At 66.4% G+C, this 55829-nt stretch carries 51 protein-coding genes and 1 tRNA gene (2 of these 52 cut by a window edge); 25 read left to right on the forward strand and 27 right to left on the reverse strand.

The features are described 5' to 3' along the window. The 7 genes from TQ98_RS01550 to TQ98_RS01580 all read left to right on the forward strand — a co-directional run. Positions 1 to 648: the 3' end of a phenylacyl-CoA dehydrogenase gene (locus tag TQ98_RS01550; protein ID WP_044871198.1), read on the forward strand. 1158 nt of this gene lie to the left of the window's left edge; the window shows 648 of its 1806 coding nt (coding positions 1159-1806); its start codon lies off the left edge, out of view; its stop codon occupies positions 646 to 648. Between the two features lie 186 nt (positions 649 to 834). Continuing rightward, entirely contained in the window at positions 835 to 2127 is a 1293-nt protein-coding gene (locus TQ98_RS01555) for a GGDEF domain-containing protein (protein ID WP_044871199.1), read from the forward strand. A gap of 105 nt (positions 2128 to 2232) precedes the next feature. Then, positions 2233 to 4026 carry an acyl-CoA dehydrogenase C-terminal domain-containing protein gene (locus TQ98_RS01560; RefSeq protein WP_044871200.1) on the forward strand — a complete coding sequence of 598 codons (1794 nt, stop codon included), beginning with the start codon at positions 2233 to 2235 and terminating at the stop codon, positions 4024 to 4026. Positions 4027 to 4213: 187 nt separating this feature from the next. Then, positions 4214 to 5992, forward strand: a complete 1779-nt coding sequence (locus TQ98_RS01565; protein ID WP_044871201.1) for an acyl-CoA dehydrogenase C-terminal domain-containing protein — start codon at positions 4214 to 4216, stop codon at positions 5990 to 5992. Positions 5993 to 6170: 178 nt separating this feature from the next. Beyond that, the gene (locus tag TQ98_RS01570) at positions 6171 to 7295 is read left to right on the forward strand and encodes a saccharopine dehydrogenase NADP-binding domain-containing protein (RefSeq protein WP_044871202.1); all 1125 of its coding nucleotides are present in this window, start codon (positions 6171 to 6173) and stop codon (positions 7293 to 7295) included. Next, a complete protein-coding gene (locus TQ98_RS01575) occupies positions 7292 to 7762 on the forward strand; it encodes a DUF2269 domain-containing protein (protein ID WP_044871203.1) in 471 nt (156 codons plus the stop codon). Before TQ98_RS01570 ends, TQ98_RS01575 begins: the two co-directional genes overlap by 4 nt. 4 nt (positions 7763 to 7766) lie before the next feature. Next, on the forward strand, positions 7767 to 8132 hold the full coding sequence (locus TQ98_RS01580) for a DoxX-like family protein (RefSeq protein ID WP_044871204.1): 366 nt from the start codon (positions 7767 to 7769) through the stop codon (positions 8130 to 8132). 50 nt (positions 8133 to 8182) lie between these two features. Here the strand turns inward: TQ98_RS01580 and TQ98_RS01585 are convergent, their stop codons facing one another. The 4 genes from TQ98_RS01585 to TQ98_RS01600 form a co-directional block, all read right to left on the reverse strand. Beyond that, positions 8183 to 8833, reverse strand: a complete 651-nt coding sequence (locus TQ98_RS01585) for an endonuclease (RefSeq protein WP_044871318.1) — start codon at positions 8831 to 8833, stop codon at positions 8183 to 8185. A 630-nt stretch (positions 8834 to 9463) separates the two neighbouring features. After that, positions 9464 to 10258 (reverse strand): carbon-nitrogen hydrolase family protein, encoded by a 795-nt coding sequence (locus TQ98_RS01590; protein ID WP_044871205.1) that lies wholly within the window; start codon positions 10256 to 10258, stop codon positions 9464 to 9466. Positions 10259 to 10272: 14 nt separating this feature from the next. Beyond that, on the reverse strand, positions 10273 to 11955 hold the full coding sequence (locus TQ98_RS01595) for an NAD(P)/FAD-dependent oxidoreductase (RefSeq protein ID WP_044871206.1): 1683 nt from the start codon (positions 11953 to 11955) through the stop codon (positions 10273 to 10275). Between the two features lie 176 nt (positions 11956 to 12131). Next, entirely contained in the window at positions 12132 to 12335 is a 204-nt protein-coding gene (locus TQ98_RS01600; protein ID WP_044871207.1) for a hypothetical protein, read from the reverse strand. 308 nt (positions 12336 to 12643) lie between these two features. Between TQ98_RS01600 and TQ98_RS01605 the strand changes: the two genes are divergently transcribed. From TQ98_RS01605 to TQ98_RS01620, 3 genes are all read left to right on the forward strand, one after another. Then, the gene (locus TQ98_RS01605; RefSeq protein WP_044871208.1) at positions 12644 to 14272 is read left to right on the forward strand and encodes an APC family permease; all 1629 of its coding nucleotides are present in this window, start codon (positions 12644 to 12646) and stop codon (positions 14270 to 14272) included. Between the two features lie 24 nt (positions 14273 to 14296). Further along, positions 14297 to 15310 (forward strand): Ldh family oxidoreductase, encoded by a 1014-nt coding sequence (locus TQ98_RS01610; RefSeq protein WP_044871209.1) that lies wholly within the window; start codon positions 14297 to 14299, stop codon positions 15308 to 15310. A gap of 183 nt (positions 15311 to 15493) precedes the next feature. Further along, complete coding sequence (locus TQ98_RS01620) at positions 15494 to 16441, forward strand: dihydrodipicolinate synthase family protein (RefSeq protein ID WP_044871211.1); 948 nt, start codon at positions 15494 to 15496, stop codon at positions 16439 to 16441. A gap of 190 nt (positions 16442 to 16631) precedes the next feature. On the opposite strand, the gene TQ98_RS01625 is transcribed toward TQ98_RS01620, so the two are convergent. Further along, positions 16632 to 17108 carry an Lrp/AsnC family transcriptional regulator gene (locus TQ98_RS01625; protein ID WP_044871212.1) on the reverse strand — a complete coding sequence of 159 codons (477 nt, stop codon included), beginning with the start codon at positions 17106 to 17108 and terminating at the stop codon, positions 16632 to 16634. A 210-nt stretch (positions 17109 to 17318) separates the two neighbouring features. On the opposite strand from TQ98_RS01625, the gene TQ98_RS01630 reads away from it, so the two are divergent. Beyond that, complete coding sequence (locus tag TQ98_RS01630) at positions 17319 to 17771, forward strand: YMGG-like glycine zipper-containing protein (RefSeq protein WP_044871213.1); 453 nt, start codon at positions 17319 to 17321, stop codon at positions 17769 to 17771. A 3-nt stretch (positions 17772 to 17774) separates the two neighbouring features. Here the strand turns inward: TQ98_RS01630 and TQ98_RS01635 are convergent, their stop codons facing one another. Beyond that, positions 17775 to 18887, reverse strand: a complete 1113-nt coding sequence (locus TQ98_RS01635) for a CapA family protein (protein ID WP_044871214.1) — start codon at positions 18885 to 18887, stop codon at positions 17775 to 17777. 207 nt (positions 18888 to 19094) lie between these two features. Here TQ98_RS01635 and TQ98_RS01640 point away from each other — a divergent pair, with 207 nt between their 5' ends. After that, positions 19095 to 19352: a DUF2790 domain-containing protein gene (locus TQ98_RS01640; RefSeq protein WP_052659154.1), complete on the forward strand. Its 258-nt coding sequence runs from the start codon at positions 19095 to 19097 to the stop codon at positions 19350 to 19352. Positions 19353 to 19425: 73 nt separating this feature from the next. Here TQ98_RS01640 and TQ98_RS01645 read toward each other — a convergent pair whose 3' ends face one another. Continuing rightward, complete coding sequence (locus tag TQ98_RS01645) at positions 19426 to 20337, reverse strand: NAD(P)H-binding protein (RefSeq protein ID WP_242443029.1); 912 nt, start codon at positions 20335 to 20337, stop codon at positions 19426 to 19428. A gap of 126 nt (positions 20338 to 20463) precedes the next feature. On the opposite strand from TQ98_RS01645, the gene TQ98_RS01650 reads away from it, so the two are divergent. Beyond that, entirely contained in the window at positions 20464 to 21432 is a 969-nt protein-coding gene (locus tag TQ98_RS01650) for an AraC family transcriptional regulator (RefSeq protein ID WP_044871215.1), read from the forward strand. A gap of 88 nt (positions 21433 to 21520) precedes the next feature. Beyond that, on the forward strand, positions 21521 to 23695 hold the full coding sequence (locus TQ98_RS01655) for a TonB-dependent siderophore receptor (RefSeq protein WP_197708590.1): 2175 nt from the start codon (positions 21521 to 21523) through the stop codon (positions 23693 to 23695). Positions 23696 to 23887: 192 nt separating this feature from the next. Here TQ98_RS01655 and TQ98_RS01660 read toward each other — a convergent pair whose 3' ends face one another. The 3 genes from TQ98_RS01660 to TQ98_RS01670 form a co-directional block, all read right to left on the reverse strand. Beyond that, complete coding sequence (locus tag TQ98_RS01660) at positions 23888 to 24454, reverse strand: SEL1-like repeat protein (RefSeq protein ID WP_044871216.1); 567 nt, start codon at positions 24452 to 24454, stop codon at positions 23888 to 23890. A gap of 202 nt (positions 24455 to 24656) precedes the next feature. Continuing rightward, positions 24657 to 25457, reverse strand: a complete 801-nt coding sequence (gene dkgB, locus TQ98_RS01665) for a 2,5-didehydrogluconate reductase DkgB (protein ID WP_044871217.1) — start codon at positions 25455 to 25457, stop codon at positions 24657 to 24659. 25 nt (positions 25458 to 25482) lie between these two features. After that, complete coding sequence (locus TQ98_RS01670; RefSeq protein ID WP_044871218.1) at positions 25483 to 26685, reverse strand: MFS transporter; 1203 nt, start codon at positions 26683 to 26685, stop codon at positions 25483 to 25485. A 104-nt stretch (positions 26686 to 26789) separates the two neighbouring features. Here TQ98_RS01670 and TQ98_RS01675 point away from each other — a divergent pair, with 104 nt between their 5' ends. The 4 genes from TQ98_RS01675 to TQ98_RS01690 all read left to right on the forward strand — a co-directional run bounded on the left by TQ98_RS01675 (position 26790) and on the right by TQ98_RS01690 (position 31365). Further along, entirely contained in the window at positions 26790 to 27701 is a 912-nt protein-coding gene (locus TQ98_RS01675; protein ID WP_044871219.1) for a LysR family transcriptional regulator, read from the forward strand. A 403-nt stretch (positions 27702 to 28104) separates the two neighbouring features. After that, positions 28105 to 29394 (forward strand): FAD-binding oxidoreductase, encoded by a 1290-nt coding sequence (locus tag TQ98_RS01680; protein WP_044871220.1) that lies wholly within the window; start codon positions 28105 to 28107, stop codon positions 29392 to 29394. 35 nt (positions 29395 to 29429) lie between these two features. Further along, the gene (locus TQ98_RS01685; protein ID WP_044871221.1) at positions 29430 to 29987 is read left to right on the forward strand and encodes an XRE family transcriptional regulator; all 558 of its coding nucleotides are present in this window, start codon (positions 29430 to 29432) and stop codon (positions 29985 to 29987) included. Between the two features lie 25 nt (positions 29988 to 30012). Next, entirely contained in the window at positions 30013 to 31365 is a 1353-nt protein-coding gene (locus tag TQ98_RS01690) for a glutamine synthetase family protein (RefSeq protein WP_044871222.1), read from the forward strand. Positions 31366 to 31507: 142 nt separating this feature from the next. On the opposite strand, the gene TQ98_RS01695 is transcribed toward TQ98_RS01690, so the two are convergent. Continuing rightward, a complete protein-coding gene (locus TQ98_RS01695) occupies positions 31508 to 32407 on the reverse strand; it encodes a LysR family transcriptional regulator (protein ID WP_044871322.1) in 900 nt (299 codons plus the stop codon). A 110-nt stretch (positions 32408 to 32517) separates the two neighbouring features. On the opposite strand from TQ98_RS01695, the gene TQ98_RS01700 reads away from it, so the two are divergent. Both TQ98_RS01700 and speB read left to right on the forward strand, forming a co-directional pair. Continuing rightward, a complete protein-coding gene (locus TQ98_RS01700) occupies positions 32518 to 33600 on the forward strand; it encodes a polyamine ABC transporter substrate-binding protein (protein WP_044871223.1) in 1083 nt (360 codons plus the stop codon). Positions 33601 to 33661: 61 nt separating this feature from the next. Next, complete coding sequence (speB, locus tag TQ98_RS01705; protein WP_044871224.1) at positions 33662 to 34624, forward strand: agmatinase; 963 nt, start codon at positions 33662 to 33664, stop codon at positions 34622 to 34624. Between the two features lie 209 nt (positions 34625 to 34833). On the opposite strand, the gene TQ98_RS01710 is transcribed toward speB, so the two are convergent. The 4 genes from TQ98_RS01710 to TQ98_RS01725 all read right to left on the reverse strand — a co-directional run bounded on the left by TQ98_RS01710 (position 34834) and on the right by TQ98_RS01725 (position 40748). Then, a complete protein-coding gene (locus TQ98_RS01710) occupies positions 34834 to 36393 on the reverse strand; it encodes an acyl CoA:acetate/3-ketoacid CoA transferase (RefSeq protein ID WP_044871225.1) in 1560 nt (519 codons plus the stop codon). Between the two features lie 157 nt (positions 36394 to 36550). After that, the gene (locus TQ98_RS01715) at positions 36551 to 37939 is read right to left on the reverse strand and encodes a GntP family permease (RefSeq protein WP_044871226.1); all 1389 of its coding nucleotides are present in this window, start codon (positions 37937 to 37939) and stop codon (positions 36551 to 36553) included. Between the two features lie 295 nt (positions 37940 to 38234). Beyond that, positions 38235 to 39698: a sigma 54-interacting transcriptional regulator gene (locus TQ98_RS01720; protein WP_103102842.1), complete on the reverse strand. Its 1464-nt coding sequence runs from the start codon at positions 39696 to 39698 to the stop codon at positions 38235 to 38237. A 201-nt stretch (positions 39699 to 39899) separates the two neighbouring features. After that, positions 39900 to 40748, reverse strand: a complete 849-nt coding sequence (locus TQ98_RS01725; protein WP_103102843.1) for an EamA family transporter — start codon at positions 40746 to 40748, stop codon at positions 39900 to 39902. Positions 40749 to 40864: 116 nt separating this feature from the next. Between TQ98_RS01725 and TQ98_RS01730 the strand changes: the two genes are divergently transcribed. After that, positions 40865 to 41728, forward strand: a complete 864-nt coding sequence (locus TQ98_RS01730) for a LysR substrate-binding domain-containing protein (RefSeq protein ID WP_044871229.1) — start codon at positions 40865 to 40867, stop codon at positions 41726 to 41728. An 85-nt stretch (positions 41729 to 41813) separates the two neighbouring features. Here TQ98_RS01730 and TQ98_RS01735 read toward each other — a convergent pair whose 3' ends face one another. The 7 genes from TQ98_RS01735 to TQ98_RS01765 all read right to left on the reverse strand — a co-directional run bounded on the left by TQ98_RS01735 (position 41814) and on the right by TQ98_RS01765 (position 49216). After that, positions 41814 to 42476, reverse strand: a complete 663-nt coding sequence (locus TQ98_RS01735; RefSeq protein ID WP_044871230.1) for a flavin reductase family protein — start codon at positions 42474 to 42476, stop codon at positions 41814 to 41816. Positions 42477 to 42490: 14 nt separating this feature from the next. Then, positions 42491 to 43990: an amidohydrolase family protein gene (locus TQ98_RS01740; protein ID WP_103102844.1), complete on the reverse strand. Its 1500-nt coding sequence runs from the start codon at positions 43988 to 43990 to the stop codon at positions 42491 to 42493. Next, positions 43987 to 45183, reverse strand: a complete 1197-nt coding sequence (locus tag TQ98_RS01745; protein ID WP_044871233.1) for an amidohydrolase family protein — start codon at positions 45181 to 45183, stop codon at positions 43987 to 43989. The genes TQ98_RS01740 and TQ98_RS01745 overlap by 4 nt, the downstream gene beginning before the upstream one ends. Before the next feature lie 136 nt (positions 45184 to 45319). Continuing rightward, positions 45320 to 46372: an extracellular solute-binding protein gene (locus tag TQ98_RS01750; RefSeq protein ID WP_044871234.1), complete on the reverse strand. Its 1053-nt coding sequence runs from the start codon at positions 46370 to 46372 to the stop codon at positions 45320 to 45322. A gap of 48 nt (positions 46373 to 46420) precedes the next feature. Then, positions 46421 to 47212 carry an ABC transporter permease gene (locus tag TQ98_RS01755; protein ID WP_044871235.1) on the reverse strand — a complete coding sequence of 264 codons (792 nt, stop codon included), beginning with the start codon at positions 47210 to 47212 and terminating at the stop codon, positions 46421 to 46423. Continuing rightward, entirely contained in the window at positions 47212 to 48126 is a 915-nt protein-coding gene (locus tag TQ98_RS01760; protein WP_103102845.1) for an ABC transporter permease, read from the reverse strand. The genes TQ98_RS01755 and TQ98_RS01760 overlap by 1 nt, the downstream gene beginning before the upstream one ends. Before the next feature lies 1 nt (position 48127). Then, a complete protein-coding gene (locus TQ98_RS01765) occupies positions 48128 to 49216 on the reverse strand; it encodes an ABC transporter ATP-binding protein (RefSeq protein WP_044871238.1) in 1089 nt (362 codons plus the stop codon). A gap of 141 nt (positions 49217 to 49357) precedes the next feature. On the opposite strand from TQ98_RS01765, the gene TQ98_RS01770 reads away from it, so the two are divergent. Together TQ98_RS01770 and TQ98_RS01775 are read left to right on the forward strand one after the other, a co-directional pair. Continuing rightward, positions 49358 to 50047: a GntR family transcriptional regulator gene (locus tag TQ98_RS01770; RefSeq protein WP_044871239.1), complete on the forward strand. Its 690-nt coding sequence runs from the start codon at positions 49358 to 49360 to the stop codon at positions 50045 to 50047. Positions 50048 to 50054: 7 nt separating this feature from the next. Then, positions 50055 to 50792, forward strand: coding sequence for an aspartate/glutamate racemase family protein (locus tag TQ98_RS01775; RefSeq protein ID WP_044871240.1), 738 nt, complete (start codon positions 50055 to 50057; stop codon positions 50790 to 50792). A gap of 36 nt (positions 50793 to 50828) precedes the next feature. Here TQ98_RS01775 and TQ98_RS01780 read toward each other — a convergent pair whose 3' ends face one another. The 3 genes from TQ98_RS01780 to TQ98_RS01790 form a co-directional block, all read right to left on the reverse strand. After that, positions 50829 to 51299, reverse strand: coding sequence for an antirepressor (locus TQ98_RS01780; protein WP_044871241.1), 471 nt, complete (start codon positions 51297 to 51299; stop codon positions 50829 to 50831). A 332-nt stretch (positions 51300 to 51631) separates the two neighbouring features. Then, complete coding sequence (locus TQ98_RS01785) at positions 51632 to 52507, reverse strand: SDR family NAD(P)-dependent oxidoreductase (RefSeq protein WP_044871242.1); 876 nt, start codon at positions 52505 to 52507, stop codon at positions 51632 to 51634. 95 nt (positions 52508 to 52602) lie between these two features. Next, positions 52603 to 53601: an AraC family transcriptional regulator gene (locus TQ98_RS01790; protein ID WP_103102846.1), complete on the reverse strand. Its 999-nt coding sequence runs from the start codon at positions 53599 to 53601 to the stop codon at positions 52603 to 52605. Positions 53602 to 53708: 107 nt separating this feature from the next. On the opposite strand from TQ98_RS01790, the gene TQ98_RS01795 reads away from it, so the two are divergent. After that, a complete protein-coding gene (locus TQ98_RS01795) occupies positions 53709 to 54050 on the forward strand; it encodes a hypothetical protein (protein ID WP_044871244.1) in 342 nt (113 codons plus the stop codon). Further along, positions 54040 to 54633 (forward strand): Dabb family protein, encoded by a 594-nt coding sequence (locus tag TQ98_RS01800; protein ID WP_044871245.1) that lies wholly within the window; start codon positions 54040 to 54042, stop codon positions 54631 to 54633. Before TQ98_RS01795 ends, TQ98_RS01800 begins: the two co-directional genes overlap by 11 nt. Before the next feature lie 66 nt (positions 54634 to 54699). On the opposite strand, the gene TQ98_RS01805 is transcribed toward TQ98_RS01800, so the two are convergent. Both TQ98_RS01805 and TQ98_RS01810 read right to left on the reverse strand, forming a co-directional pair. Then, positions 54700 to 54776: transfer RNA gene (locus TQ98_RS01805), tRNA-Ile, on the reverse strand. A gap of 15 nt (positions 54777 to 54791) precedes the next feature. Further along, positions 54792 to 55829 carry the 3' end of a bifunctional diguanylate cyclase/phosphodiesterase gene (locus TQ98_RS01810; RefSeq protein WP_044871246.1) on the reverse strand. 2700 nt of this gene lie beyond the right edge of the window, so 1038 of the gene's 3738 nt are visible here — the last part of the coding sequence; the start codon falls outside the window, past its right edge — the gene reads right to left on this strand; the stop codon is at positions 54792 to 54794.

Consider the following 55829-nt stretch of genomic DNA (forward strand, 5'->3'; position numbering starts at 1 on the left):
GACTCCCTGCTGGCCTTCCTGACCCCCATCGCCAAGGCCTTCATGACCGAAGTGGGCTTCGAGTCCGCTTCCCACGGCATGCAGATCTACGGCGGCCACGGCTTCATCAGCGAGTGGGGCATGGAGCAGAACCTGCGCGACTGCCGCATCTCCATGATGTACGAAGGCACCACCGGCGTTCAGGCTCTCGACCTGCTGGGCCGCAAGATCCTGATGACCCAGGGCGAAGCGCTCAAGGGCTTCACCAAGATCGTCCACAAGTTCTGCCAGGCCAACGAAGCCAACGAAGCCGTCAAGGAGTTCGTCGAACCGCTGGCCAAGCTGAACAAAGAGTGGGGCGAGCTGACCATGAAGATCGGCATGGCCGCCATGAAGGACCGCGAGGAAGTGGGTGCCGCTTCGGTGGACTACCTGATGTACTCCGGTTACGCCTGCCTGGCCTACTTCTGGGCCGACATGGCTCGCCTGGCTGCCGAGAAGCTGGCTGCCGGCGAAGGCGACGCCGCCTTCTACAAAGCCAAGCTGCAGACCGCGCGCTTCTACTTCAAGCGCATCCTGCCGCGTACCCGCACCCATGTGGAAACCATGCTGTCGGGCGCCAACAACCTGATGGACCTGGCCGAAGAAGACTTCGCCCTGGGTTACTAAGGTTCCACGGCTTCACGAAGAGCCCGCCGCCTGGCGGGCTTTTTCGTTGGCGAGGCTGAAGTGCCAAGCGGCCTGGGCTTGGGATGTGCCAGACTTCTCATCGGCCCACTGTGCGTGCATTTCGCGCGTGTGCAATCATATCGCCACCCTTTTCGCCCCTATTTCCAGAGTCCCAGGATCAGACCCGTGCGGCCCCGTGCGTCCTACCGCCCAAGCTATTTCCTGCCGCCGCTGCTGCTGGTGGTCGGCGGCGTGGTGGCCGGCTCGCTGTCGGGGATGAACGAGTTCTTCACCTCCCTGTTCAATGTCCTGCCCACCCTGCTCCTGCTGTTGGGTGGCGCCTTCTGTTCGGCCTACGGGCGGGTGCGCCAGGTGGCTCTGCTGCTGGTGGTCTACCTGGCCTATTACCAGCTGGACACCCAGGTGGATTACTACCAGGCCGAGCGAGTGTTACGGGAGGACGCCGGGTTGGTGTTCCACCTGGTCAGTCTGCTCGTGCCGATGCTCTACGGCCTCTACGGTTGCTGGGAGGAACGGACCCACCTGCTGCAGGATTTCGTCGCCCGCGGCGCCGTGCTGGCAGCGGTGCTGGGCGTGGTGGTGGCCCTCGGCAGCAATTATCCGGATGCGCTGCTCGCCTTCATGGGCAAGGTCTACTGGCCCCTGCTGCATGGCAGCTGGATGCCCCTGGTTCAACTGGCCTACCTGGCCTTCATCGTTGCGCTGACGGCGCTGCTGGTCGTCTACCTCCGCCAGCCACGGCCGCAACATGCCGCCGAGGTGCTGGGTCTGGCAGGCCTGCTGTGGATGCTGCCCAAGGTGTTCCTGCTGCCCCATGCCCTGCACGTCATGAGCAGCATGGTGATGCTCGCCCTCACCGCGTCGGTGGCCCATGAGGCGTACCAGATGGCCTTTCGCGACGAACTCACCGGACTGCCCGGCCGTCGCGCGCTGAACGAACGGCTGCGTCGCCTCGGGCGCAACTATGTGCTGGCGATGACCGACGTCGACCACTTCAAGAAATTCAACGACACCTACGGCCACGACGTCGGCGACCAGGTGCTGCGTCTGGTGGCCAGCCGCCTGCGCAAGGTGGGCGGGGGCGGCAAGGCCTACCGCTACGGCGGCGAGGAATTCACCATCATCTTCCCCGGCAAGTCGATGGACGAGTGCATGCCGCACCTGGAAGCGGTGCGCCAGGCCATCGAGCAGTACCAGATGCAACTGCGGGACCCGGATAGCCGACCGAAGAACAACGGAACCGGCCGTGCCAAGCGCGGCGCCGCCAGTGGGCAAACGGTGTCGGTGACCATCAGCATCGGCGTCGCCGAACGGGACGCCTTCCAGCGCACGCCGGACGAGGTGATCAAGGTCGCCGACCAGGCCCTCTACAGTGCCAAGAGTGCCGGCCGCAACCGCGTCTTCCGCCATGGCGAGAACCGTCGGGGCGCAGTGCGGGTCAAGCGCACCCCGGCCTGATCGGGGGGTTATGGCGCTGCATTCAGCAGGGCCAGCGTGATTGTGGGTGTCACGGGAGCGGCGTAGGGTCGAAGGATCGAGTCCCCTCTCAAGGAGCACCACGCCATGCCCGAATACAAGGCCCCCCTGCGCGACATCCGCTTCCTGACCGACGAAGTCTTCGACTACCCGGCGACCTACGCGGCCCTTGGCGCCAGTGACGCCACCCCGGACATGGTCGCCGCCATCCTCGAGGAAGGTGCCAAGTTCTGCGAACAGGTGCTGTCGCCCATCAACCGCTCCGGCGACGAAGAAGAATGCCAGTGGCACGACGGCGTGGTGACCACGCCCAAGGGCTTCAAGGAAGCGTTCGCCCAGTACGTCGAAGGGGGCTGGAACGGCCTGGCGGCTGACCCGGCCTACGGCGGCCAGGGCCTGCCCCATTCCCTCGGCCTGATCATCAGCGAGATGGTCGCCTCGGCCAACCAGTCCTGGGCCATGTACCCGGGCCTGACCCACGGCGCCATGTCGGCCATCCACGCCCATGGCACCGACGAGCAGAAGCAGACCTACCTGACCCGTCTTACCGAAGGCCGCTGGACCGGCACCATGTGCCTGACCGAGCCCCACGCCGGCACCGACCTCGGCATCATCAAGACCCGCGCCGTGCCCCAGGCCGACGGCAGCTACGCCATCTCCGGCACCAAGATCTTCATCTCCGCCGGCGAGCACGACATGAGCGAGAACATCATCCACCTGGTGCTGGCCAAGCTGCCCGACGCCCCGGCGGGCACCAAGGGCATCTCCCTGTTCATCGTGCCCAAGTTCCTCCCGGCCGGTGACGGCATCGGCGAGCGCAACGCCCTGTCCTGCGGCTCCATCGAACACAAGATGGGCATCAAGGCTTCGGCCACCTGCGTGATGAACTTCGACGGCGCCAAGGGCTTCCTGATCGGCGAAGCCAACAAGGGCCTGAACTGCATGTTCACCATGATGAACCACGCCCGCCTCGGCACCGGCATGCAGGGCCTCTGCCTCGGCGAAGCCAGCTACCAGGGCGCCGTGCGCTACGCCAACGACCGCCTGCAGATGCGTGCCCTCACCGGGCCCAAGGCACCGGACAAGGCCGCCGACCCGATCATCGTGCACCCCGACGTGCGCCGCATGCTGCTGACCATGAAGGCCTTCAACGAAGGCAACCGGGCCCTGGCCTACTTCACCGCCCAGCAACTGGACGTTGCCCATCGCAGCGACGACGCCGCCGCGCGTGACGAGGCCGAGAACCTGCTGGCCTTCCTCACCCCCATCTGCAAGGCCTTCATGACCGAGTCGGGCCTGGAAGCCACCAACCTCGGCATGCAGGTGTTCGGCGGTCACGGGTACATCCGTGAATGGGGCATGGAACAACTGGTGCGCGATTGCCGCATCGCGCCCATCTACGAAGGCACCAACGGCATCCAGGCGCTGGACCTGCTGGGGCGCAAGGTGCTGGGCAGCCAGGGCAAGCTGCTGCGTGGCTTTACCAAGCTGATCCACAGGTTCTGCCAGGCCCAGGCCGAGCACCCGCGCCTCAAGGCCCAGGTGGCCGAGCTGGCGCGCCTCAACCAGCAGTGGGGCGAACTGACCCAGAAGGTCGGCATGGCCGCCATGAAGAACCCGGACGAAGTGGGCGCCGCCGCGCTGGATTACCTCATGTACTCCGGCTACATCACCCTGGCCTACTTCTGGCTGCGCATGGCCCTGGTGGCGGAGGCGAAGGCGCAGGCGGGCGAGGGCGACAGTGCCTACTACCAGACCAAGCTGGCCACTTGCGACTTCTACTTCAAGCGTCTGCTGCCGCGTACCGAAGCCCACCGGGCGGCGGTGGAGGCGGGCAGCGACTGCCTGATGCAGTTGCCGGCGGAGCACTTCTCGCTGTAACGGCTGAAACCCCTTGAAGGCCCGCCTTGTGCGGGCCTTTTCAGGTCCGGTCGAATGGAGTGACTTTGTGTGAATAAATGGTCACATTAGGACTCTATGTCTCTGTAAAGTTGCTCATGTAGACTGCGGGCCCTTTCCGTGAATCCGGCCGCCCCTGGCCACCTGTGAGTGATTGCGAGGTTTGTACATGGCTGACTACAAAGCGCCCCTGCGCGATATGCGCTTCGTCCTCAATGAAGTCTTCGAGGTTGCCAAGCTCTGGGCGGAACTGCCGGCCCTGGCCGAAGTGGTGGACGCCGATACCGCCTCCGCCATCCTCGAAGAAGCCGGCAAGGTCACCGCTGGCGTCATCGCCCCGCTGAACCGCAGCGGCGACGAAGAAGGCTGCTTCTGGACCGACGGCGCGGTGAAGACCCCGGCCGGTTTCCCCGAGGCCTACAAAACCTACGCCGAAGGCGGCTGGGTCGGCGTGGGGGGTGACCCCGTCTTCGGCGGCATGGGCATGCCCAAGGTCATCTCCGCCCAGGTGGAGGAGATGGTCAACGCCGCCAACCTCTCCTTCGGCCTCTACCCCATGCTGACCGCAGGCGCCTGCCTGTCGATCAACGCCCATGCCAGTGAAGAGCTGAAGGAAACGTACCTGCCGAACATGTACGCGGGTGTCTGGGCCGGCTCCATGTGCCTGACCGAACCCCATGCCGGCACCGACCTCGGCATCATCCGCACCAAGGCCGAGCCCCAGGCCGACGGCAGCTACAAGATCAGTGGCACCAAGATCTTCATCACCGGCGGCGAGCACGACCTGACCGAGAACATCATCCACCTGGTGCTGGCCAAGCTGCCGGATGCCCCGGCGGGCCCGAAAGGCATCTCCCTGTTCCTGGTGCCCAAGGTCATGGTCAACGCCGACGGTTCCCTGGGCGAGAACAACGCCCTGTCCTGCGGCTCCATCGAGCACAAGATGGGCATCAAGGGCTCGGCCACCTGCGTGATGAACTTCGACGGCGCCACTGGCTACATCGTCGACGCCCCGAACAAGGGCCTGGCCGCCATGTTCACCATGATGAACTACGAGCGCCTGGGCGTCGGCATCCAGGGCCTGGCCTCCGGCGAGCGTTCCTACCAGAGCGCCGTGGAATACGCCCGCGAGCGTATCCAGAGCCGCGCGCCGACCGGCCCGGTGGCCAAGGACAAGGCCGCCGACCCGATCATCGTGCACCCCGACGTGCGTCGCATGCTGCTGACCATGAAGGCAGCCAATGAAGGCGGCCGCGCCTTCTCCAGCTACGTGGCCATGCAGCTGGACACCGCCAAGTACAGCGAAGATCCAGCCATCCGCAAACGCGCGGAAGAGCTGGTCGCCCTGCTGACCCCGGTGGCCAAGGCGTTCCTCACCGACCTCGGTCTGGAAACCACCGTCCACGGCCAGCAGGTCTTCGGCGGCCACGGCTTCATCCGCGAGTGGGGCCAGGAGCAACTGGTGCGTGACGTGCGCATCACCCAGATCTACGAAGGCACCAACGGCATCCAGGCCCTGGACCTGGTGGGTCGCAAGGTGGTGGCCAGCGGCGGCGCGTTCTACAAGCACTTCTCCGACGAGATCAAGGCTTTTGCCAACGGCGCTTCCGCCGAGCTGGCCGAGTTCGTTGAACCGCTGAAGGCTGCCGTCGCCAACCTGGACGAGCTGACCGCCTGGGTCCTGGACCGCGCGAAGAACAATCCGAACGAAATCGGCGCCGCTTCGGTGGAGTACCTCCATGTGTTCGGCTACACCGCCTACGCCTACATGTGGGCCCTGATGGCCCGCACCGCCCTGGGCAAGGAAGGTCAGGACGACTTCTACGCCAGCAAGCTCGGCACCGCGCGCTTCTTCTTCGCCCGCCTGCTGCCGCGCATCCACTCCCTGACCGCCTCGGTCAAGGCCGGCAGCGAATCGCTCTACCTGCTGGACGCCGCGCAGTTCTAAGCGTTACGCCGGAAAAACAAAGCCCCGCTTCTGCGGGGCTTTGTCTTTTCTCTTCCTGAGGGGGGGGCGAATTCATCGCCAAGGGCGGCGAAGCTGCCCCATCGCGATCCATTCAGGGGGCGTGTCCGGGCCATGGCCGCTGCATTACCATGTGCCACCACACAAGGAGGTTGGATCGATGGCGCGGGTGCTGATTCTGGGCGGGTACGGGAACTTCGGTAAGCGCATTGCCGAGAACCTGGGCAGGGCCCATCCAGGGCTGGAACTGGTGATCGCCGGACGCAGCCTGCAGCGGGCGAAGAAGCTTTGTACCGAACTGGCGGAACACGGCGCCCCTGGTACCCGCTTCGAAGCCGCGCGACTGGATATCGATTCCCCGGCATTTCCGGCCGAACTGGCCGCCCTCGCGCCCACCATCGTCATCCATACCAGCGGTCCCTTCCAGGGCCAGGACTACCGTGTGCCGCGCGCCTGCATCCAGGCCGGCGCCCACTGCATCGACCTGGCCGACGGCCGCCGCTACGTCTGCGATATCCGTGGCCTCGATGCGCAAGCGAGGGCGCAGGGTGTGCTGGTGGTCAGCGGCGCCAGTTCGGTGCCGGGGCTGTCCTCCACCGTGATCGACCACTTCCGCAACGAGTTCTCCGCGCTGGAAACCATCGATTTCGCCATCGCCCCCGGCAACAAGGCCGAGGTGGGGGAAGCCACCCTCAAGGGCATCCTCAGCTACACCGGTCATCCCTTCCCGGTACTGGAGGAGGGTAGGTGGCGCGATCGCCGCGGCTGGATGGACGCCCGCCGCGTCGACTTCGGCGGGCCAGTGGGGCGCCGCTGGCTGGCCAATATCGACATCCCCGACCTGGAACTCTTCCCCGAGCGTTACGCTGGCGTGCGCAGCGTGCGTTTCCAGGCCGGCCTGGAGCTGCCGGTGCTGCATCACTGCATGGTGGCCATGGCGGCCTTGGCCAAGATCGACCTGGTGGCCGACTGGTCGCCCTGGGCGGCGGCGATGCTCAAGGCGCGACAGCCGCTGATGGCCTTCGGCAGCGATGTCGGCGGCATGCGCATCGAACTCAGTGGCACCGGCCCGGATCAGCGGCCCAAGCGCCTGGTGTGGACGCTCTACGCCGAACGCGGCATCGGCCCCTACATACCGACCCTGTCGGCCATCATCCTCGCCGGCAAACTGCTCCGCGGCGAATTGGCGGAGCGCGGGGCCGTGCCCTGTCTGGGCCTCTTCAGCCTGGCGGATTTCGATGCCGAGGCCACGCCCTTCGGCATCTACCACCGGACTGGTTCATGAGCGTCTACCTGCTGCTGAAGTTCTTCCATCTGCTGGGCGCCACCGTGCTGATCGGCACCGGCGCCGGCATCGCCTTCTTCATGCTGCTGGCCTCCCGCAGCGGCGACCCGCGGGTGATCGCGGGAACGGCACGGATGGTGGTGATCGCCGACTGGGTGTTCACCGCGCCGGCCGTGCTGCTGCAGTTCGGAACGGGCATCGCGCTGATGGAGGTCACCGGCTACGGCTACGCCTCGCCCTGGTTCCTCGCGGCGCTGGCGCTGTTCCTCTTCATCGGCGCCTGCTGGCTGCCGGTAGTGGCGATCCAGTACCGCCTGCGCCGCGCTGCCGATGCCATGGTCGCCGGTGGCCCGGACACCGAGCTGCGCAAATGGATGCGCCGCTGGACCTTGCTGGGCATCCCGGCCTTCAGCGCGATCCTGGTGCTGCTCTGGCTGATGCTGGCCAAGCCGCTGCCCGTGGTCTGACGTCATGAGTGTCTGGACTTTCGCACGCCTATCCCTGGTTTTCCTTTGGCTGAGCACCGCCCTGGTGTCGGTCACCAGCGGCCGTCAGATCGGCTACGACATCCTCGCCAGCGGCGGCATCGTGGGGTCGCTGGCTGATCTTTGCGTCGTCGGTGGCGCCGCGCTGGACCTGCTGCTTGGGCTGTGGCTGCTCAGTGGTCGGGGGGTGCTGGTCTGCCTGCGGGTGCAGGGCGTGGTGGTATTGCTCTACAGCCTGCTGCTGAGCCTGATCGACCCCAGCTTCTGGACCCACCCCTTCGGCCCCCTGACCAAGAACCTGCCGGTGCTGGCGCTGATCCTGCTGCTGCATCAGCGAGCACAAGGCGAGTGATTGCTGCTTCATCTTGTGGGGGCGAATGAATTCCTCCCTGCGCAAAGCACCTAAGGCTGCAGCGAATTCGCCAGGCTCGGATCGTCGATAAAGCGATTCCGATTGCCCTGAATGCTCTGGATGCGGTCGTTGCGCGCACGTTCCTCGTCGTCCACCGGGTCGAGGCGGTTCCACTGCTGGAACATCTGCAACTGCCCGACGATGGGCAGGCCGTACTCGGCGTGCATATAGAGAATCGCCCGGGCCACATTGCCCTTGGCGGCGTCGCGGGGTTCCACCAACTGATAGGCCGAGCGCAGCTCGCAGTCGGCCAGCGTGCTCTTCCCGCCGTCGCCTGCGGTGCCGAACAACGCATTGCGCCGTGCCAGCTCGACGCGCGACTGCTCCGGGTAGAGGTTGTGCAGGTCGGCCAGCATGTAGGGGTACTGCGGATTCGCCTGTTGGCACTGGCTGTCGGTGACGCAGTGCAAGGCGCTCTTGATCTGCTTGGTGCTGTACACCGGGCTGGCGCTGAGCAGGCCACCGGGTGCGCTGAACGTCTTGCCGCAATAGAGGGTGGTGCCGCCCGTGGCGTAGAGCTGCTGCCAGAAGGCTTGCTCGACGGCGACCTTGGGATCGGCCAGGCGATCCTGGCCGCCGGCGGAAGCGTTGCCGGCGATCGATGCCGCCAGGCAGGAAAGGGCAAAAACGACTGAACGCATGGTCATGATTCGGGGACTGCCGTGTCGGGGCTGTTGTTCTTGTAGGACAAAACGAATCTAACAATAGCGACCCGTCCAAGCCAGACCAACCGATCGCTTGCTTGGTTGCTTGGTTGCGTGATTGCGTGGTGGTGAGGCGATAAATCGAGTCGGACTAATTTCCAAATCGTGTAAGCAATGGCTTACACGCGCTGGTGGCTATGGCTCCTTCCGGGCCCCTGCGGCCGAGACTAATCTTCTCCCCATTGGACGTCGCGCAGGAAGCGCACTGCAAAACAGGGATACGCCGGATTTCCGCCAGGATGGCGGTCAGATCAGGGATGTCGGGACAAGTCTGCAAAACCTCGCTTCGGCGAGGTTTTTCTTTTTCCGGTTTCGGAAAACCGCTACAGCAGCAAGTCTTTCGGCCTCACGACGCCCTCCAGCATCGAGCGCAACAGCTCGAGCGTCGCCTGCTGGCGCCAACGCTGTTCCGGTTGCTGGATTACCTCCCTAGGCCCCATGCGGTGCTGACCTGACTTTCCCCTTTTAGCCATTCTCAACCGCCCCCTGCCAGCGGTTTCGGCAGGGGGCGGTTTTTCGTTTTCGGGGGGAATGCGGTGGTTTTTTGTAGGGGCGAATTCGGCCCAACTACAGCAGCGGTCGATACAACTCCGCGCGCCGATCCTTGAGGTAGGTGACGCTCTCGCGGGATTTCTCCAGCAGGTCACGACGCAGATCGGCGAAGGCCAGGGTCTCCTCGCGGCCGCACACCGCCGCCTGGCTGCCGTCCGGCGCGCTGACGCTGGAGAGGCCGCAGTAGCGGATTTCCCCTTCGCCGCCGCAGTAGTTGGCGTAGGCCAGGTAGCACTGGTTCTCGAAGGCGCGGGCACGTACCAGCACCTCGCAGACGAAGTCGAACGGCTCCATGTTGGCGGTCGGCACCAGCACCAGGTCGGCGCCGGCCAGGGCCAGGCGACGCACGTTCTCGGGGAACTCCACGTCGTAGCAGATCAGCAGGCCCAGCTTCCAGCCGTTCAGCTCCAGCAGCGGGTAGTGGTCGCTGCCGGCGCTGAACATGCTGTTGTCCAGCTCACCGAAGAGGTGGGTCTTGCGGTAGTTGCCGAGGCGCTGGCCCTGGGCGTCGATCAATTGCACCGAGTTGAAGATGGCCCCTTCGGCGCTGCGTTCCGGGTAGCCGTAGAGGATGGCGATGCCCTGCTCGCGGGCGATCCCGGCCACCCGCTCGGCCCAGGGGCCGTCGCAGGGCTCGGCCAGGGCGGTGACCGCCTCCAGGCCGATGTTGTAACCGCTGAGGAACATTTCCGGGCTGACCAGCAACGCCGCGCCGCGCCGGGCCGCCTCGGCCGCCCGCTCGCGCAGGCGTTCGAGGTTGGCTTCCGGGGCGAGCGGCAGTGGTGCGCACTGATAGAGGGCGATGCGCATGAGCGTCTCCTGGCTCAATCCGGCAGGGCGATCGGGCCGAGCTCGGCGAAGAGGTCGCCCGGACCGGGGTTCTCTGCCGAGGTGCTGCCGCCGAAGTGCTTCATGATGCCCCACACGGCGTTGAGCGAAGTCTGCACCGCGCCTTCCACCCAGGCCGGGGTCCAGGACACGTCGTCACCGGCGATGAAGATACCGCGCTGCTCGGCAGGCATTTCGTCCTGCATGAAGTGGGCGTACATGCGCTGGTTGTAGCGGTAGTGGCCCGGCAGCGCACCCTTGAAGGCGCCGAGGAAGTGCGGGTCGGATTCCCAGGAAATGGTGATCGGGTCGCCGATGATGTGGCCGGCGATATCCACGTCCGGGTAGATCTTCTTCAGCGCGTCCAGGGCGAGCTTCACGCGCTTCTCCACCGGGTGCGGCAGCATCTTCAGGGCGTCGCTCATCCAGGAGTAGGACAGGCAGATCACGCCCGGCTTGTCGTCGCCATTGTCGAACAGGTAGGTGCCGCGGGTGAGGCGGTCGGTGAGGGTCATGCTCAGGGTGTCGCGGCCGGTTTCCGGGTTCTTGTCCTTCCAGAAGGGGCGATCGACCATCACGAAGGTCTTGGAGGACTGCATGTAGCGGGTGCGGTCCAGGGCCATCCACATCTTGTGGGAGAAGAGCGATTCCTCGCACTCGATCTGGGTGGTCAGCAGCCAGCTCTGGCAGGTGGCGAGCACTGCCGCGTAGTGGCGGGTGTCACCCCAGTTGTCGGTGACCGCCAGGCGGCCATCGGCGGCGCGGGCGATGCGCTTCACGCCGGGGCGTGCGGCGCCGTTGTGCAGGGAGGCCAGGCTGGTGCCGGCCGGCCAGTGCACGCATTTTTCCGGAGCGTGGCGCCAGATGCCCATGGGCACCTGCTGTACGCCGCCGACGATCAGGTGCTGGTTGTCGTCGCAGGCGGTCATCACCACGCGGAAGATTTCCAGCATGGAGTTGGGGAAGTCGGAGTCCCAACCGCCGGTGCCGAAGCCCACCTGGCCGAACACTTCGCGGTGGTGGAAGGACAGCTTGGCGAAAGCCTTGGAGCTGGCGACGAAGTCATAGAAGGTGCGGTCGTCCCACAGCGGTACGAGGGTGTTCCACAGCTCCTTCAGGCGCTTCACGTCGCGGTCGCGGATGGCCTGCTGGATATCGCCGAACCGGGCGCCATCTTCCAGGGCGTCGGCCCAGGCGTCGGCTACCTCCAGGAACAGCTTGGGCAGGTCTTCCATCTTCTCGGCGTAGTAGGTCTTGCCTTCGATGTCGATCACGGTGCTGCCGGAAGCCGGGGTCAGCGGGTTGGGGAAGGGCTGGGTCTTGAGGCCCAGCAAGTCGACGTAGTGGTAGAAGGCCGTGGAGGAGGCCGGGAAGCGCATGCCGCCCAGCTCGGCGATGATGCCGTCGGTGCCTTCGAAGGTCTGCGAGCGCAGGCGGCCGCCCATCTTCGAGGCTTCGTACACCACGGGCTTGAGGCCCAGCTTCATCAGCTCGTAGGCCGCCACCAGGCCGGCGATACCGGCGCCGACGATCGCCACCTCGGCGCCATGATGCTCGGCGGGGATGCTGCCCAGGCCAGCCGGATGCTGAATCCAGTCATCGAAGGCGAAGGGGAAGTCCGGACCGAAGATGGTGATGGGTTTCTTGCCGTCGGCGGGGTGGCGATTGTTGTTGTTCATGATGGACCTTGATGGCATGTGTGGTGGTGCGGCCCGTTGGGCGCGGTGGGGCCATTCTAGGGAGCGCCGTTTTCGTCCAATAGACGCAGAGTGTCGTCATTTGGCTTGTTGTTGATACAAAGTGACGATCAACAATAGCGTTATGACGAAGCTGCTTCGTCCATCCCGTTTCCAGCCTAGCCGGTGAGGGAAGACAGGGTAGGAGCGCGCTCTGCTCGTGAAGGGACAGCGACGTAACACGCCTGGACGTCCTTGATGAAGATCGCCGCATTGGCGATCGCATCCAGCATCTGCACGCTCGACAGCAATCCATCCATGGATTCGGGACGCTTCAGGTTGCTCCCTGTGCAGAGTTCGGCAAGCGCGCGACGCGACATCATTTCCATCCTCCCCAAGGCTGACGGGTAATGCCCTCGCCGGAAGCTCGCCCCAGAGCTGTCGGCCTGTCGGGGACAGGCCGGAGCCAAGGCCCGTATGCTCCGGCATCCATTCGAACTGTGCGGATTTCGTCATTCGGAACGCAGGAAGGGATCAAGCGCGATGGTCGGTCGCTGGTCCACTGTATGGCCATCGCCAGGCTCGAAGAACCCAAGGAACACGCACGCGCCAGGGACCGTATCGCTACGCCGATCCTGGTCTCGAATGGCAACCCACCAGGCCATCCAATAACGCACAAGAAGGCTACGCCATGTCCGGAAAATTCAAGAAGCAACTCTCGTTGATGGACCTGACCTTTATCGGTCTGGGCGCCATCTTCGGCTCTGGCTGGCTGTTCGCCGCCAGCCACGTTTCCGCCATCGCTGGCCCGGCGGGGATCATCTCCTGGTTCCTCGGCGGCTTCGCCGTGCTGCTGCTCGGCATCATCTACTGCGAGCTGGGCGCGGCGCTGCCACGTGCCGGCGGCGTGGTGCGTTATCCGGTGTTCTCCCACGGCCCGCTGCTGGGCTACCTGATGGGGTTCATCACCCTGATCGCCTTCTCCAGCCTGGTGGCGATCGAAGTGGTCGCCTCCCGGCAATACGCGGCCGCCTGGTTCCCGGGGCTGACCGAGGCCGGCTCCAGTGATCCGACGTACCTCGGCTGGCTCGTGCAGTTCGGCCTGTTGTGCCTGTTCTTCCGGCTCAACTACCGCAGCGTCAAGACCTTCGCGAGGGCCAACAACCTGGTCAGCGTGTTCAAGTTCATCGTGCCCCTGCTGGTCATCGGCATGCTGTTCACCTTCTTCAAGCCGGAGAACTTCGCGGTCCAGGGCTTCGCACCCTTCGGCCTTTCCGGCATCGAGATGGCGGTCTCCGCAGGCGGGATCATCTTCGCCTACCTGGGGCTCACGCCGATCATCTCGGTGGCCAGCGAAGTGAAGAATCCGCAACGCACCATCCCGGTCGCGCTGATCCTTTCGGTCCTGCTCTCCACCGCCATCTACGTGCTGCTGCAACTGGCCTTCCTCGGCGCCGTGCCCACGGAAATGCTGGGCAATGGCTGGGCCGGCATCTCCAGGGAATTGGCCCTGCCGTACCGGGACATCGCCCTGGTGCTCGGTGTGGGCTGGCTGGCCTACCTGGTGGTGGCCGATGCGGTGGTCTCGCCCAGCGGCTGCGGCAACATCTACATGAACGCCACCCCCAGGGTGGTCTACGGCTGGGCGCAGACCGGCACCTTCTTCAGGGTCTTCACCCGCATCGACGAGAAGTCCGGCATCCCGCGTCCGGCGCTCTGGCTGACCTTCGCGCTGTCGGTGTTCTGGACCCTGCCGTTCCCGTCCTGGGAGGCCCTGATCAACGTGGTGTCGGCCGCGCTGGTACTGAGCTACGCCGTGGCACCGGTGACCGTCGCCGCCCTGCGTCGCAACGCCCCCGATATGCCGCGTCCGTTCCGGGTACGGGGCATGGGCGTGATGGGGCCGCTGTCCTTCGTCATCGCCGCGCTGATCGTGTACTGGTCGGGCTGGAACACCGTGTCCTGGCTGCTGAGCCTGCAGATCCTGATGTTCGTGATCTACCTGCTGTGCCGACGCTTCGTACCCACCGAGCACCTGAGCCTGGCCCGGCAGGTGCGCTCGTCGGCCTGGCTGATCGGCTTCTACGCCGCCACCCTCCTGCTTTCCTGGCTTGGCAGTTTCGGTGGCCTGGGCGTGCTCGGCCACCCGTTCGACACCCTCGCCGTGGCTGCCTGTGCGACGGCGATCTACTACTGGGGCGCGGCGACCGGCGTACCGGCCGAGCTGATCATCCTGAGTGGCGAGGATGAAAGCGAGGAGGGCGCCGACACCGACGCGGGACTGCATCCGGCGGCGGTTCGCAGCCAGGCCTTGTCCTGATATCCAACGAGAAGGAGTGCGGATATGAGCGATCTCATCAACCTCAGCCTCGACCAGGTCCATGCGCTCGCAATGCGCGCGCTGACCCGCAACGGCATGGGTGAGGACCACGCCCGGGCCATCGCCGACACCATCACCCAGGGGCAGCGCGACGAGTGCCACTCCCACGGCCTCTACCGCGTATTGGTGTGCGTGCATTCGTTGCGTTCCGGCAAGGTCGATCCGCTGGCGAGGCCCACCGTAAGCCGGTCCGCACCCGCCATCGTCAGCGTCGACGCCCATCGGGGTTACTCGCTGTTGGCGTTCCAGGCGGGCCTGCCGCTGCTGGTGGAGCAGGCCCGTGAGCTGGGCGTCGCCGCCCTGGTGATCCGCAACTGCTTCCACTTCTCCGCGCTCTGGCCGGAAGTCGAGGCCATCGCCGCCGAAGGGCTGGTCGGCCTGGCCATGACGCCCAGCCACGCCTGGGTCGCGCCGGAGGGCGGCGGCAAGGGTGTGTTCGGCACCAACCCGCTGGCGTTCGCCTGGCCTCGGCAAGGGCGCGAGCCCTTCGTCTTCGATTTCGCCACCAGCGCGATTGCGCGAGGCGATATCGAACTGCACGCCCGCCAAGGCAAGCCCATTCCCCTGGGCTGGGGCCTGGATGCCGAGGGGGCGCCCACCACGGATGCGCGTGCCGCGCTGGAGGGCGCCATGCAGACCTTCGGCGGGCACAAGGGCTCGGCGCTCGCCGCCATGATCGAGCTGCTGGCCGGCGCGTTGATCGGTGACATGACCAGCGCCGAATCCCTGGCATTCGATGCCGGCGCCGGTGCAACGCCTTGCCACGGCGAGCTGCTGCTGGCCTTCGCTCCCGCGCGTTTCCTCGGGAATGCGATGGAAGAGGGGCAGCGACGCGCCGAGCAGTTGTTCGCGGCCATCACCGACCAGGGCGCACGCCTTCCTTCGCAGCGCCGCTTCGCCGCACGCAAGCGCAGCGAGCGTGAGGGCGTCTGGGTCGAGCAGGCCCTGCTGGACGACATCGAGCGGCTGATGGCCTAGCGGCCCGCCCGCATCCTGAACCTCTTCCCGGCCTCTGAATGGATCAGCCCATGAAGCGCGTACATGTCATCGATTCTCCCACCGGCAGCCGGTGGGAGGGCCGCCACGAACAGGACCCCTTCGCTGGGGGCATCTGAGCCCCCAGCGTTCCCTCTACATTCCCCTGCACCAAGGAGCAGAACAATGAACGACAGCATCTTCAACGGTTGCATTCCCGCCCTGATGACCCCCTGCACCGCCGAGCGCAAGCCAGACTTCGACGCCCTGGTTGCCAAGGGCCGCGAACTGGTCGATATCGGCATGAGCGCGGTGGTGTACTGCGGCTCCATGGGAGACTGGCCGCTGCTGACCGAAGCCCAGCGCCAGGAAGGCGTGGCACGTCTGGTGAAGGCCGGCGTGCCCACCGTTGTCGGCACCGGGGCAGTCAGCACCCGCGAGGCGGTCTCCCACGCCGCGCACGCGGCCAAGGTGGGCGCCCAAGGCCTCATGGTGATTCCGCGACTGCTCTCCCGCGCTGCCTCGCCCGCTGCGCAGAAGGCGCATTTTTCCGCCGTCCTCCAGGCCGCCCCTGCGCTGCCGGCGGTGATCTACAACAGCCCCTACTACAGCTTCTCCACCCGCGCGGACCTGTTCTTCGAGCTGCGCCGCCAGTTCCCCAACCTGGTCGGCTTCAAGGAGTTCGGCGGGGCCGCCGACATGCGCTACGCAGCCGAGCACATCACCTCGCGGGACGACGAGGTCATCCTCATGGCCGGTGTCGATACCCAGGTGTTCCACGGTTTCGTCAACTGCAATGCCACGGGTGCCATCACCGGCATCGGCAACGTGCTGCCTCGCGAAGTGCTGCAACTGGTGGCGCTGAGCAAGCAGGCTGCACAGGGTGACGCCAGGGCTCGCCGTCTCGCTCTCGAGCTGGACGGGGCGCTGGCCGTGCTGTCCTCCTTCGACGAGGGCTGCGACCTGGTGCTCTTCTACAAGTACCTGATGGTCCTCAACGGCGACCGGGAATACAGCCTGCACTTCAACGAAACCGACGTGCTCAGCGATTCCCAGCGCCGCTACGCCGAGCAGCAGTACGGGTTGTTCCGCCAGTGGTACGCCAACTGGTCGGCGGAACTGAACATCGCCTGACCCAGCCCGGCTCCCCTGCGGAACATCCCCGTTCCGCAGGGGAGCGCGCCTCGCACATCCAGAAAGCACCAGGACACTCGCAGGCGACGCCGGCTACCGGGAAACCGCGTTGGCTGCGCGCGCCGGATAACTCGAAAACACCTCGCCCAACTGGCGGAGCTTCCTTCCAGCTGGAACGCTCGTAGCGGCTTCAGGCCAGGGGCGGCGCCAGCGGCTGGCCGCGGTCGATCTTGCAGCTGAGGATGATGGACGTCGTGGTCTTCTCCACACCGTCGACGCTGCCGATCAGGTCCAGCAGCTCATCGAGGCGCTCGGGGGAGTCGGCGCGCAGCCAGGCCACGTAGTCGAATTCGCCGCTCACCGCGCAGAGCACTTGCACCTCCGCCATGCCGGTCAGGCGCCGCAGCACTTCCTTGCCGCTGCGGGGTTTCACCGTGATGCCCACATAGGCCTGCAACCCGCCATCGGCCACCCGCTGGCCCAGGCGAACGCCGTAGCCGGTGATGACCTGGGCCTTCTCCAGCCGCGCCAGGCGCGAAGTGACGGTGGTGCGGGCAATGCCCAGGCGCCGCGCCAGGGTGGCCACGCTTTCGCGGGCGTTGATCTGCAGGGCGGCGATCAACTGGCGGTCGATATCGTCGAGGAAGGGGGCGGAGAGTTCGGGCATTTGGGGACAAGGCCGGGAAGTGACCGGACAAGGCTACCTGATGCCCGCACCAGGCTGAAGGCCGCCCACGCTGCGGCCGTCCACAATCGTGGTAGACATCCCGCTGGTCGGGGCGCATTTCGCCTTTTCGGAGCGCGACCCAGACTGAACAGAACTGAATCGGCCAGGCGCCGGTCCAATTCCCCCTTTCCGTCCAAAGAGTCGCACGACATGAGCACTTTTCTTCCCCGTCACCTGGTCCTGATCGGTTCGCTTGTCTGCCTTCCCGCCATGGCCCAGACCGTCGTGCCCCTGCAGGGCCAGAGCCAGCAACAGGTCCAGCAGGACATCGCCAACTGCCAGGCCCAGGCCGGTACCCCCACGACCACCACCACCACGCCGCAGACCGGTGGCCGCGTCCGGGGCGCCGCAACGGGCGCAGTGGCCGGTGCCGCAGTCGCGCAGTCCCGGAGCAATGACTACGACCGGATCAGTGACGACGTGCAGGAGGAGTACCGCGAGGAGCGCGCCAAGGATGCGGCGGTCGCCGGGATGGTGGTGGGCGGTTCCCGCCAGCGTCAGGAGCGCCGGCAGGACCGTCGCACCAACCAGCAGGCCAGCAGCAACGCGTCGGCAGTCTTCACCAGCTGCCTCCAGCAGCGCGGTTATCAGGTCAACCCCTGATCGCTACCAGCTCAGGGCGAAATTGTGCTCGGCCGCCGGCTGCGGACAGCAGCCGCGGTGCGCGCACTCGCGCTTGAGCGTGTCCAGCAGCCAGCGGCGCTCTTCGCGGTCGGCATGGCCGAGCTGGAAGCGCCGGATATGGGTGGGCACCAGGTCCAGGGCGAGCAGGCGCCCGCCCGCATCCAGGGTAGGGAAGTACAGCAGCCCGAGTTCGCCGTGGTAGACGCCGTAGTCCTGAATCCCTTCGTAATCGTTCAGCAGATCACCGCAGCCGTAGAGGATCAGGTGCTCGCGGTACAGCTCCAGCCCCTTGATGTGGTGTGAGGAGTGGCCGTGGACCAGATCCGCGCCGGCCTGGTCGATCAGGCCGTGGGCGAATCGCACCTGATCGGCAGGAATCTCGAACCCCCAGTTGCCGCCCCAGTGGATCGAGGCGATCACCCGGTCCCCGGGGCGCTTGTGCAGCTGGATGCACTCGGCCACCCGGTCCAGGCTCCGTGCCGACAGGTCCGGGAGCCAGGCGACCCCCGAGCGCCGGGACTTCGCCGCCCAGCTCGACGGAACACCGCAGTCGGGCGTGCAGAAGGCAAATACCAGCAGGCGAAATCCATCGGGCAGCTCCAGCACGGCGGGCGCCTCCGCCTGGGGCAGGTCCCGGCCCGCGCCGGCACACTGCACGCCATTGCGCGCGAGGGTGGCCAGGGTGTCCGACAGGCCGGCGCGGCCCCAGTCCAGCACATGGTTGTTCGCCAGCACGCAACAATCGATGCCGGCCGCGAGGATGGCCGGGATGTTCGCCGGGCTCATGCGGTAGTTGATACCCTTGGCTTCCGGCTGGCCGCGTCGGGTCACAGCGGTTTCCAGGTTGATCAGGCGGACCTGTGGCCGGCGCCTCGCCAACTCCGCGAGGGTGTCGCCCCAGATGTAGGTGTAATCGACAGGATGGGGCAGGGGGCCATGCAGTCGTTCCGCCAGCCGCACATAGCCCCCGGCGTCCTTCACATAGGGTTCGTACAGGCGTGGATCGCCGGGGCGGGGCAATACCGCGTCGATGCCGCGAGCGGTCATCACATCGCCGGCCAGGAACAGCTTGAGGGTCTGGGGAGCAGCGTTCATCGGCCACCTCCCGGGGTATCAGCACCAATCTAATCCCGCGCCGTGCAGCCGTCCAAGTGGGCGGGTGGATTGTTGCGCACCACGGAAAGGCCCTTTCAGCAAAGGCGTCTTTTTCGCCTGCCGCGCCTGGAGTCTCATTGGCACCAACGGCCACGAACGCATCCCCAGCCGATGCCCCGGCCAGCCACACGAACCGAGGAGCACGCCATGAATCGCGCCATTTCCATCAGCACCACTCTGTTGCTCGCCGCCCTGGCCGGCGGCAGCGCCTTCGCGGCCGAGTCCGCCGATGCCGAGCCCTACCGCTACGGCATGCCCCTGGATGTCGCCCGCGTCATCTCCATCGATGAACCCAATCCGCTCACCTGCGAAACCATCCAGGCGAAGATGACCTACGTCGATGCCAATGGCGACCAGAAGTCCGTGACCTACCTGAAGGAATCCAGTGCCTGCGCCAACAGCTGATGCCGGCGCCGGTCGCGGTGGAGCGACGCCAGCCCCACGAGGCCCGGCAATCCGCCCCTCCGCCTGGTGGGCGTCAGTTGCCCACCACTTCCGCCACGAAGGCTTCGAACGAAGTCGCCGTGGTGTTCCCGTCGTTCCGCCCTTCCAGGGACTTCACGCGACGGTCGTTGATGCCCTCGGCCAGCTCCGCATAGAGCCCCGCCAGGTTGGCGGAGAAGCCCGCATCCACCAGCATCCCGGCCATCTCGTCGTAGGGCAGTTGCACATAGGGCAGGTCCGGCCGTCCCAGGCGCTCGCCGAGGATGCGCGTCGCCTCGCCATAGCTGAGGTCCCGCTGGCCCAGCAGTTCCCGCACCTGCACGCCGTGCCAGTCGCGAGAGAGCAGGGCCGCGATGGCCGCGTCGGCGATGTCCTTCGAGGCGATCATCGGCACCGGCACGTCCGCGCCCACGCCATCGGCCACCAAACCGTGCTGTTCGATCATCCAGAACGCCGGCAGCAGGTTCTCGAAGAAGGCCCCGGCACGCAGGATCAGCAGGTCGACGCCGGGCAACGCCCGTAGCCGCGACTCCTGCTCATGCATGCTGGCGATGGGGCCGTTGCCCGAGGCCAGGTCGGCGCCCACGCTGCTGATCGCCACCACGCGGCGCACACCGCTGGCGCGAACAGCCCGGACGATGGCCTCGCCCACTGCCGCCTGCTGGGCCATGTAGTCCGCCACGGACGGGTCGTAGGGCAGCAGCGTGTAAACCGCGTCGGCACCCCGGAAGGCCTCCGTCAGGTAGGCGGCGTCATGTGGCTCACCGACCCTCACCTCGGCCCCGGCCTTCTCCAGTGCCTCCAGACGTTCAGCGGAGCGGCCCAGTGCGCGCACGCGCTCACCCGTGTTCAGCAGCTCTTCGACGATGCGTTTGCCGGTATGCCCGGTGGCGCCCATTACCGTGATCATCTCGTCCTCCTGGTAGCGCTTGTCTGTCTGGCACATGCCTGAGCGCTTGGGGCCAGTGTCGTTTGGCGGGGCTGGACGAACAATGATTGGAAGTCGACGATTCATGATCGATCGTCCAGAGTTGTTGGGCGACCCCTGTGCTGGCGATGCGAGGTGCACGAGATGGACCCGAACAACCCCTGGCTCTCCCGCGACCCCCTCGGCGAAGCGCTGCACCTGCTGCGCATGAGCGGGACGCTCTACTGCGCCTCTGAATTCACCGCGCCCTGGGGGCTGGGCCTTCCGGCCATGGAAGACTGCCTGATGTTCCATGTGGTGACCGCGGGTGAGTGCTGGCTGGCAGTGGGCGGACACGAGCCCCTGCTGCTGCGTGGCGGCGACCTGGCGCTGGTGCCCCACGGCCATGGGCACCAGTTGCTCAGTGCCCCCGGCGAAGTCGCGGTGCCGCTGTTCGACCTGCCACGGGAGTGCCTGAGCGAACGCTACGAGATCATCCGTCATGGCGGGGGCGGCGCGCCGGTCAGCCTGGTGTGCGGTGCGGTGCGCTTCGACCATCCGGTGGCGCGGCAGCTGGTGCGGCTGCTGCCGTCGGTGCTGCACGTGGAGGCGGCCAGTGCCGAGCATGCCGACTGGCTGCAGGGCACCCTGCGCTTCATGCGGGACGAGGCTCGGGACCTGCGCCCCGGTGGCGAAACCGTGGTCACGCGATTGGCGGACATCCTGGTGATCCAGGCGATCCGTTCCTGGATCGAGCGCGACCCGGCCGCCCAGACCGGCTGGCTCGGCGCCCTGCAGGACCGCCAGATCGGGCGCGCCATCGGGCTGATCCACCGCGACCCGGCGCGGGACTGGAGCCTGGTCGCCCTGGCCGATGCGGCGGCCATGTCCCGCTCGGCCTTCGCCGCCCGCTTCACCGCCCTGGTGGGCGAGCCGGCCATGCAGTACCTGACACGCTGGCGGATGAGCCTCGCCCTGGGCTGGCTACAGGAAGGCGACGTGGCCATCGCCGCCCTGGCCGAACGCCTCGGATACCAGTCCGAAGCGGCCTTCAGCCGGGCGTTCAAACGCATCCATGGCATGGCGCCGGGAGCCGTCCGGCGTGTGCCCCGAACACTGCTGGCGCCTGGCTAGTGCACTTGCAGTTCATTTCCCTTTAAATTTACGTTTCGTTTACAAATAGCAATTGTTACCATTTGCTTCTTATCCAAAGAAGGAGCTCATGGTGGCAGTTAAGCGCATTACCTCGGCATCGCTGCCGATGCTGGGCCTGTTGGCTATTCCGGCTGTGCACGCAGAAACCAAAGACGCGCTGGCGATTCCCGCGACGTCCGTGACCAGCGCCTACGAGCAACAGAGCTACAAGGCCTCGGAAAGCAAGTCCGCCCTGAAGATCGATGCGCCCCTGCGCGACATCCCCCAGACGGTCAACGTGGTGCCGGAAAGCGTGATCAAGGACAAGGGCGCCCAGTCCATGGAAGACGTGCTGAAAAACGTCCCCGGCGTCGGTCTGTCCAACGGCGACGGCCAGCGCGACCAGATCACCATCCGTGGCTTCAGCGCCATCGGTGACATGTTCATCGACGGCATGCGCGATGACGCCCTCTACTTCCGCGACCTGTCCAACATCGAGCGGGTCGAAGTGATCAAGGGCCCGGCGGCCGTGCTCTATGGCCGTGGCTCCTCCGGCGGCCTGATCAACAGCGTGAGCAAGAAGCCGGGCTTCGATCCCAAGAAGGAAGTCGGCGTCACCTTCGACAGCGAAGGCAAGCGCCGTACCCAGTTCGATACCGGCTGGGCTGACCAAGAACAGCGCGACAAGGCCTTCCGCGTCACCGGCGCCTTCGAAGACAGCGACACCTTCCGCGATGACGGCTACATCGACCGCAAGGCCATCGCGCCTTCGGCCTACTTCAGGCTGTCCGACGACCTGGAGCTGAACCTCGGGGCCACCTACCTCTACGACAAGCGCCTGATCGATTTCGGTATCCCGGGGCAGCTCGCGGCCTACCAACCGGCGGCGGCCAACCTGCCGGCATCGGTGGTGGGCAATCGCCCGGTGAACGTCGACCGCGACAAGCGCTTCGGCTCCGGCGACCCGGACCAGGACTACGCCCGCAGCGAGGTGTTCTCCTTCACCGCCAGCGTGGACTACCGGATCAACGACGATCTGACCCTGACCAACGCCACCCGCTACTACCACTACGACCTGGACCGCAACAACACCCTCGCCGACAGCAGCGCGACCCGCTTCGTCACCGCGCCCAATGGTGAGGCTCTGGTGAAGCTGAACCGCGGCAACGTTGCCCGCGACGAATACGGCGTGTTCAACCAGACCGACCTGAAGCAGCAACTCCAACTGGCCGGCATGCAGCACAGCCTGCTCTACGGCGTGGAAGTGGGTTACCAGGACAAGTACCAGCGCGCCTTCAACCAGAACAACGTGGCTCAGGTTCCGGTCTTCCGCGATGCCCTGGTGCCAGTACCGGAGCACGCCAGCAACCTGTCCTCAAAGGGCACCAACTACCAGGAAACCGCCGGTTTCTACGTACAGGACATGATCGAGCTGACGTCCCAGTGGAAGGCCCTGCTCGGCGTCCGCTACGACATCTTCGGCCAGGAGTTCGACGACAAGCGCGTGCAGAACGTCGACCTCGACCGTACCGACAAGACCTGGAGCCCGCGTGCCGGCCTGGTGTACCAGCCGGACCAGATCCAGTCCTACTACGTCTCCGTCACCCGCAGCTTCCAGCCCTCGGGTGAGGTGTTCCAGCTCAATCCGGCCACCGAGAACCTGGAGCCGGAAGAGACCACCAACTACGAGGTGGGCGCCAAGTGGGACCTGCTGGACAACCGCCTGGCGGTCACCGCCGCGGTGTTCCGTCTGGAACGCACCAACATGAAGACCACCGATCCGGCCAACCCCGCCCTCACCATCCTCGCGGGTGAGCAGCGCACCGACGGTTTCGAGGCCACCTTCAGCGGCCAGCTGACCGACAAGTGGCAGATCTATGGCGGCTACGCCTACCTGGACGCGGAGATCACCAAGTCCAACAGCAAGACCAACGGCGTCGCCAACGAAGGCCAGACCCCCACCCTGACGCCGCGCAACAGCGCCAACCTCTGGCTGGTGCGTTCGCTGACCCCGCAGTGGCGTGTCGGCGCGGGTGCCAACTATGTGGATGACCAATTCACCGCCCTCGACAACAACGTCGTGATGCCCAGCTACACCACCTACGATGCGGCGCTGTTCTACAACGTCCCGCAATGGGACATGGCCCTGCGTCTGAAGAACGTCTTCGACAAGGACTACTACGCCTCGGCCCACGGCTCGGTGGACCTGATCACCCCCGGTGCCCCGCGCACCCTGGAGCTCAGCGCCAACTACCGGTTCTGATCCCCGCACCAACAAAAACGCCCGGCCATCGCCGGGCGTTTTTGTTTTCAGGGGCGTGGATTCGGTCTTACCCCATCCTACGGACTGGACCGTAGGGTGCGCCGTGCGCACCGGGAAGCCCTTGCGGAATCTCTGGTGCGCACGGCGCACCCTACAAGGGCGATGAGTGCCGAGGCACGCCGCAACGGCCGATCAATTCATCTGCAGCTTCTTCAACGCCTCACAACTCGGCGCGTATTGCTTGTCGCAGGCGCTCTGGAACAGGGCGCGGGCCTGGTAAGGGTCCTTCTGCAGGCCTTCGGCGCCCTGGGCGTACATGCTGCCGAGCACGTGCTGGGCCATGGCGTTGCCGGCGGCGGACGCCTGGTTGAGGTACTTGAGCATGGCGCGCTGGTCAGCCATGGCGGGGTCGGCGCGGCCCGTGTAGAGGAAGGCCAGGCTGAAGGCCGACTGGGCATGGCCCTTGTCGGCGGCCTGCTTCCACCAGTATTCGGCCTGCTTCAGGTCTTTCTGCGGCTTGCCCATGAAATAGAGGCTGGCGAGCTGGTACTCGCTGTCGAGGTCGCCGCGCATGGCCTGCTGGCGAATCCGTTCGAATTCGGCGGCTTGCTGGTCTTGCGGGGTGGGGGCCGGCGCCTGCGGTTGCCCGGCGGGCGCGGTGGCGGGTTGCTGTTGCGTGTGCTGCTGCTGGACGCAGGCCCCGAGCAGGGCGAGCGCAGCGATGCAGACGAGACGTGGCAGGGCACGTTGGGTGGACATGGACGGATTTCTCCCTGGCAGAACTGGGAGGAGGGTAGTTGCATCCGCCGGCCGCGTCACCAAGCCTGAGTCGCATGCGCCATCGCTGCTCGCCGTGGCGCCTGACGGTGGATCGATGAAGCGTGATCCACCCTGCGCAGCGGAGCTGGTTCGTGCGTAGGGTGGATGTCGTTTTTTACATCCACCTTTCGCAGGCCGGCGCTCAATCCCACTTCGGCGAAAAGTCCGGGTTGGCCAGGCGCTCGCCGCGATCCAGCGTGGCGATGGCCGCCATCTCCGCCTCGCTCAGGCGCAGGTCCACGGCAAGCAGGTTGCTGGCCAGGTTCTCGCGGCGGGTGGAGGAGGGGATCACCGCGAAGCCTTGTTGCAGCAGCCAGGCCAGGGCCACCTGCGCCGGCGTGGCGTCGTGGGCGGCGGCGATGCCCTGGATCACGGCGTCCTGCATGACCTTGCCGTAGGCCAGTGGCATGTAGGCGGTAAGGTGGATGCCTTGGCTGCGGGCAAACTCCACCACCTTGCGGTTCTGCAGGAAGGGGTGGATCTCCACCTGGTTGGTGGCGATTGCGTCGGCGCCCACCGCGTCGATGGCTTGCTGCATGTGGCCGATGGTGAAGTTGGAAATGCCGATCTGCCGGGTCAGGCCTCGCGCCTTGGCTTCGGCCAGGGCGGTCATGTATTCGGCCACCGGGATGGCATCGTTGGGGCTGGGCCAGTGGATCAGCGCCAGGTCCAGTTGCTCCAGGCCGAGCTTGGTCAAACTCTCTTCCAGGCTGGGGATCAGCCGGTTGGCGGCGAGCTGCTCGGTCCACACCTTGGTGGTCACGAAAAGGTCTTCGCGGGGGATGCCGCTGGCGGCGATGGCGCGGCCCACGTCGGCCTCGTTGCCGTAGATCTGCGCCGTGTCGAGGTGGCGATAGCCCAGTTCCAGGCCGTTGCGGACCGAGTCGATCACCTGCTGGTCCTGGAGGCGGAACGTGCCGAGGCCGAGTGCGGGAATGCTCATGGGAAGGCTCCTGTTCAATGGAAAGTCAGTGGCCGACGACGAGGGCGGAGCCGCTCATCGACAGTTCAGGGTTGTTGCGATCGAGGCGGCCGCTCCAGGCGGTCAGGGCGACGGCCACCAGTACCACGAGGGCGCCGATCCAGGCGGTGTGGATCAGCCCCAGCTCGGCGACGATCTGCCCGCCGAGCCAGGCGCCGCCGGCGATGCCGAGGTTGAAGGCGGCGATGTTCAGGCCCGAGGCCACGTCTACCGCGTGGGGCGTGTGGTGTTCGGCCTGGCGCACCACGTAGACCTGCAGGCCGGGTACGTTGCCGAAGGCTACGGCGCCCCACACCAGAACGGTGGCCACGGCCAGCCAGGGGTTGGCGGCGGTGAAGGTGAGGGCGAAGAGCACCGCGGCAAGCAACAGGAAGATCAGGATCAGGGCGCTGATCGGGCCGCGCTTGTCCGCCAGCTTGCCGCCCCAGATGTTGCCGACGGCCACGGACACGCCGTAGACCAGCAGCACCAGGCTCACGGTGCCGGCGCTGAAGCCGCTGATGTCTTGCAGGATGGGCGCGAGGAAGGTGAAGGCGATGAAGCTGCCGCCGTAGCCGACCGCCGTCATGGCGTAGACCAGCAGCAGGCGTGGCGCTTTCAAGACCTTGAGCTGCTGCACCAGGGAAGCGGGCTTGCTGTGGGTGATGTTCGCGGGCACGAAGATCAGGCTGCCGATGAAGGCGATCACGCCCAGGGCCGATACGGCGAGAAAGGTCTCGCGCCAACCGAAGTGCTGGCCGATGAAGGTGCCCAGGGGCACGCCTGTGACCAGGGCCACCGTGAGGCCGGTGAACATGATGGCGATGGCGCTCGCGGCCTTTTCCTTCGGGACCAGGCTGGTGGCGATGGTCGAACCGATGGAGAAGAACACGCCGTGGGCCAGGCCGGTGACCAGCCGCGCGGCGATCAGCGATTCATAACCTGGTGCCTGCCAGGCCAGCAGATTGCCGAGGGTGAAGAGCACCATCAGCGACAGGAGCAGCCACTTGCGCGGCAGCTTGCCGGTGAGGGCGGTGAGCACCGGCGCGCCGACGGCGACGCCCAGGGCGTAGAGGCTGACCAGCAGGCCGGCCGAGGGCAGGCTGACGCCGAGGTCGGTGGCGATGGTGGGGATGAGGCCGACGATGACGAACTCCGTCGTGCCGATGGCGAAGGCGCTGAGGGTCAGCGCCAGTAGGGCAAGAGGCATGGTGTTGGGCTCCGCAGGAGAAGTTGGATGGCGTGCAGTGTCGTCACTCGACTCGTGCGGAAAAAGCGGGTATCAAGCCAAAGATATTTGCTCGGGAGTCACGAATGAAAACCACCCTGGACGAACTGCAGGCCTTCACCTCCGTGGTCGACACCGGCTCCATCACCGCCGCCGCCGAACAGTTGGCGCAGACCGCCTCCGGGGTCAGCCGCGCCCTGAGCCGGCTGGAGGACAAGCTCGATGTCACGCTGCTGCGCCGCACCACCCGACGCCTGGAACTGACTGAGGAGGGCGAGGCCTTCCTGGTCCAGGCGCGGCGCATCCTCACCCAGGTGGAAGAGGCCGAGGAGCAGATGGCCCTGCGCCGGCAGAAGCCCGCCGGACGCCTGCGGGTCAATGCCGCCTCGCCCTTCATGCTCCATGTGCTGGTACCCCTGGTGGCGGGCTTTCGCGAACGCTACCCGGAGATCGAGCTGGAACTGCACAGCAGCGACCAGATCATCGACCTGATCGAGCACCGCACCGACATCGCCATCCGTATCGGCGTCCTGCGGGATTCCACGCTCCACGCCCGCCCCCTGGGCACCAGCCGCATCCGCGTGCTGGCCAGCCCCGACTACCTGAAGGCCCATGGAACGCCGGAGACTGTGGAAGCGCTGCAGGGCCGCAGCCTGATCGGCTTCACCCAGCCGGAAAGCCTCAACCAGTGGCCGCTACGCCATGCCCTGGGCGACAGCTTGCAGATCGAGCCTTCGATCAAGGCCTCCAGCGGCGAAACCCTGCGCCAGCTCGCCCTCTCCGGTGCCGGCATCGTCTGCCTCTCCGACTTCATGACCCAGGCCGACCGCGCCAAGGGCGACCTCGTGCAGCTCCTCGCCGGCGACACCCTGGAAGTGCGCCAGCCTATCCACGCCGTGTACTACCGCAATACCGCCCTGGCCTCGCGCATCGCCTGCTTCCTCGATTACGTGACGGCTTGCCTGAAGCAGCAGGCGTGGGCGCAACGCACGAGCTGATCCTGTGGGGGCGAATTCATTCGCTGTGCAGTCCGAAGGACTGCGCGCTCTTGTGGGAGTGAATTCATTCGCGAAATGAGGCTGGCACCGAGTCCGCAGGATAGGTCGGGCGGCGTTCCGCGAGCTTGCGAAACCCATCGATCCGACAGCATGGGTTTCGCTCCGCTCTACCTATCCTACTGACTGACTTCATCGCTTTTCCTGGAGGGGCGAATTCATTCGCCAAGCAGCCCGCAGGGCTGCCCGTCTGTCCGTAATTTTCATCGCAATGTCTGGCTGCGCTCCAGTAAACACGGCGTTTATTTGTTTCTCTGTTGTTTATTTCAAACATTCTGCTTGGCTTCGTGAATTCTATCGTGTAATTTTTCATGAAATTACCAATCAAAATATTCACGAGGCTCCCATGTTCAAGCAGTCCGCCCAGCATGTCGGCACCTACTACGCAGGCACCTATCCCGGCAGCCTCCCGCTGCGTCCGATCCAGTCGGGCAGCGAGGACACCGATGTCCTGATCATCGGCGCCGGCTTCAGCGGTCTGCACACCGGCCTGCGCCTGGCACTGGCCGGCAAGCGCGTGACCCTGCTGGAAGCCAGCCGCGTGGCCTGGGCGGCCTCCGGTCGCAATGGCGGGCAAGCGCTGCTGGGCTGGTCCTGCGATATGCCGCCGCTGGAAAGGGCGCTGGGCCTGGAGCGCACCCGCCGCCTCTGGGACAGCATGCGCTGGGCCGCCAACGAGATGCGCGAACTGCCGGGCCGCCACGGCTTCGATGTGGATTACCGCGTCGGCAGCCTGTGGACTGCCGTGCAGGAGCGCCGTGTCGCGCTGCTGGAGGAAGCCCAGGAGGACGCCATCCACAAGTGGGGCTACGACAAGATGCGCCTGATCGGCCGTGACGAGCTGTCCGAGTGGATCGACAGCCCGCGCTACCAGGCTGCGCTCTACGACCCGGAAGCCGCCCACCTCAACCCGCTCAAGCTGGCCCAGGGCCTGGCTTCCGCCATCGAGGCCGCCGGTGGACGCATCTACGAGCAGAGCCAGGTGCTGGAATACCGCGAAACCTCGACCGGCTACGTGGCCCGCACGGCCAACGGCGAAGTGCGCGGCGACATCCTGGTGCTGGCCTGCAACGCCTATGTGGATCGCCTCGATCGCCAGCTCTCCAGCCGCCTGCTGCCCGTGGGCTCCTACCAGGTGGCCACTGCACCGCTGGACCCGGAACTGGCCCGCTCGCTGCTGCCGAAGAACAGCTGCGTGATCGACAACCAGTTCGTGCCCGACTACTTCCGCCTGACCCCGGACCACCGCCTGCTGTTCGGTGGCGGCTGCACTTACCTGGGCGGCCTGCCCAAGGACGTGCCCGCGGCCACCCGGCCCTATCTGGAACGGGTGTTCCCGCAGCTCAAGGGCGTGGACATCGAGTTCGGCTGGGGCGGCCATATCGACGTCAGCATGAAGCGCACCCCGGACATCGGCCGTGCAGGCGATCGTTACTGGCTGCAGGGTTTCTCCGGCCACGGCGTGCTGCCCACCCTGGCCGGCGCCAAGGCGGTGGCCGACGCAATCCTCGGCAACCGCGAGCTGCTGGACCTCTACCAGGCCATCGGCAATCCGCGCTTCCCGGGGGGCTCGTTGCTGGCGGCGCCGCTGGAGGCTGCGGGCAAGGCCTATTACCGGCTCCGTGATGTGATTTAAGGTCGCGCCTTTCGACACAGGCAGTTGGAGCGTCCATGGACAAGCAAGACGAAATCGAAGGCCTCGCGATCCTTATCCGCGACCTGCGCAAGCACAAGAACGTGACCCTGGGCGACCTCGCCGCGCGCATCGACCGCTCGGTGGGGTTCCTCTCCCAGGTGGAGCGCGGCATCTCGCGTCCGACCGTGGCCGACCTCACGGCCATCAGCGAAGCCCTGGGCGTGCCCACCACCTACTTCTACAGCCTGAACAAGCGCCGCGTGACGCCCTGGGTGACCCGCCCCGGCGAGCGCCGCACCTTGTATTACGCCGGCGGCATCACCGACGTGCTGGCCTCGCCCACCATGTCCGGCGGCTTCTCCATGCTCGAGAGTCACCTGGCACCGGGTGCCACCAGCGGCGAGGGCCACCTGGACGACAGCTCCGAGCAGGGCGGCTTCGTGCTGGAGGGCGAGTTGACGGTCTGGTATGGCGACGACGACGTGCCCGTGACCCTCTACCCCAACGACAGCTTCCAGCTGCCGCCCCATGCCCAGTTCCGCTACGCCAATCTTTCCGACAAACCGACGCGGGTGCTTTGGGTGTTCACCTGAAGCGAGAACCTGCAGGACCGCAGTGATGACAACAACAAACCAGTACCCCGACCTGCTCAGCGAAGTGCGCGCCTTCCGTGCCCAGCACCCGGAAATCCGCTACATCGACCTGATCTGCCTGGACATCCCCGGCCACTTCTACGGCAAGCGTTATCCCGTGGAGATGGTGGAGAAAGTGGCCGCTGGCAGCCCGCTGAAAGTGCCGCAGAACTGCGTGCTGCTGGGCACCCAGGGCGGGCTCTACCCCATCGGCGACTACTGCTTCGCCGACGGTGACCCGGACGCGCCGCGTCGGCTGGTACCCGGCACCCTCGTGCCCGTGCGCTGGGAGAAGGAGCCCCTGGGCCAGATGCTCATCACCTCCGACGGCACCGAGGCGCCCATCGAATTCGAACCCCGGGAAGTGCTGGCGCGTGTGCTGCAGCGTCTGGAGAAGCGCGGCATCCGCCCGGTGGTGGCCTTCGAACTGGAGTTCTACCTGTTCGACCGCAAGCTCAAGGACGGCCTGCCGCAGTTCCCCCGCGACCCGCTCTGCGAGGACGAGGACGACCAGCCGAACATGCACATCGAGCGCCTGTCGCGCTTCTCCAGCGTGCTGCATGAAATGGTCGAGGCAGCGAATGAGCAGGGCGTCGCCGCCAACGTCATCACCGCCGAACTCGGCCCCGGCCAGTTCGAGATCAACTTCGGCCACTGCGACGACGGCTTGAAAGCCGCCGACTGGGCCGCCCTGTTCTGCCGCAGCACCCGTGGCGTGGCGATGAAGCATGGCCACCGCGCCAGCTTCATGAGCAAGCCCTACCTGAACGCGCCGGGTAGCGGCATGCACGTGCACGTCAGCCTCTACGACCGTGACGGCAACAACCTGCTGGCCGCCAACGAGCAGCGCTCGCTGCGCCACGCCGTGGCCGGCTGCCTCGACCTGCTGCCCCACTGCATGCCGATCTTCGCCGCCAACCACAACGCCTTCCGCCGCTATGGCGCCATGGTCAACGCCGCCAGCCGTGCCAGCTGGGGTTTCGAGGACCGCGATGCGTGCATCCGCATCCCCGAGTCCGATGGCCGCAATCTGCGCATCGAACACCGCCTGGCCGGCGCCGACGCCAACCCCTACCTGGTGCTGGCGGCCATCCTCACCGGCATGGAACACGGCCTGGACGCCGCCCGCGACCCCATCGCCCCGCTCAACGAAGACCGCACCAGCGGCATCGACTTCCCCAAGGACATGCTCACCGCCGTGACCGCCATGCGCAGCCACCCCGTGGTGAACGAAGGCCTGGGCAGCGAATTCGTGATGGTCTACTGCGAGAACAAGCGGCAGGAGTTCCTGGACTTCATGAATGAGGTGAGTGCGCGGGAATACCGCTGGTACATGTAACCCCCGCGTAGGGTGTTGCCGGCATACCCCATTCGTTCGGGTGCGAGTCACCCCTCTCCCTCTGGGAGAGGGGTCGGGGGTGAGGGATGTCATCGTCGACTCGGTGCCAAGCCAGATCGCGAATAAATTCGCTCCTACAGCGTCACACCTTCCCAAACACCCCCACCAGATCCTCCACGAACGCCACTTCCACTTCCCCCGCTTGCCGTCCGCGATGCCGGGTGAGGTGGAACTGCACCCGATAGCCCGCTTCCTCCGGCAGTAGCGCCCGCAGGCGCCCCGCCGCCAGCCAGGGCGTGGCGATGTGTTCCGGCAGGTAGCCGATATGGGCGCCGGAGAGCACGAAAGCCAGGCTGCATTCCACCTGCTCGGTGCGGGCGCTGCTGGGGCCGCTCTGGAAGGGCTGCCGGGCGCCTTCGAAGCGATAGGGGTGCTGCACCAGGTCGCAGGCCGCGAGGTCGTCCAGGCTCACGTCGGTGCGTTCGAACAGCGGATGCCCGTCCGCACAGAACAGCCGCTGCTGCTCGCTGAACAACGGCCGGTAGTCCAGCGCCGCCTGGGTGCCGGAGAAGTAGCCGATGGCGAGATGCAGCTGGTCCTGCAACAGGCGCCGCTCCAGTTCTGCCGGCATGGCGCTGACCAGCTCGAACTGCACCGCCTGGTTGCGTCGGCGGAAGCGCCCGATCGCCGCGCCCAGGCGTTCCAGCACCTGATCGTCGAGGGCTTCGGACACGCCGATGCGCAGCTCGCCGAGGAGCATGTCCGCCATGCCGCGCGCCTCACCCTTGAAGGTCTCGATGGCGCCGAACAGCTTGCGGGTGGCGGCCATTACCTGCTCGCCCTTGGGCGTCAGGCGGAAGCCCGCCTTGCCCCGCTCGCAGAGGCGGAAACCCAGGCGCGTCTCCAGCTTGGCCATCTGCGTGCTGATGGTGGACTGGCCGATGCCGAGCTCCCCCTGGGCCGCGCTGAAGCCGCCGCTCTCCACCACCGTGATGAAGATGCGCAGCAGTTGCAGGTCGAGGTCATGGAGTTGGCTGAGCATGGCGGCACCAAACATTGATAGCGGTAGATGCCAAAGTAGAACACTTCATATTTATCCAACGCAAAGCCCGGCGCAGGATGGCTCCACTCGCAACACCACTGGAGTCCATCATGCGTTTGCCCCTGCTGCTTGCCGCCCTGTTCGCCTGCTCGTTGCCCGTGCATGCCGAAGACAAGGTGCTGAACCTCTACAGCTGGTCCGCCTACATCCCCGAGAAAGCCCTGCAAGGCTTCAAGGCGGAAAGCGGCATCGAAGTGAAGTACGACATCTTCGACAGTGCCGAAGCCCTGGACGCCAAGCTGCTCACCGGCCGCAGCGGCTATGACGTGGTCTTCCCGGCCAGCAGCGGCCTGGCCCGCGCCATCCAGGCCAAGGCCGTGCAGCCGGTGCAGCGCGAGCGCCTGAAGAACTTCGCCAACCTCGACCCCGAACTGCTGGGGAAGCTGGCCACCGTCGATCCGGACAACCGCTTCGGCGTGCCCTACACCTGGGGCACCGTGGGCCTGGGGATCAACAAGGACGCGGTGACCAAGCGCATTCCCGATGCGCCGCTGAACAGCCTCGACCTGCTGTTCAAGCCCGAGTACGCCAGTCGCCTGAAGGACTGCGGCATCGCCGTGATCGACTCGCCCCAGGAGGTGATCAGCATCGCCCTGCATTACCTCGGCAAGGACCCGTACAGCGCCGACAAGGCTGATCTGAAAGCAGTGCAGGAACTCTTCGCCCGGTTGCAGCCCAACGTCCGTTACGTCGGCGCCGGCAAGCACATCAACGACCTGGCCAAGGGCGAAATCTGCCTGGCCCTGACCTACAACGGCGACGCCGCCATCGCTGCCGACCAGGCCCGCCAGGCGAAGATGCCCTTCGAGGTGATCTACCGCATTCCCCGCGAGGGCACCCTGATCTGGTTCGACACCATGGTCATCCCTGCCGACGCGCCGCACCCCGAGGCCGCCCACGCCTTCATCGACTACATGCTGCGCCCCGAGGCCATCGCCGAGCTGACCAACAGCCAGTTCTTCGCCAATGCCAACAAGGCCGCCACCCCGTTGCTGGCGCCGGAAGTGGCGGGCGACCCGGACATCTACCCGAGCAAGGACGTGCGCGACCGCCTGTTCGGTGAGCAGGTCCAGACCCTCAAGGACCAGCGTGCGCGTACCCGCCTCTGGACCAGTTTCCGCACCCAGTATTGAACCCCTCACCCGTCCCCTCTCCCTGAACGGGAGGGGGGAGACAATCGACGGAGCCCGATAAATGGAACACGCCTTCGACAACGACCAGGCCATCACCCGCGACAGCCTCTACGGCACCGCGGCCGAATCCACCTATGCCGGCATCACCAGTTTCATGCGCCGCCGCTACAGCCGCGACCTGCGTGGCGTCGACCTGGTGGTGAGCGGCGTACCTTTCGACACCGCCACCACCAACCGCCCCGGCAGCCGTTTCGGACCGCGCGCCATCCGCGCCGCTTCGGTGCAGATGGCCTGGGCCCGCCACTTTCCCTGGGAGTTCGACCCCTTCGACCACCTGGCGGTGATCGACCACGGCGACTGCGCGTTCGACCACGGCACCCCGCAGGACACCCCGGAACTCATCCAGGCCCACGCCGCGCGCATTCTCGAATCCGGCGCGGCCATGCTCACCCTGGGGGGCGACCACTTCATCAGCTACCCGCTGCTGAAAGCCCACGCCGCCAAACATGGCCCGCTGTCGCTGATCCACTTCGACGCCCACAGCGACACCTGGCCGGACGAAGAGGTCAAGCGCATCGACCACGGCACCATGTTCTACCACGCCGCCCGCGAGGGCCTGGTGGACCCGGCGCGCTCGGTGCAGGTGGGCCTGCGCACCACCAACGACGACGTGATGGGCTTCCAGGTGCTGGACGCTCGTGAGGTGCACCGCCACACGCCGGAGCAGATCGCCGAGCGCATCCGCGCACGGGTGGGCGACAACCCGGTCTACCTGACTTTCGATATCGACTGCCTCGACCCGGCCTTCGCCCCCGGCACCGGCACCCCGGTGTGTGGTGGGCTGTCCAGCCATCAGGCCCTGGAAATCCTTCGCGGCCTGCGCGGCATCAACCTGGTGGGCATGGACGTGGTGGAAGTGGCACCGCCCTATGACAACGCCGAAGTCACCGCCCTGGCCGGCGCGACCCTGGCGATGGAGATGGTCTGCCTGTACGCGGCGCGGCATAAGTTGGGGATGCGCTGAGAACCTGCGTAGGGTGGAAATCGCTTTTCATTTCCACCAGCTGGAGCCCGGTCGTATCGCGAATGGTGGACCGGTAGAGCGTGGTCCACCCTACATAACCTAAGAGGTCCAGTGCCGTAGGTTGGCGCCGAGCTCGCGAGGCCCAACGAAGCAGGTCCAAAGAAAAAGACGCGGGCCCAAACCGCAGCCCGCGTTTTCACGCACTAAACTCAATCCCCGCCGATCAACCCGCGCAACCCGATTCGCTCCTCACGAAACAGCCGCGCCTCCATCACCTTCGGCTCACCCACGATGGGGCGGAAATCCATCCGCTCAAGGATGTCCCGCTCCAGGTCCACGCCCGGGGCGATCTCGATCAGCTCCAGCCCTTCCGTGGTCAGGCGGAACACGCAGCGCTCGGTGACATAGAGCACCGGCTTGCCCGCTTCGGCGGCCAGGCGGCCGGCGAAGGTGCGGTGTTCCACCTCGCGGACGAACTTGCGCACCTCGCCGTCGCGCACGATGCGCAGGGCGCCGTCCTCGATGCGGATGTCCTGCTCGCCGGCGCTGAAGGTGCCGACGAACACCACCGCCTTGGCGTTCTGGCTGATGTTGATGAAACCGCCGGCGCCGGCCAGGCGGGTGCCGAAGCGCGACACGTTGAGGTTGCCCTCGGCGTCGGCCTGGGCGAGCCCGAGAAAGGCGATATCCAGGCCTCCGCCGTCGTAGAAGTCGAACTGGTAAGGCTGGTCGATCAGCGCGCTGTGGTTGCTCGCCGCGCCGAAGTCCAGGCCCGAGGCCGGCACGCCGCCGATCACGCCGGGTTCGGCAGTCAGCGTCAGCAGGTCGATCACCCCTTCCTCGGCGGCCACCGCCGCCACCCCTTCGGGCATGCCGATGCCGAGGTTCACCACCGCCCCCGGAGGCAGTTCCAGCGCGGCGCGGCGGGCGATCAGCTTGCGCAGGTCCAGCGGCATCGGCGCGAGGCTGTCCACCGGTACCTGCACCTCGGCGGCAAAGGCCGGGTTGTAGGCGGTCGCGAAGGTCTGCTGATGGTTCTCCGAACGGGCCACCACCACGCAGTCGACGAGGATGCCGGGCACCTTCACCTGGCGCGGATTGAGCGAACCGCGCGCCACCACCCGCTCCACCTGGGCGATCACCAGGCCACCGGAATTGCGCGCGGCCATGGCAATGGCCAGGCTCTCGATGGTCAGCGCCTCGCGCTCCATGGTCAGGTTGCCGTCCTCGTCGGCGCTGGTGGCGCGGATCACCCCGACATGGATGGGAAAGGCCTTGTAGAAGAGGTAGTCCTCACCCTCGATGGGCATGCGCCGCACCAGCTCCTCGGTGGTCCGCGCATTCAGCTTGCCGCCGCCGAACTCGGGGTCGACGAAGGTGCCCAGGCCGACCCGGGACAGCTGCCCCGGCTTGCCCGCGGCGATATCGCGGAACAGCTGCGAGATCACCCCCTGGGGCAGGTTGTAGGCCTCGATGCGGTTATCCACGGCGAGCTTCTGGAGGCCCGGCACCAGGCCCCAGTGGCCACCGATCACCCGCCGCACCAGGCCCTCGTGGGCCAGGTGGTTGAGCCCCCGGCCCTTGCCGTCGCCTTGCCCGGCCGCATACACCAGGGTCAGGCCGCGCGGCGCCTGCTCGGCCTGGAATCGCTGTTCCAGGGCGATGGCGATCTCCTCGGCGAAACCGATGCCGACGAAGCCGCCGGTGGCCAGGTTGGCGTTGTCCGGAATCCGCGCCACCGCGTCGGCGGCGCTCATCACTTTGCTCATGGTTGTCCTCGAGCGATGCAAACAGGGTGTGAAAACTGTAGGGGCGAATTCATTCGCCATGCAGTCCGAAGGGCTGCTCCTGGCGCCTTGCAGGGGGCCGCTGCGCGGCCCTTGGCGAATGAATTCGCCCCTACAGAAAGGTTGCCTGAGCGCAGTATCAGAAACTGCCAAACGCGGTCCCCAGCACGATCACCAGCACCAGCGGCACCACCGGGAACAGGGCGCTGGTCATGAATACGTATTTATAGGAGTCGCGGTGGGTCAGCTTGCAAATAGCGAGCAGGGTGATCACCGCGCCGTTGTGCGGCAGGGTGTCGAGGCTGCCGGAGGCCAGCGCGGCGACCCGGTGCAGCAGCTCGGGGCTGATGCCGGCGGCATTGGCCATTTCCAGGTACTGCGCGCCGAGCGCCTTGAGGGCGATGGACATGCCGCCGGAGGCCGAGCCGGTGATGCCGGCCAGGGCGCTGACGGTCAGGGCCTCGGACACCAGCGGGTTGCCCGGCGCGACGTTGAGCAGGAAGTCGCGGATCACCACGAAACCGGCCAGGGACGCGATCACGCTGCCGTAGCCCACTTCGGAAGCGGTGTTCAGCACCGGCAGCATGGCGCCCAGGGTGCCGTCGTTGACGCTCTTCTTCAGGTTGGTCCAGCGCCGCCAGTGCAACACCACCAGCAGCAGGATCGCGGCGGTCAGGGCAATGATGATGGCCCAGATGCCGATCAGCGACTTGGCGTCCTGCAGGCCGCCGAACTCCGGCTTGGCCAGGTAGCCGGTGTCGAGGCTGGGCAGGTAGACCTTGGCCATCAGGAAGTTCAGCACGATGACCACCAGGATCGGCAGCAGCGCCAGCCAGAAACCCGTGCTCGGCTGGGTGGCCTCGCCGTGCGGGTCGTCGGCGTGCTCGCCGTAGCCTTCACCGGCGGCGATCAGCTTGCGGGCTTCGGCGCCGAGCCACCAGGAGCCGAGGGCGAAGATCGCCACGCCGGCCAGCAGACCCAGCCCCGGCGCCGCGAAGGTGTCGGTACCGAAGAAGGGGATCGGGATGGCGTTGGTGATGGCCGGGGTGCCGGGCAGGGCGGTCATGGTGAAGGTGAAGGAGCCCAGGGCGATGGCGCCCGGCAGGATGCGCTTGGGAATCCCCGCCTCGCGGAACAGCGCCGCGCCGATGGGGTAGACCGCGAAGGCCACCACGAACAGCGAGACGCCGCCGTAGGTGAGGATGCCGCAGGCGAGCACGATGGCCAGCACGGCGCGGGAGCTGCCGATGGTGCTGACGATGCCGTGGGCGATGGCCCGCGCCGAGCCGGAGTCGTCCATCAGCTTGCCGAAGATCGCACCGAGCATGAACAGCGGGAAGAACTGGATCAGGTAGCCGCCCAGGGCCTTCATGAAGACCTGGGTGTAGGTCGGCAGCAACAGCGCCACGTCACCGGCGCAGAGCACCGCGAGCAGGGCCAGCAGGGGCGCGAGGAGCAGGACGTTGATGCCGCGGTAGGCGAGGTACATCAGCAGAGCGAGTGAAACCAGGATACCTAGGGTGCCCATGGGGACTTCCTTCTTGTTGTTGTGTGCCGCCGCGTCGGGGCGGCGTGTGGAAGCGCTAGAGCGAAAGGTGTGCCAGGTGATGGGGATTGGCCTTGGAAGGCTCTGGGATGGGGCTTTGCTGTAAGGAAGCGGTTGGCCGGAAGGGAATGGATGTGTCCAGTTTTTTGGATGGTGTCCAGTTTTCTGGTCGGGCTGGAGAAGAAGGTGTCCAAAGATTTGGACGAACAGGCGCGCTCAGTCTGTAGGGGCGAATGAATTCGCCCCTACAGGGAACCTCCCGCCAGCGCCGTCGGGATCAGAGACCGTGGGCCTGCAACTTGTTGTACAGGCTGGCCCGGGCAATCCCAAGGCGCTCGGCAGCCTGGGTGCGGTTGCCGTTGCAGGCGGCCAGGGCGGTGAGGATCGCCTGGCGTTCGGCAGCGGCAAGGCTGTCGGCCAGCGGGCGGACGTCGTCACCGGCAGGCGATGATTGCGGAGCGGGCATGGCGGTCGGAACGGCCGCAGGCAGCGGGTCCACCAGCAGCGCGCGCAGGGCGTCGGCGCCGAGCGGGCCGGTTTCGCTGCTCATGTGCGCCCGCTCCAGCAGGTTGCGCAGCTCGCGTACATTGCCCGGCCAGGGCTGGGCCTGGAGCAGCTGCAGGGCGTCCCCGGCCAGTTCCAGGGGCGGCTGGCCGGAGCGGCTGGCGATGTCGTCCAGCAGGTGTTCGATCAGCACGGGCAGGTCTTCGCGGCGTTCGCGCAGGGGCGGTAGGCGAAGGGCGAGGACATTGAGGCGGTAGTAGAGGTCCTCGCGGAACTGTCCGGCGGCCACCTTGGCTTCCAGGTCCACATGGGTGGCGGCGATCACCCGCACGTTCAGCGCCTTCACCTGGTTGGAGCCGAGCGGCTCCACTTCCTGCTCCTGCAATACGCGGAGCAGCTTGGCCTGCAGGGGCAGCGGCAGGTCGCCGATCTCGTCGAGGAACAGGGTGCCGCCATCGGCCAGTTCGAACTTGCCGGCGCGGGCGCGCTTGTCGGCGCCGGTGAAGGCGCCGGGGGCGGTGCCGAACAGCTCGGCTTCCACCAGGGACTCCGGGATGGCCGCCACGTTCACCGCCACGAAGGGCCCGTTGGCCCGCAGCGACAGGTTGTGGATGCCCTGGGCCAGCAGTTCCTTGCCGGTGCCGGTCTCGCCGCGCAGCAGCACCGTGGCGTCCAGTTGCGCGGCGCGGCGGGCCTGGCGCTTCACCTCGCTGGCGGCGGTGCTGGCGCCGATGAAGCCGGCAATGGTGTAGCGGGCGCGGCGCGCCTTGGCCAGTTCGCGCTGGGCGGCGGCCAGTTGGGTCTGCAGCTGGTTGTACTTGGCCATGACCGGCTGCAGGTGGCGCGCGCGGTCGAACAGCACGAACCCGAGGGCGCCCACCAGGGTGCCGTCTTCATCGCGCAGGGGGATGCGGGTGACCACGAAGTGCTCGTCGCCGAAGGCCATCAGGTCGAGCATGCTCGGCTGGCCGTTCTGCACCACTTCGCGCAGGCGGCTGGCCGGCAGCACAGTTTCGATTTCCTTGCCGAGCACGCTGCGCGGGTCCCGGATGCCGATCTTTTCGGCGTACTTGTCGTTGATCCAGACGATCCGCGCCTGGCGATTCACCGCGATGGTGCCTTCGCACTGGGCGTTGAGGTGGTCGAACAGCAGCGGCATGGCCACTTCGCGGAAACGCTCGGGGGACACGCCAATGACCAGGCCGTGCTGGTCGATGTCTTCGCTGGCGATGGGCATGGTGGGGCATCCGGCTGAAACATCAGGCGGCGATTATGGCGGTGTGTCCCGATGGACGCCTAGCCTGTTGCACAGTCCTTTGCCAGGCAGACGATCTTGCCCACAAGGAGCTTGCACATGGACCGGGTCCTGCGAGGCCGAGCGGGGCTCGTAACCCTCGTAGGATGGGTAGAGCGGAGCGAAACCCATCGATTCGCAGCTTCAATCCACCATCTTGATCAGCAGGATGCCGGCGGTGACCACGCAGGCCGCGAGGATGCGGCGGATGCCGAAGGGTTCCTTGAACACCAGGCTGGCGATGACGGCGGCGATGATCACGCTGCTCTCGCGCAGGGCCGCCACCTTGGCCACGTTGTCCAGGGTCATGGCGAACAGCACCAGGCCGTAGGCGACGCAGTAGTTGAAACCACCGAACAGGCCGATGCGCCAGTTGTCGCGGGCGAAGCGCAGCACCAGCGGGCCCCGGCGCATCCAGGCCACCACGGGGATGGTCATGCTCTGCATCAGGGTCAGGTAGACCACGAACTGCAGCACGCTGTCGGAGCGGCGCACGCCCTGGGCGTCGATCAGGGTGTAGAGCGCCACCCCGGCGCCGGCCAGTGCGGCGCAGCCCAGCGCCTTGAGCGCACTGGATTCCAGGCGCGTGGAGAGCAGGCTGAGAATGCCAGCGGAAATCAGCACGATGCCCAGCAGCATGGCCCCCGACAGGTGCTCGCCGAACACCAGCCCGGCGCTGAGCGCCACCAGCAGCGGCGGCAGGCCGCGCACCACCGGGTAGACCTGGCCGAAGTCGCCGTAGTGGTAGGCGCGGATCAGCAGCAGGCGATAGAGGGTGTTCACCAGCACCGACAGGCCGATCAAGCCCCAGACCACCAGCGGCGGCGGGCTCACCAGCGGCAACAGGGCGATGCTGAAACAGAAGGCCACCCCGTCCACCAGGGCCATCGACGAGAGACGGTCGCTGCCGGCCTTGATCACCGCATTCCAGCTGGCGTGCATCAGCGCGGATAGCAGGACCACCAGGGTGGCGAGGTCGGTATCGGTGAGCACGGTGGACTCCAGCAGACGCAAGGCGGGGTGAATGAAGCGTAGCGTGCGGCTTCATCGATCCATCATTCAAATCGTTTATCGTTATCCGTCGAATAAGTCCTGCTGATGGGGTGGCCATGAACCTGTTCCAGCTCCGCGCCTTCGATGCGGTGGTCCGCGAGGGCAGTTTCACCCGCGCCGCCGCGCGCCTGTGCATCAGCCAGCCGGCGGTGACCGGGCACATCAAGGCGCTGGAAGAGCACTACCAGGTGCGTCTGTTGCGCCGCTCCGCGCGGCAGGTGGAAGCCACCGAACTGGGCCGGCGCCTGGCCGCCATCAGCCACCAGCTGTTCGCCCTGGCGGAACAGGCCGAGGACCTGCTGGACACCAGCCAGGCCTTGGAGTCCGGTCGCCTGGACCTCGCCGCCGACAGCCCGCATCTGGTGATGCCGCTGCTGGCGCGAATGCGCGAGCGCCACCCCGGCGTCACCATCAACCTGCGCCTGGGCAATACCCAGGAAACCCTCGCCGCGCTGAACGGCGAGCGGGTGGACCTGGCGCTGATCAGTGACATGACCGAACGTCCCGGCCTTCGCCTGCAGCCCATTGGCGAGGCGCGCCTGTGCCTGTTGCTGCCGGCTGGGCACCCCTGGGTGGGAAAACGCAAGGACGTCACCCTGCAGGCGCTTCGCGGTGAGGTGCTGCTGCAACGCGAGCCCGCCTCTCTGACGCGCCGCACCTTCGAGAAAGCGTGCAGCGAACAGGGCCTGGAACTGCGCGCGGCGCTGGAACTGAACAGCCGCGAGGCGGTGATCGAGGCGGTGGCGGCGGGGCTCGGGGTGAGCATCGTGTATTCGCTGGAGGTGCCGCGCGACCCACGGGTAGTGGCGTTGCCGCTGAAGGGCGAAGGGCTGGTCAGCCGGCACTATCTGGCGTGTCTGGAGAGTTATGCGGAACTGCGGGTGGTGCGGGCGTTCTTCGAGGTGGCGGCGCAATCGTAGGTTGGCGCTGAGGTACGAAGCCCAACGCGTCGTCCAACCACGTTGGGCTTCGCTCCGCTCAGCGCCAACCTACTGGGGGAGCCGCTTACGGGGTGGCGGGCCACACCCGCTCCCCACCCCCCGGTTGTTCCTTCCAGGCCTGCAGGGAACGGGTCGGCAGGTCGAAGTAGTCGCGGGTGCGGGCGTAGCCATGGCCACCCATGCGGCCGATGGCGTCCAGGCCGAGCTGGTCGATGTAGAGGGTCTCGGGGTCGATCAGGTCGTCGCGCACGTGGGCCATCAACACCTCGCCGAGGATGATCTCCCGCGACTGGCCGATGGACAGACCCATCATCCGCCGGCATTCCAGGGCCACCGGTGCTTCCAGGATTCGCGGGCAGCCAACGCGACTGCCGGGCACGGCGGTGAGGCCGGCGGCCACCAGTTCGTCGAAGCCCGGCTCGAAGGGCACGGCGCAGACGTTCATGGCTTCCACCAGCGCATCGTTGACGATGTTCACGGTGAACTCCTGGTGCAGCAGGGCGTTGCGGGTGGTGTCCTTGGGGGTGAGGTCGGCGTGGTTCTCCACCCCCAGGGCGAGGATCGGCGGGTCGGCGGAGAGGGCGTTGAAAAAGCTGAAGGGCGCGGCATTGGCGCGGCCTTCGGCGTCGACGGTGGTCACCAGGGCGATGGGCCGGGGCACCACGCTGCCGATGAGGATCTTGTATTTCTCGCGGGGGCTCAGGCGGGCGAAATCGAAGCTCAGCATGGCGAATTCTCTTGTTATTGGTCGGGGTCGCTGGCAAGGGTGCAGAGCGGGCGTTCGGCGCTCCAGGCGTCGGCGAAGGGAATGGCCGGCTGGAACAGATCGCGCCAATCCGGCTGGCCGAAGGCGCGTTCGGCGTGGCTTTCCATCAGCCGCTGGAACTGGCGTTGGGCCTGGCGTTGCAGGGTGCGGTAGTCGACGCCGTTGACCTGGCCGTTCTCCATCACGAGGCGGCCGTCGATCCAGCTGGCGATGCAGTCGTCGCCGCGGCCGGCGAGGATCAGGTTCTTCAGCGGGTCGAACAGCGGGCCCAGGTGCAGGCCGTCGAGGCTGAAGACCGCGATATCGGCCTTGGCCCCCGGCGCCAGGCGGCCCAGGTCATCGCGGCCCAGTGCCTTGGCACCGCCGAGGGTGGCGGCGTTGTAGAAATCGAGGGCGCTGGTGCCCTGGCTGCCGCCTGCCTTGATGCGGGCGATGTTCAGGCCCTGGCGCATGTTGTCCAGCAGGTCGGCCGGCCAGGTGTCGGTGCCCAGCGCGAAGTTGATGCCACGGGCACGGTAGCGGCCGAAGGCATCCAGGGCCTCGCCGTCACGGGCAAACACCACCGGGCAATGGATCAGGCTGGTGCCGCTGTCGGCCAGGCGCGCCAGGTCGTCGTCGCCTTCGATGTAGATGCCGTGGGGCAGCACGCTGCGCGGGCCGAGCAGGCCCATCGCTTCCAGCCAGGCCAGGGGAGCCTTGCCGCGCAGTTGTTTGACCAGCGCGACTTCGCCCGGGCCCTGGCAGCAATGCAGGCGTACCGGCGCTGCCAGTTCGCGGCTGAGGGCGGCGGTGCGCTGGAGCAGCGCGGGGGTGCAGGTCTGGATACGGTCGGGCAGCAGGGCGCCGCGGATCAGCCCGCCGTGGGCGCCGTCGAAGTCGCGGAAGAAGCGCTCGGCGGCGTCCAGCCCGGCCAGGCCGCGTGCCTCGTCCCAATGCTCGGCGAGACTGCCATCGGCCCGCAGGTACTGCATGCCGCTCATGTAGCAGGGGCCGAGGTAGGTGCGCAGGCCCAGTTCGGCGGCGACGCCGGCCACCGCGGCGAATTCGTCGTAGGTTTCCGCCCACTCCCGGTAGTACATGGAGGTGATCGGCATGGCGGTGGTGATGCCGTTGCGGATCAGTTGGGTGAAGGCGTAGCGGTACTTGAAGACTTCCTCATCGAAGCGGTAGCTCTCCTTCGGTCCACGGGCGAGGTACTCGGCCGACCACATGCGGCCCATGGCGTGCTCGTCGCCGTTGTCCAGGCAGAGCACGGTGGAGTCGAGGTCGCCCAGGGCATCGAGGTCGATCAGGCCGGGGCTGATGAGGGCGTTGCCGTAGTCGATCCACCGGTCCACCGGGCCGGGAAAGCCCCGGCCGACGAAGCGCACGCGCGCGCCTTCGATCACGACCTCGCCGTCGCGCCAGAGCACATGGCGCATGCCGTCGAAGCCGACCACGCAGCTGGCCTTGAGGCCAATGCGCGGCGTGCTCACAGGCGGCTCTCCAGCAGGCGGCCCTGGGCGGCGATCAGTTTGCCGGCGCGATAGACGTTACGTGGTGGCCGTGCGACCACGGCTTCGCCGAGGCTCTGGGCATCCATCAGCAGGAAGTCTGCCGGGCCGCCGAGGGTGAGGCCGTGACCGGAGAGGCCGAGGGCCTTGGCGCCGTTCTGGCTGGCGGCGTCGAAGGCGGCGGCCAGTTCGTCGTCCTTGTTCAGGTCGAAGCGGAAGGCCAGCAGCATGGCGCGCTCCAGCATGTCGCCGTTGCCCATGGGGGACCACGCGTCGCGGATGCCGTCGGAGCCCAGGCAGAGGTTCACGCCCGCCTCGCGCAGGGCGAGGAAGGGCGGCACGGAGCAGTCGGCAGGCGCCGAGCTCATCAGCGAGATGTTCAACGCGGCGAGGCGCTCGGCCAGCGGCTTCACCTGGCTCCAGGGCGCCATGCCCAGGCAGTAGGCGTGGCTGATCATCACCCGGCCCTGGCGGTTGAAACGCTCGGTGTAGTCGGCGATGCGGGCGATCTGCCAGAGGCCCAGCTCGCCCTTGTCGTGGAGGTGGATGTCCACGCCCCGGTCGAACTCGGTGGCGAGCTTGAAGACGATGTCGAGCTGGGCGATGGGGTCGTTGTCGATGCCACAGGGATCAAGGCCGCCGACGTTTTCCACGCCCAGGCCGAGGGCTTCGCGCATCAGCTCGGCGGTGCCGGGGCGGCTGACCAGCCCGGTCTGCGGGAAGACCACCAGTTCCAGGTCGATCAGGTCGCGGTAGCGTTCGCGCAGGACCTGCATGGCCTCGACGTGGCGCAGGCCGAATTCGGGGTCGATGTCCACATGGCAGCGCATGGTCAGCGAGCCACGGGCGATACAGTTTTCCAGCAGGGCGCCGGCGCGCTCGGCGATGGGCGCAGTGACTTCGCGCAGCACGCGGCGCTCGTTGGCGATGTAGTCCTTCAGCGTCGGGCCGGCGCTGTTGGGGCGCCAGGGTTGGCCCCAGAGGGTCTTGTCCAGGTGGATGTGGCTTTCCACCAGGGCGCAGGTCATCAGTTGGCCGGCGCCGTCGATATCGCCGACGGCCAGGGGCGTGTCACTGGCCGGGCGGCGCTCGGCGAAGCGGCCGGCGTCGATGAGGAAGTCTTCGGCTGCACCGCCGAAGGGGCGGACGTTGCGCAGCCAGTAGGAAGTGGTCATCGGGACCTCATATTCGAGCTGTCGATGGTATGGGGGACCGCTGCGCGGTCCTTGGCGAACGAATTCGCCCCCACAGGGTTTCGTGCGGTTCCGTAGGATGGGTTTCGCTTCGCTCTACCGCATCCTACGAAGGCCGTCAGCCCTTGAGCTTCGACCAGATGCGGTCCTGCAGCTCGCGGGCCTGGTTGCTGCATTCCTTCTCGGGGCGCAGGCGCTCGGCGAACTCGTCGGGCATGTTGATGGCGTCCATCACCTTCCACTTCTTGTCCAGCAGCGCATCGCTGTCGACGCCGTTGGCGTAGGCGATGGCGTTGGACACGGCGGCGGCGTTCTCCGGTTTCATCATCCAGTCGATGAAGAGCTTGGCGTTGCCCGGGTGCGGCGCGCTCTTGGGTACGGCGAAGTTGTCCTGGAACATGGCTACGCCTTCACGCGGGTAGACGTACTTGATGGTGCTCTTCTGCAGGGTGGCGCGGGCGGTGGAGCCGTTCCAGTTCTGCATCATGATCACTTCGCCCGAGGCCATGCGGTCCACGGTGTTGTCGGAGCTGTACATCTTCAGGAACGGCTTCTGCTTCTGCAGCAGTTCGAGGATGCGCTTGGCGTCCTGCGGGCTTTCGGTGCACTCGTCCACACCCAGGTAGTGGCTGGCGGCGTTGATCAGGCTGCTGGGGGTATCCAGCGCAGCGACCTGGCCTTGCAGTTCGGGACGCGGCTCGAAGAATTCCTTCCAGGAGTCGTCCAGCTTGCCGCCCGGTACGCGGGCGCTGTCGTAGGAGAAGCCGGTGGTGCCCCAGAGGTAGGGCGCTGAGTACTTGCGGCCGGGGTCGAAGTCCGGGTTGCGGAAGGCCGGCTTCACGTGGGCGAAGTTCGGCAGGGTCGGGGTGTCGATTTCCTGCAGCAGGTGCTGCTCGATCAGCGTGCGCATGATCGAGTGGGACGGCACGATCACGTCGTAGCTGGCGCCGCCGGCCTGGAGCTTGGCCAGCAGCGTCTCGTTGCTGTCGTAGCCGTCCATGGTGACCTTGATGCCGGTTTCCTTCTCGAACTTGGCCAGCAGCTCGACCGGGTAGTAGTCGGTCCAGTTGTAGAAGAACAGCTCCTTGGGCTCGTCCGCCTGGGCGAGGGTGGCGGCGAAACAGCTGAGGGCGAATCCGGCTACCCCATGACGCAATGCTTTCAACTTCATTGTTTTTCTCCGGGTTGAAGAACAGGTTGGGCAGAGGTGGAACAAGGTTCAGGCGGCTGGTTTGCCCCGCTGGCCGAGCCAGAAGGAGAGCACCACCAGGACGATGGAGATCACCAGCATCAGTGTGGAAATCGCGTTGATCTCCGGGGTTACCCCGGCCTTGATGGCCGAGAAGATGTAGACCGGCAGCGTCGTCGAGCCGGGGCCGGCGACGAAGAAGGTCATGATGAAGTCGTCCAGGCTGACCACGAACGCCAGCACCGCACCGGACAGCACCGCCGGGAACAGCAGCGGCAGGGTGATGCGGCGGAAGGTGTGGAAGGGGTTGGCGTAGAGGTCGTTGGCCGCTTCCAGCAGGCTCTTGTCCAGGTCGTTCAGGCGTGCGCGGATCGGCAGGTAGGCGAAGGGAATGCAGAAGCCGACGTGGGCGACGATCACCGTCATCAGGCCGAGCTTGATGCCGAGCGACATGAACAGCAGCAGGGTGGCGACGGCCGTCACGATCTCCGGGAGGATCAGCGGCAGGTTGATCCCGCCTTCCACCATCTTCTGTCCATAGAACGGCTTGTAGGTGGCCAGCGCCGCCAGCAGGGCGATGGCGGTGGCGCAGACGGTGGCGATACCGGCGACGATGATCGAGTTCAGTGCGGCGGCCTGGATAGACGGGTTGGCGAGGATGCGCCCGTACCAGGCGAAGGAGAACTCGGTCCACACGGTCGCCGTGCGGTTGGCGTTGAAGCTGTAGGCGATCAGCACCAGGATCGGCAGGTACAGGTAGGCCAGTACCAGCAGGCTGGTTTCGCGGGTCAGCGGCAGCTTCTTCAGGTGAGTGGCGATCATCAGCGGGCTCCCTGGCGGACAGTCTTGGCGGCCTTCTTGGCGTAGAGGGCGTAGAGCACCAGGGCCAGCAGCATCAGCCCCAGGAGGAGGAACGACAGCGAGCTGCCCAGGGGCCAGTTGCGGGCGGTGCCGAACTGCTGCTGGATCAGGTTGCCGATCATCAGGGTCTTGCCGCCGCCGAGGATGGCGGGGGTGATGAAGGCGCCGAGGCTCGGCACGAACACCAGCAGGGAACCCGCCACCACGCCCGGCATGGACAGCGGCAGGATCACCCGGCGCAGGGCTTTCCAGCGGTTGGCGCCCAAGTCATAGGCGGCTTCCACCAGGCGCCAGTCGAGCTTCTCCAGGGTGGAGTAGATCGGCAGGATCATGAACGGCAGGAAGCTGTAGACCAGCCCGATCACCACGGCGAAATCGTTGTACAGCAGGGTGATGCCGCCGGCCTGGGGGAACAGCGCATTGACGCCCTGGGCCAGCCAGCCGTGCTCGCGCAGGATGATCAGCCAGGCGTAGTTGCGGATCAGCAGGTTGGTCCAGAAGGGGATGGTGATCAGCAGCACCATGATGTTGCGCGAGCGCTCGCTGAGGCTGCTCATCCACAGGGCCACGGGAAAACCGAAGAGGAAGCACAGCACGGTGGTGCCGCCGGCCTGCAGCACCGAGCGCAGCAGGGCCTGGGCGTAGACCCAGTTCAGTTCCAGGTTGCCGTCGAAGTCTTCCTGGAAGAACAGCTGCACGTAGCTCTGCCACTGCCAGTCCGCCCCCCAGTCGACACCGCCGTAGAGGTTGCGCGGCAGCAGGCTGATGTAGCCCATGATGCCGAGGGGAATGGCGATCAGCCCGAGCAGGGTGAGCAGCACCGGCGACAGCAGCAACAGCCGGTTGAGGCTGGGGGAGGTGGCGCTGACGCTCATCTCAGGCCTCCATCAGCAGGCAGGCGTGGGGCGGCAGGTGCACCGCCACGGGCGAGCCCACGGGGCGCGCGCTGACGGCGCCTTCATTGCTTTCGCGCAGCATCACCTTGACGTCGTTGGCCAGGCGGCACTGGTACAGCGTGGCGGTGCCGACGTAGAGCACGGCTTCCACCACGCCGCGCAGGTGGTGCGGCTCGGACGGGTCCACCAGCTTCGAACGCTCGGGGCGGAAGGCCAGCTGGGCCCGGCCGGCGCGGGTGTCGGTATCGGAAGCGCAGGGGATTTCCACTGGGATGCCGTCGGGGCGGAACAGGTTGCCGTTCTGCGTGCACTGGCGCAGCTGGCCGGGCAGGAAGTTGATATCGCCGATGAAGTGGGCGACGAACTTGTGCTGCGGGCGTTCATAGATCTGGTTGGGAGTGCCGATCTGCAGGATCTTGCCGCTGGACATTACGGCGATGCGGTCGGAAAGGGTCAGCGCTTCTTCCTGGTCGTGGGTGACGAAGATGAAGGTGATGCCCGCCTCCTGCTGCACCCGTTTCAACTCCACCTGCATTTCCTTGCGCAGCTTCAGGTCCAGGGCCGAGAGCGGCTCGTCCAGCAGCAGCACGTCGGGGCGAGGCGCCAGGGCACGGGCCAGGGCCACCCGCTGTTGCTGGCCGCCGGACAGTTCGGCGGGGCGGCGACGGGCGAGGTGTTCCATCTGCACCAGGGCCAGCATCTCTTTCACCCGCGCGGGAATCGCGTTGCGCTCCAGCCCCTGCATCTCCAGGCCGAAGGCGATGTTCTCCGCCACTGACATGTGGGGGAACAGGGCGTAGTTCTGGAATACGGTGTTGACCCGGCGCTTGTAGGGCGGCAGCTCATCGACGCGCTGGTCGCCGATATGGATGCTGCCGGCGCTGACTTGCTCGAAGCCGGCGATGGAGCGCAGCAGGGTGGTCTTGCCGCACCCGGAGGGGCCGAGGAGGGTGAAGAACTCGTTGTGGCGGATGCTCACCGACACGTCGTCGAGGGCTGGTGCAACGTCGGGGTCGTCGGTGTAGCGCTTACTGACGCGCTGAACCTCGATGGATGATGCGTGATTCATATTGGTGCATCTCTCTTGTTTTTGTATGCAAAAATTGAATGCAATCTAGAAATAGCCGGATTATTCTCATTGCGCAATAGGCTTTTTCTGGCGGAATCTTTCCGCCCGACGCAGGCAGTTCACCGAAAGACGGAGTGACCCATGACCGACAAGAAGCTGGAAACCACGGTGGACCGGGTCTATCAGGGGGTTTACCAGGCCATCAGCAACCGTTCGCTGCGGCCTGGCATGAAGCTGGGAGAGGCGTCCCTGGCCGAGTTGTTCAATGTCAGCCGCACGTCGGTGCGGGCGGCGCTGAAGCAATTGGAGGCCGATGGCCTGGTGACCTCGGAGCCGAACAAGGGCTGTTGGGTCTCGCTGCCCAGCGACGAGGAAATCCGCTCGCTGTTCGAAACGCGGCGGCTGATCGAGATCGGCATCGTCACCGAGCTCTGCCGACGCCGGGACAGCGCGGCCATGCGCGACCTGCGCGACCACTTGCTGCTGGAAGAACAGGCGCGCCGGGAGCACGACCACGGGCGGCTGATCCACCTGCTCGGCGAGTTCCATTTCAAGCTCGCCAGGGCGCTGAACAACCCGGTGCTGCTGGACTGGTTCAGCAAGCTCATCTCCCGCGCCTCGCTCTATGCCGCCGCGCTGGACGACGAGCGCCACGACGCCTGCCGTGACGACGAGCACCTGCGGCTGATCGAGTTCATCGAAGCCGGCAACCAGAACGCCGCCATCGAGCTGACCTGCTTCCACCTGGCCGCCATCGAGACCGCCATCCTCGAATCCGCCGGCAAGCTCAAGGCCAGCTACCACCCGCTGAAGCACCTGATCGAGACCTGACTCGGCCATGAAGATCCAACTCATCAACCCCAACACCAGCATCGCCATGACCGCCGGCATCGCCGAGGCCGCGCGGCCCCTGCTGCGCCCCGGCAACCAGTTGCTGGCGGTGACCAATAGCGCCGGCCCGGCTTCCATCGAGGGGCACTATGACGAGGCGCTGAGCGTGCCCGGACTGCTCCAGGCCATTCGCGATGGCGAGCAGGACGGCGCCGAAGGGCATGTGATCGCCTGCTTCGGCGATCCGGGGTTGCTGGCGGCGCGGGAGATCGCCCGCCATCCGGTGATCGGCATCGCCGAAGCGGCCATGCATCTCGCCACGTGGGTCGCCACGGGGTTCAGCATCGTCACCACCCTGGGCCGCACCAAGGTCATCGCCCGCCACCTGGTGGAGCGCTACGGTTTCCATCAACACTGCCGAGGCATTCATGCCGTTGAGATTCCGGTGCTGGCGCTGGACGAGGACCCGCAGGGCCTGTTCCGCATCATGCGCGACGCCTGCCGGGACGCGCTGGAAAGGGACGAATCCGGCGCCATCGTCCTCGGCTGCGCTGGCATGAGCCACCTGGCGCAGGGGCTGCAGGAAGAACTGGGCGTTCCGGTGATCGATGGCGTCAGCGCTGCGTTGAAGATGGTGGAGATGCTCGGGGAGTTGCGCCTGTCCACCAGCAAGCGCGGCGATCTGGATTTCCCCCTGCCCAAGCCTTATGCGGGGTTTCTGCGAGGCTTTGCGGTAGGCGCCTGAAGCGCCTACCCCCTGGGGCGATTCTCTTGTAGGGGCCTATGGCAGCAGCATGTGGCCCTTCCCCTCAAACAACCCCGCCACATCCGCTACCCGCACCCAACTCCGCCCCTGCCATTCCATCAGGCTGTATTCCTTCCCCTGCCACGCCACCCGGCGCTGCTTGGGGAGTTGCGGATTGGCCGCCGAGCGCAGGCCGGTCACCACCTCGCCGGTGAACCACTGGCGCAGGCCGCGGTGTTCGGGGTGGTAGAAATTCACCCGCAGCAACTCGCAGACGGCGCTTTCGCTGAACAGCAGCTCCTGCTCGACGTCACCCTGGTGGTTCTCCAGGCGCTCGTGGCGCCATTGGTCCGGGTCCAGCTTGCGGGGCAGGCGGTCATCGACGTGGCAGTTGGTCAGTGGCCCCAGGTCGCGGGCCACCACCCAGGCCTGATCGTCGATCAGCAGGGCACGAAGCGCGCGGTGATGGCGGTGGAAAACGGTGGGAACGTAATAGTCGTGGGACATGTGCAGACTCCTTCCTGGTATCGGGGAGCCGTCACCTGATCCTTGTTGCATGAGGGTGGCGGACCGTACGAGGTGTGGAATACCGGCGCAGCAGGAACCGGCGGGCTTGCGCCCCCTCGCACGGTCCGCCATAGACGGCCAGGCTCATCGAACAAGACTTCCATTCGCTGACCTTGCTTATGGCGTTTGTGCCTTTCCACTGCATCGGGATTCCACTCCCGGTCACACCCGAGGGCATGACGGGGGGAGACGCTACAGAGCGGCCCTGTAGGCCAGCAATGACCGGCCGCAGTAGGAATTCTCGGAAGAATGAGGGCGCCGAATCACGCGCTTCAGCCCGACACGGCCTCGATACCGGGGTGCGCATAGGGTGGCAGGACCGGAGCCGGCAAGGTCTCGCGCCCGTCCAGGGAGTGGACCGTCAGCCCGGCGGAGAGCGGGAAGTGCAGGCTGTGGGTCAGCAGCCCCGTGCGTTCCCGGGCAGGCAGATGACAGAGGGCCAGCGCTGTCTCGGCCAGGTATTCCACCCGCTCGGTGGGGTAGTCGTCGGGGATGTAGCGGGCGGCACCTGGCGTGAGGATCGCGGTGCTCGGCGCCACCAGATTGACCGCAATATTGTCGGCCTCCAGTTCGGCGGCCAGCCCCTGGGTGAAGCGCGCCAGTGCCGCCTTGGCCGCGGCATAGACGCTGATGCCGCCCAGTCGCGCGAAGTCGTCGTAGGGTTTCAGCGGTGGAAGGGCGGTGACCGAGCCGAGGTTGACGATCCAGCCGGCGCCGCGCTGGCGCATGAGTGGGATCGCGGCCTTGCTCAGGGCAAAGGGAATACGCAGGTAGTGGTCCAGGGTGCGTTCGTACACCTCCAGCGGCATGTCCTCCACGCGGCAGTAGTCCGCCACACCGGCATTGTTCACCAGGATGTCCAGCCCGCCTGCCACCTGGGCGGCGCGAGCCGGCAGCGCATCGCGCTCGGCGGCGTTGCAGAGGTCCACGGCGAGCGGGATCGCGCGGCCACCGGCCGCTTCGATCAGGGCGACGGTTTCGGCCAGGGTCCCGCTCATGCTCGCCGAATGCTCCAGGCTGCGGGCCGCGACGACCACGGTGGCGCCTTCGCTGGCCAGACGCTGGGCGATGGCGCGGCCGATGCCACGGCTGGCGCCGGTTACCAGTGCGACCTTGCCGGCCAGCATGGGTGTACGGGGATGGGACATGGTTCATCTCCTCTGGGTTGGATGAACCGATTGTGCGAATGCCGGTTTCCGGCAACCGTCGCCCACTCACTCAAGGTGCGCTACCGGATCGCTCATCAGGCGTTTCGGTAATGGCTCGGCGGATGGCCCGTCAGCCGGACCATGGCACGGCGCAGCGCGGCAGCGTTGCTGAAGCCCAGATGCCCGGCGACACGCTCGATGGGCCACTCGGTACTGCGCAGGTAGTGCTTGGCCGCTTCCAGCAGACAAGCCTCGCGCAGGGCTCGATAGCCGCTGCCTTCGGCGTGCAGGCGCCGGCGCAAGGTGGCCACGCTGATGGACAGTGCGGCGCTGAGCTCCCGCTGAGTCGGCAGGGGCGCCTGCCGCGCGAGTGCGGCATCGATGAAACTGCGCACCTGCTGCGTCAGCGGAACGTTCGAGGCCGGCTCGCTGGTGGCCAGGCGGAACGGGAAGTCCACCAGGAAGGCCTCGAGCTCGGCCGGCCGGCGCCGTACCGGGCGCGCCAGCAGCGCGGCATCGAAGACAAAGCCATAGGTCGGCTGACCGACCTCCACAGGGCAGTCGAACAGGCTGAGGAAGGGGATGGCGTCTTCGCGGTTGGGATGGCCGAGGAAGTTACGCACCGGGTGGATGGGCTCGCCGATCAGCCAGGCGAACAGGCGCAGGTAGAACAGCAGCCCCGTGACATCCACCAGGCAGGCTGCCGGGCTGTGCCGCCGGCGCAGCGAGTCCATGCGAAAGACCGCGTTGCCCTCTTCGGTGGACAGGCTCAGCGCCCCGGCTCGCGGGTGCAGCATCGCGCAGAAGTCGGCGGCGCAGCGGATGGCGTCGGCCAGGGTCTGGCAACTCAGCAGGCAGCGGCAGAGCAGGTCCACTTCGCGCTTGCGCATCGGCGCATGGCCGTCGCCCTGGGCGACTTGCGCTTCCAGGCGCTCGATGGCCGATCGGTACAGCGTGGCGAAGGCGCCGGCTGACAAGTGCCCCGCCGCGTCGGCCATCGCCGCACTGTCGGCACCGCTGCGGCGCAACTCATCCAGCAGGCGGGTACCGAGGCCCGCAGCGGGCGGCGCTTCAGGGGAATGGGATCGAGGCATACGGGCCAGTCTGAGCGTTCTGGTGGCGATGGGGGATCGGTCGGGTAGCGGTCCGGCCGAGGATGAGCATGCAGGATAGCCTTCGAATTTGGCAAAGGGCCCGATCGATGATTCACCTTCTTGACGAACTCACCCTCGACGCCAGCGACGTGAAACACGTGCTGCGCCTGCTCGATGAGGAACTGCTGCCGGGCCGTGCGGAGCCATTTCCGCACCTGCTGAACCGTTGGGTCTCGCCACCGGTGGTGGTGCCCGGAGTCCCCACCACGCTGTGGCTGCTCTGGCAGTTACCCGATGTGCCGGCGTATTACCGGATGCGCGGCAACCCCGGTTCGACGCCGGAGGTCTGGCCGAAACTGGACCGTCTCTGCCGCGAGCGGCGGCGCCACATCCTGACTGCCGCTGAGGCGGTGCTGCCGACGCCGGAGGATACCGATCATGCAGGCTGAAGTCGCACAGGTTTACCTCGATGCCGATGCCGATCTGCCCGCCTTCGAGCAGACCCTGGCGCGCTGGTGCCAGTCCCATCCCGATGCCTTCGCCGGCCGCAACCTGCCGGGCTGCTGGGGCGCGGGGGACTTCAGCGTCGAACTGCGCGGGGCCGCTGCGACGAGCCTGGAAGCCTTGCCCGGCGTGGCGCGGGTGGACGGGCTCAGCCACGAACGAATAGGCGGAGGCACGCGCGCTCCGGACCTGTCCGGCGGCGTGCTGCGCACCCTGTTGCTGCGGGTGCGCGCCGATGTCCCGGCCAGCCAGGTGGATGCCCTGGAGCGCGAACTGCTGGCCATGCCCGACTACATGGCGGGCATCCGCAACTGGCAACTCGGCCGCGTCACCTCCAGCAGCCACTGGACCCACGTCTGGCAGCAGGAGTTCGCCGAGGTGGGCGACCTGCACGGCGAATACCTGCTGCACCCCTACCACTGGGGCTGGGTCGACCGCTGGTTCGACCCGGCATTCCCCGAGTGGACGGTCGAGGCCATCTGCCATGCGTACTGCCCGCTGCCGGCGAGCATCCTGGCGGCGGACTGAGCGAGCAGGCGGCGAAAATATTCCAAAGAAGAAACGCAAAAGCCGCGCACTGCGCGGCTTTTTGTTTGGTGGGCCCACACGGACTCGAACCGTGGACCAAAGGATTATGAGTCCTCTGCTCTAACCGACTGAGCTATAGGCCCCAGAAGGCCGGCGGATTATACAGGCGCCTTTTGTTGGGCGCCAATCGCGGGGAGGGGGCTCAGGAACTTTCGGGCGAAGGTTTCGGGGGGCAGGGGGGAACTGAAGATAAAGCCTTGAATCTGCTCGCATCCTTCGGCGGCGAGGAAGTGTTCCTGGTCCTTGGTTTCCACGCCTTCGGCGATGACGGTGAGCTGCATGCTGCGGCCGAGGGCGATGATGGCTCGGCTGATGGCGGCGTCGTTGGGATCGTCGGGCAGGCCACGAACGAAGGACTTGTCGATCTTCAGGACATCCAGCGGCAGGCGCTTGAGGTAGCTGAGGGAGGAGTAGCCGGTGCCGAAGTCGTCGATGGCCAGTTGAACGCCGAGGGCCTTGAGGTTGTGCAGCACGCTGAGGGCTTCCTCGGCCTGGCTCATGATGAAGCCTTCGGTGATTTCCAGTTGCAGGCGCTGGGGTTCCAGGCCCAAGTGCTGGATGAGCTTCTGCAGGCGATCCACCAGTTGCGGCTGGCGCAGCTGGGCGCCAGCGAGGTTGATGGACAGGGGGCCGAAGGGGGCGTGGCCTTGCTGCCATTCCTGCATCTGCCGGCAGGAGCGCTCCAGCACCCAGTCGCCCAGTGGCAGGATGAGGCCGGTTTCTTCGGCCAGGGGGACGAAGCGCTCCGGGGGAATTTCGCCGAACTGCGGGTGGTACCAGCGCACCAGGGCTTCAGCGCCCACGAGCGTCTGGTTCTGCAGGCAGAGCTTCGGCTGGTAGGCGAGGGACAGCTCGCCACGCTCCAGGGCGCGACGCAGTTCGGTTTCCAGGGCCATGCGTTCGGTGGCCTGGCTGGTGAGGTCGCGGGTGTAGAACTCGATGCGGTTGCGGCCACGGGCCTTGGCCCGGTACATCGCGGCGTCGGCGTTTTTCACCAGGGTGGCGACGTCCTGGCCGTGGTCCGGGAAGAGGCTGATGCCGATGCTGGCACTCATGAAGAACTCGTGCTGGCCGGCGGGGAAGGGCGCCTCGAAGCAGGTCAGCAGCTTGGTGGCCACGGCCTGGGCGTCGTTGGC

Source organism: Pseudomonas sp. LFM046 (genome assembly GCF_000949385.2).
In the GTDB taxonomy this organism is placed as follows: Bacteria; Pseudomonadota; Gammaproteobacteria; order Pseudomonadales; family Pseudomonadaceae; genus Metapseudomonas.

Excerpts from the sequence above, each read along its gene's own strand:
- TQ98_RS01580 (WP_044871204.1), top strand. The coding sequence starts at position 7,767 with ATGAGTGTCTGGACTTTCGCACGCCTATCCCTGGTTTTCCTTTGGCTG.
- TQ98_RS01560 (WP_044871200.1), top strand. The coding sequence starts at position 2,233 with ATGCCCGAATACAAGGCCCCCCTGCGCGACATCCGCTTCCTGACCGAC.
- TQ98_RS01690 (WP_044871222.1), top strand. The coding sequence starts at position 30,013 with ATGACAACAACAAACCAGTACCCCGACCTGCTCAGCGAAGTGCGCGCC.
- TQ98_RS01750 (WP_044871234.1), bottom strand. The coding sequence starts at position 46,372 with ATGAAGTTGAAAGCATTGCGTCATGGGGTAGCCGGATTCGCCCTCAGC.
- TQ98_RS01670 (WP_044871218.1), bottom strand. The coding sequence starts at position 26,685 with ATGCCTCTTGCCCTACTGGCGCTGACCCTCAGCGCCTTCGCCATCGGC.
- TQ98_RS01785 (WP_044871242.1), bottom strand. The coding sequence starts at position 52,507 with ATGTCCCATCCCCGTACACCCATGCTGGCCGGCAAGGTCGCACTGGTA.
- TQ98_RS01680 (WP_044871220.1), top strand. The coding sequence starts at position 28,105 with ATGTTCAAGCAGTCCGCCCAGCATGTCGGCACCTACTACGCAGGCACC.
- TQ98_RS01590 (WP_044871205.1), bottom strand. The coding sequence starts at position 10,258 with ATGCGCATCGCCCTCTATCAGTGCGCACCACTGCCGCTCGCCCCGGAA.
- TQ98_RS01620 (WP_044871211.1), top strand. The coding sequence starts at position 15,494 with ATGAACGACAGCATCTTCAACGGTTGCATTCCCGCCCTGATGACCCCC.
- TQ98_RS01715 (WP_044871226.1), bottom strand. The coding sequence starts at position 37,939 with ATGGGCACCCTAGGTATCCTGGTTTCACTCGCTCTGCTGATGTACCTC.
- TQ98_RS01685 (WP_044871221.1), top strand. The coding sequence starts at position 29,430 with ATGGACAAGCAAGACGAAATCGAAGGCCTCGCGATCCTTATCCGCGAC.
- TQ98_RS01625 (WP_044871212.1), bottom strand. The coding sequence starts at position 17,108 with ATGCCCGAACTCTCCGCCCCCTTCCTCGACGATATCGACCGCCAGTTG.
- TQ98_RS01700 (WP_044871223.1), top strand. The coding sequence starts at position 32,518 with ATGCGTTTGCCCCTGCTGCTTGCCGCCCTGTTCGCCTGCTCGTTGCCC.
- TQ98_RS01595 (WP_044871206.1), bottom strand. The coding sequence starts at position 11,955 with ATGAACAACAACAATCGCCACCCCGCCGACGGCAAGAAACCCATCACC.
- TQ98_RS01600 (WP_044871207.1), bottom strand. The coding sequence starts at position 12,335 with ATGATGTCGCGTCGCGCGCTTGCCGAACTCTGCACAGGGAGCAACCTG.
- TQ98_RS01655 (WP_197708590.1), top strand. The coding sequence starts at position 21,521 with ATGGTGGCAGTTAAGCGCATTACCTCGGCATCGCTGCCGATGCTGGGC.
- TQ98_RS01630 (WP_044871213.1), top strand. The coding sequence starts at position 17,319 with ATGAGCACTTTTCTTCCCCGTCACCTGGTCCTGATCGGTTCGCTTGTC.
- TQ98_RS01800 (WP_044871245.1), top strand. The coding sequence starts at position 54,040 with ATGCAGGCTGAAGTCGCACAGGTTTACCTCGATGCCGATGCCGATCTG.
- TQ98_RS01635 (WP_044871214.1), bottom strand. The coding sequence starts at position 18,887 with ATGAACGCTGCTCCCCAGACCCTCAAGCTGTTCCTGGCCGGCGATGTG.
- TQ98_RS01650 (WP_044871215.1), top strand. The coding sequence starts at position 20,464 with ATGGACCCGAACAACCCCTGGCTCTCCCGCGACCCCCTCGGCGAAGCG.
- TQ98_RS01575 (WP_044871203.1), top strand. The coding sequence starts at position 7,292 with ATGAGCGTCTACCTGCTGCTGAAGTTCTTCCATCTGCTGGGCGCCACC.
- TQ98_RS01660 (WP_044871216.1), bottom strand. The coding sequence starts at position 24,454 with ATGTCCACCCAACGTGCCCTGCCACGTCTCGTCTGCATCGCTGCGCTC.
- TQ98_RS01735 (WP_044871230.1), bottom strand. The coding sequence starts at position 42,476 with ATGCTGAGCTTCGATTTCGCCCGCCTGAGCCCCCGCGAGAAATACAAG.
- TQ98_RS01605 (WP_044871208.1), top strand. The coding sequence starts at position 12,644 with ATGTCCGGAAAATTCAAGAAGCAACTCTCGTTGATGGACCTGACCTTT.
- TQ98_RS01610 (WP_044871209.1), top strand. The coding sequence starts at position 14,297 with ATGAGCGATCTCATCAACCTCAGCCTCGACCAGGTCCATGCGCTCGCA.
- TQ98_RS01760 (WP_103102845.1), bottom strand. The coding sequence starts at position 48,126 with ATGAGCGTCAGCGCCACCTCCCCCAGCCTCAACCGGCTGTTGCTGCTG.
- dkgB (WP_044871217.1), bottom strand. The coding sequence starts at position 25,457 with ATGAGCATTCCCGCACTCGGCCTCGGCACGTTCCGCCTCCAGGACCAG.
- TQ98_RS01765 (WP_044871238.1), bottom strand. The coding sequence starts at position 49,216 with ATGAATCACGCATCATCCATCGAGGTTCAGCGCGTCAGTAAGCGCTAC.
- TQ98_RS01755 (WP_044871235.1), bottom strand. The coding sequence starts at position 47,212 with ATGATCGCCACTCACCTGAAGAAGCTGCCGCTGACCCGCGAAACCAGC.
- TQ98_RS01720 (WP_103102842.1), bottom strand. The coding sequence starts at position 39,698 with ATGCCCATCGCCAGCGAAGACATCGACCAGCACGGCCTGGTCATTGGC.
- TQ98_RS01640 (WP_052659154.1), top strand. The coding sequence starts at position 19,095 with ATGAATCGCGCCATTTCCATCAGCACCACTCTGTTGCTCGCCGCCCTG.
- speB (WP_044871224.1), top strand. The coding sequence starts at position 33,662 with ATGGAACACGCCTTCGACAACGACCAGGCCATCACCCGCGACAGCCTC.
- TQ98_RS01570 (WP_044871202.1), top strand. The coding sequence starts at position 6,171 with ATGGCGCGGGTGCTGATTCTGGGCGGGTACGGGAACTTCGGTAAGCGC.
- TQ98_RS01695 (WP_044871322.1), bottom strand. The coding sequence starts at position 32,407 with ATGCTCAGCCAACTCCATGACCTCGACCTGCAACTGCTGCGCATCTTC.
- TQ98_RS01585 (WP_044871318.1), bottom strand. The coding sequence starts at position 8,833 with ATGCGTTCAGTCGTTTTTGCCCTTTCCTGCCTGGCGGCATCGATCGCC.
- TQ98_RS01730 (WP_044871229.1), top strand. The coding sequence starts at position 40,865 with ATGAACCTGTTCCAGCTCCGCGCCTTCGATGCGGTGGTCCGCGAGGGC.
- TQ98_RS01780 (WP_044871241.1), bottom strand. The coding sequence starts at position 51,299 with ATGTCCCACGACTATTACGTTCCCACCGTTTTCCACCGCCATCACCGC.
- TQ98_RS01790 (WP_103102846.1), bottom strand. The coding sequence starts at position 53,601 with ATGCCTCGATCCCATTCCCCTGAAGCGCCGCCCGCTGCGGGCCTCGGT.
- TQ98_RS01795 (WP_044871244.1), top strand. The coding sequence starts at position 53,709 with ATGATTCACCTTCTTGACGAACTCACCCTCGACGCCAGCGACGTGAAA.
- TQ98_RS01745 (WP_044871233.1), bottom strand. The coding sequence starts at position 45,183 with ATGACCACTTCCTACTGGCTGCGCAACGTCCGCCCCTTCGGCGGTGCA.
- TQ98_RS01675 (WP_044871219.1), top strand. The coding sequence starts at position 26,790 with ATGAAAACCACCCTGGACGAACTGCAGGCCTTCACCTCCGTGGTCGAC.
- TQ98_RS01775 (WP_044871240.1), top strand. The coding sequence starts at position 50,055 with ATGAAGATCCAACTCATCAACCCCAACACCAGCATCGCCATGACCGCC.
- TQ98_RS01645 (WP_242443029.1), bottom strand. The coding sequence starts at position 20,337 with ATGTGCCAGACAGACAAGCGCTACCAGGAGGACGAGATGATCACGGTA.
- TQ98_RS01565 (WP_044871201.1), top strand. The coding sequence starts at position 4,214 with ATGGCTGACTACAAAGCGCCCCTGCGCGATATGCGCTTCGTCCTCAAT.
- TQ98_RS01770 (WP_044871239.1), top strand. The coding sequence starts at position 49,358 with ATGACCGACAAGAAGCTGGAAACCACGGTGGACCGGGTCTATCAGGGG.
- TQ98_RS01710 (WP_044871225.1), bottom strand. The coding sequence starts at position 36,393 with ATGAGCAAAGTGATGAGCGCCGCCGACGCGGTGGCGCGGATTCCGGAC.